Here is a 56,481-nt window from a genome sequence, read left to right on the forward strand (position 1 = left end):
ACCAAGTCCGGCAAGTGCGTCGACGTGCCCGGCGCCTCCACCGCCTCCGGCACCAAGCTCCAGCAGTGGACCTGCACCGCCAACTCCCCCTGGCAACAGTTCACCCTGAAGTCGGCGGGCACGGACCTCTACACCCTGGTCGGCGTCAACAGCGGCCAGTGCATCGACGTGCCCTCCGGCTCCACCACCAGCGGCACCCAGGTCCAGCAATGGGGCTGCGGCACCGGCCAGACCAACCAGCAATGGCGCCTGACCCCCAGCGGCACGGGCACCTACCAGATCATCAACGCCAGAAGCGGCCTCTGCCTCTCCGACCAGAACGCCTCCACCACCAACGGCACCGCCGTCATCCAGGAAACCTGCACCCACAACACCAACAAGCAGTGGGCCTTCAAGCCCGTCTCCGGCGGAAGCAGCGGACGGACCTGGTCCAACACGGCCGACGGCTTCGCCTCCACCGGCGGCGGCACCACGGGCGGCGCGGCCGGCGCGACGGTCACCGTGAAGACCTACGCGGACCTGGTGAAGTACGCGACGGCCGCGGAGCCGTACACCATCAAGGTCGCCGCGGCGATCACCGTCACCCCGTACGGTCGTGAGATACCGGTCACCTCGAACAAGACGGTGATCGGAGTCGGCACCTCCGGTCAGATCGTCAACGGCGGCTTCTTCCTCGGTGAGGGCACCCGCAACGTCATCATCCGCAACCTCACCATCCGCGACACCCGGATGGCCGAGGACGACCCCGACGACAAGACGTACGACTACGACGGCATCCAGATGGACACCGCCGATCACATCTGGATCGACCACAACCGCATCCAGCGGATGAACGACGGCCTCATCGACAGCCGCAAGGACACCAGCTACCTCACCGTGTCCTGGAACGAACTGGGCAACGTCAACAAGGCGTTCGGGATCGGCTGGACCGAGAACACCACGGCCCGCATGACGATCCACCACAACTGGATCCACGACACCAACCAGCGCAACCCCAGCATCGACAACGTGGCGCTGGCCCACCTCTACAACAACTACCTGCAGAACGTCAGCTCGTACGGCAACCTCTCGCGCGGGGCGTCCAGGACCGTGATCGAGAACAGTTACTACGACAACGTGGCCAACCCGTACTACCCCGACAGCTCGGCCGCGTCCCTGACCCAGTCCGGCTCCATCGTCGTCAACTCCAGCGGCAGGCAGCAGACCGGCGGCACCACCTTCGACCCGCGCAGCTACTACAGCTACACCCTGGACCCGGCCAAGGACGTGCCGGCGCTCCTGAAGCAGTACACCGGTCCGCAGAGCAACATCGGTCAGTGAGGTACCGCGCCGGGCCCGTACGACGCCGCGACGCCGCGCGGCACGGGCCCGGCGCCGGCCCGGCGCGGCCCGAGCGGTCACCGGCCGGCCCCGTGGTCTGCACGCGTCGGCGGGCGGCCACGGGGTCGGACCGGAGGACGTCGGGCCGGGCACCGGGCCGGGCGCCGGACCGGGCACCGGGCCGGGCACCGGGCCGGGAGGCGTCCGGCCTGGGGTCAGTACGGGAGGCGTCCGGCCAAGGGTCAGACCGGGAAGGCGTCCGGCCAGGGGCCGGGGGCCGCGGGGACGTCCTCCTCCTCCGTCTCGGTCCGGAACAGCCGGAACCCGCGCCGCCGGTAGTTGTCCATGGCGTGCTCCCCGTCCAGGCTGCAGGTGTGCAGCCAGACCCGCTTGGTCGGCATCCGCTCCGGCCACCGCTCGGCGAGGTCCCAGGCGCGGGCGGCCCCCACGGAGAGCAGGTGTCCGCCGATCCGCCGGCCCCGGAACGCGGGCAGCAGACCGAAGTAGACGATCTCCACCACGCCCTCGTCCTGCGCCTCCAGTTCCACGTAGCCCGCGGGCGTCCCCCTGTCGTAGGCCACCCAGGTCTCGATCCCGGGGCGCTCCAGGTGGTCCTGCCACCGGGTGTAGGACCAGCCGAGCCGGTCGATCCAGGTGATGTCGCCGCCGACGGAGGCGTACAGGAACCTGCTGAACTCGGGCGAGGGCACCTCGGCCCGCACGACGCGGAGGTCTCCCTCCGGCACGGCCGCGGGGCGCAGGTCGGCGGGCGAGGTCTGCTCGAGGGACCAGGTGGTGACAGTGGTGCGGTTCATGCGGTCAGACAATCACCGCGGCGGGTGGCCTGTCGAGGAAACCCTGGTCACAGCGGGCGCGGCCACTACTCCAGCGAGGCGTCGACCTCGCCGAGCGGCACCGCGAACAGGCTCCGCTCCCCCCGCTCCGGCGCGTCCGATACGCCCCAGATCTCACCGGCGCCCTGCCGGTAGGCCAGCCCGCGCGCGCCGGCCGCCCAGCAGTACGGCAGTTCGTAGTCCCCGCAGCGGGCCGCGCGGGCGGTCTGCTCGCCCGCCGACTGCGCCCACAGCGCGCCCCGGCCGCCGGCGGCCTCCTGCGGGTCCGAGGCCAGGTACCAGCGGTCCTCGGCGGTTCCCTCGACGCGGTACGACACCACGCCCCTGATCCCGGCCGCCTCGGTCCGGAAGCTCTCCACCGGCCGCGCGGACCCGCCGCCGTCGAGGGAGAGCAGGCCCTCCCGCCCCGGGTAGCGGCTGAGCGTGTACCGCCACAGCCGCGACGGCCCCTCGGCCCGCCGCTCGGCCGTCACCAGGGTGTCCGGGGAGGTGGAGCGGTCCAGCGAGAGGGCGCCGAGGCAGGCGGAGCCCTCCTCCTCCGTCCAGCACCCCCCGCCCCGCAGCTGGTACGAGGCGACGGCAGGCAGCACGAACCGGCTGCGGTCCGCGGTCCCCGTCGTACCCGCCGCGGACGCTCCCGCCGCCGCGGGGGCCGCCGCCGTCGCCGTCCGGTGGACGCGGTCGAGCGAGAACACGTAGAGCGCCTCACCGGCGGGCGTCCCCACGGTGGCGAGCAGCTTGTCCTGGTACCAGACCATGCCGCGGAGTTCGCCTCCGAGCGGCCGGTAGCCGTCCTCGTCCTGCCCCCCGTCCCCGGCCGGCGTCGCCTCGCGCGTCCCGGTGGGAGCGGTGGGCAGCGCCAGCAGCGCCCAGGTGTAGGTGAGCCGGTCGGGGTCGCCCGCGTCCACGAACGCGACCCGCGCCGAACCGGGCCCGGTCGCGTCGGCAGTCCGCGTCCAGGCGGACAGGATCACCCGGTCCTGGCCCCACCGGCCGTCGTCGTCGGCGTCCGCGGAGGTGGTCACCGACACCGGGGCCCAGTCCTCGTCGCGGGCGTCGGCCTTCTCCCAGCAGTAGGCGCGCGCCGCCTCGGGCTCGGCGGGGAGCGCCCCGCGTCCGGCGCAGTCGTCCTCCACCGACATCTCGTGCTCGGCCTCGCGGAGCACGGTGGCCAGGGGCACGGGAGCGCCCAGGTCATCGGCGAGCGCGTCGAGGTGCGGCCACGGCACGGCCTGTTCGCGGAGTTCGGGTCCGGCCGCCGCAGGAATGCGCTGCAACGGGCCCGGTGTCTCGCCGGTCGCCTGCGAGACGCTGATGACGGTCGCCGCCCCGGTGAGCGCGAGCGCCGTCCCGCCCAGCAGGGCACGCAGCGCGACACCTCGTCTGCGTCTGCGATGCCTGCCCCGTGCCATCGGGTCCTCCCGCGTCTCGCCGTAACACTGCGTCCGGGCGACGGGCCCGGGCCGCCACCGGTGTGAGGAGTTGTCCGTGGATGGTACGGCAGTGACGGCCGCGTCTGGTCAACACCCTGGTGAATGGGGAAGGATCACCGCCACCCACCCCCCGTTGCATACCCACGGACTCCGGAGGATCCACATGATCCGTCGAACACCTCGCCGCACCACGGCGGCGGCCGTCGCCGTGGCCGCGCTGGCCGGTCTGGCCACCGCCGGGACCGCCGCCGCGGCCGAGGACACGCCGGCCGGGCGCGTCTTCATGGTCAACCCGGTCCAGTCGTCCGGCGACCAGACCCTGGTGGACGCCAAGGACGCCGCGTCGGCCGTCCCGGACTCCGCCTACGCCCTGGCGACGCTGCGCAACCTCGACGGCAGCGGCCGGCTCTCCGGCCGGTGGGTGACCGTCCGCTCGGAGACCGGCGCGCCGGCCACGGTGGCGGAGGCGGCGGGCTACGACCGGCACGACGACCGGTTCGAGCAGGTGATGGCCTACTTCTGGATCAACGAGGCCCAGGAGTACCTGCAGGGCCTCGGCTTCGGCAGCGAACTGCCGGGCGTCAACGACCGGGCGCAGCCGGTGCGGCTGAACCAGTGGGGGGCCGACAACTCCTACTACACGGACAAGAAGACGGAGATCCTGCTCGGCAAGGGCGGGGTGGACGACGCCGAGGACGCCGAGGTGATCGTCCACGAGTACGGTCACGCGGTGCACCACGCCCAGGTGCCGGGCTACGGCACCTCCGTGGAGGCCGGGGCGATCGGCGAGGCCTTCGGGGACTACCTGGCGGTGGCCGTGGGCGAGCACGCGGCGGCGCGCCACGGGTGGGAGCGGAAGGCGGACCTGGCGTGCGTGGGGGACTGGGACTCGGTCCCCTACTCCGGCACGCCGCACTGCCTGCGGCGGATCGACGGCACCAAGACCTACGCGGACCGGGTGGGCCAGGTCCACGCGGACGGGCAGATCTGGTCCCGTGCGCTGTTCGACATCCGGCAGGCGCTGGGGGCGCGCGCGGCGGACCGCGTCATCGTGAACGCGCAGTTCGACTTCGCCCCGGACACCGACTTCGCCGACGCGGCGGCGGCGACGATCGCCACGGCGGAGGAGATGTACGGGGCGAAGGCGGCCGCGGCCGTCCGCGCCGCCTTCCACGCCCGCCAGATCCCCGGCGCCTGACCTCTCTTCCCTCGCGCGGGGCCGTCCCGCCCCGCCGGCGCGGGCGGGACGGCGTCCGTACCCCTCCCCCCCAAGCCCTCCTCCACGGGCCTCGCGCGCTCGCGGGGAGGCCGGGGCGTCACGCGGGACAGGCGCGGAGGCAGGCGCAGGGGCGGGCGGCCGACGGGTTCGCGGGGACGGGGCGGGGACCGTCGGACGGGGTGGTTCGGGGAGGTGGGAGACTGTGCCCGCACCAACCGGAACCGTCGAAGGACCCCCATGGACGAGGCAGCCGCCCGCGCCGTCCTGGCCGCCGCCAGGAAGACCCACCCTGCGCTCGGTGAGGCCCCCGCCGCCGCGGACGCCCCCTTGCTGGCCCTCGGCGAGAACGCCGTGTTCGCCGCCGGCGACCTCGTCGTCAAGATCGCCCGCACGCCCGAGCTGCTGGACCGCGCCCGCCACGAGGTGGCCGTCGCCCGGTGGCTGGAGGAGCGCGACGTCCCCGCGCCCCGCCCCGCCGCAGGGGAGCCCGAGCTGGTCGAGGGGCACCCGGTGACCCTCTGGCGCCGCCTGCCCGACCCGGTCCGCCCCGCGGAGGCCCGCGACCTGGCCGAACTGCTCCACGTGGTGCACGCCCTGCCGGCGCCGCCCTTCCCGCTGCCCCGCCGGGAACTCCTCGGCGGCGTCGAGCGCTGGCTGACCCTGGCGGGCGACGCGATCGCCCCCGAGGACGCCGCCTTCCTCCGCGCCCGCCGCGACGGCTTCGCCGCCGAGGCCGCCGCCCTCACCCCGCACCTCCCCCCGGGCCCCGTCCACGGCGACGCGCTTCCCCGCAACGTCCTCGTCGGCCCCGACGGCCCGGTCCTGATGGACCTGGAGACCTTCTCCTCCGACCTCCGCGAGCACGACCTGGTCGTGATGGCGCTGTCCCACGACCGCTACGGCCTGCCCGCCGAGGCGTACGAGACCTTCACCGGCACCTACGGCTGGGACGTGCGCGAGTGGGAGGGGTGCGCGGTCCTGCGCGGCGCCCGCGAGACCGCGAGCTGCGCCTGGGTGGCCCAGCACGCTCCCCACAATCCCAAGGCGCTCGCGGAGTTCGAACGCCGGGTCGCCTCCCTGCGCGACGGGGACCCGACGGTCCGCTGGTACCCGTTCTGACCGGACGCGCCGCCGGCCGCCCCGGCACGCCGCGGGCGGCGGGTCAGGCCGCTTCCCGCAGCGGCCAGGCTCCGTCGACCACCACGTCCGTCTCCCCCTTGGAGCGGAGGAACTCCTGGAAGCCGGCCGCCCATTCGGCCCGCCAGCCGATCTGGAGCCGGTGCAGTTCGGCGACGCCGAGGTCGGCCACCTTGGCGTGCCGCGCGGCTATCGCCCGGGCCAGGCGGGCCGCGGCCAGCGCGTCGGCCGCCGCGTCGTGCGCGTCGTCCAGCGGCACGCCGTACTCGGCGCACACCGCCTCCAGCGTCCGCTTGCCCCGCCGGTAGCGGTCGACCGCGCGGTCCACGGTGTACGGGTCGACGACCGGCGCCGGGTCCTGTCCGCCCAGCCGTTCGCGCAGCGAGGGCAGCCCGTGGCGGCGCAGCTCGGCGGAGAGCAGGGTGAGGTCGAAGGCCGCGTTGTAGACGACCACGGGTATGCCGGCCTGCCAGTAGGAGGTGAGTACGCCCGCCACCTCGTCGGCCACCCGGTCGGCGGGCAGGCCGCAGGCCGTCACCCGCTCGTTGGTGATGCCGTGCACGGCGACCGCCTCGGCGGGGATCTCCATGCCGGGATCGGCGAGCCATTCCCGGCGGCCGGCGATCTCGCCCTCCCTGACCTCCAGCACGGCGGCCGTGACGATGCGCGCCTCGTGCGGGTCGGTGCCGGTGGTCTCCAGATCGAAGCCGATCAGCGGTGCGTGGTGCCAGCCCATGGCGGCCCCCTTCGTGTGGTGATGCGTCCCCCAGGTGTTCCTCACCTTCGCACGCACCACTGACAACGCCCGCGCCGCACTCCCTCCCGTCCCGCCTCATCCCCGGCGAAATCGGGCGGCCGGAAATCAGGACACGGGGCGTGAATCGGCCCAGGCCACCTCGAACTCCTCCCGATAGGTGGGGAAGAGGGCACTCTCCTCGGCCGCACCGGACCGGACCACCCTGCCGCCGTTGCGCAGCAGCATCACCGGGGCCTCCATGCCGCGGGTGCGCCGCAGGTACGACTGGACGACCCCGACCCCGTCGGCGCCGTCCCCGTCGACCAGGTAGGCCGTGAAGCGCGGCGTCTCGTCGTAGACCTGGATCTCGAAGGCGCCGGGGTCGCGCAGCCGCGACCGCACCCGGCGCATGTGGAGGATGTTCATCTCCACGGACCGGCTCAGCTCGCCGCGCTTGATGCCGAGTTCCCGCTCGCGCCTGCGGACGGCGCTGGAGGCCGGGTTGAGGAACAGCAGCCGGACCCGGGTGCCGGACTCGGCGAGGCGGACCAGCCGCCGGCCGGAGAAGTTCTGCACCAGCAGGTTGAGGCCGATGCCGATGGCGTCGAGCCGGCGGGCCCCGCCGAAGATGTCCTCGGCCGGGAAGTGGCGCAGCAGCCGCACCCGGTCGGGGTGGACGGCGACCACGTCGGCGTACCGGTCGCCGACCAGGTCCTCGACGGCGTCGACCGGCAGACGCCGGGCGGAGGGCACGTCGGCGCCGGCGCCCAGCATGTCGAGCAGCCGGGCCGAGGCCCGCTCGGCCTGGGCCAGGACCGCCTCGGACAGGGCGCGGTTGCGGGTGACGACGTTGCGGGCGACCTCGAGCTCGTCGAGCGCCAGTTCCAGGTCGCGGCGGTCGTCGAAGTAGGGCTCGAAGCAGGGCCAGTGCTGGACGGTCAACTCGCGTAGCTGCGGCAGCGTCAGGAAGCTGAGCACATTGTCGTCGGCCGGGTCGAGCAGGTACCCCTTGCGCCGGCTGACCTCGCGGACGGCGACGGCGCGCTGCACCCATTCCTGCCCGGCGGGTCCGGCCGCGGCGACCACCCAGTCGTCGCCGTGGACGGGTTCGTAGACCGGGCGCAGCACGGCGGCGACGACCGCGCGCATCCGCTGTTCGACCAGATTCAGCCAGATGTAGGCGCGGCCGGCGCGCTGGGCCCGGGTGCGGACCTCGCTCCAGGCCTCGGCGCCCCATTCGAGCTCCGGTCCGATGGCGGCCTCCATCGGCCGGGCGAGCGACACCGCGCCGGGCGGGGCGTCTGCCGAGTTTCCCTCGCGACCGTTGTCGCCAGGGGGCAACTCCAGGCCTCCCGAGCCCACCCGCGCACCGCCTTCCGCTCCCCCGGAGCTGTCCTCGTCAATGATCAAGAAAGATTACTCCGGCTTCGCGGGCGGTGCAGCCGGATGCACAGGCTCCTTCCCCAACTACCGCATCCGGCACGCCTGTTCCAGCAGTGTGAGGGAGACGGAGTGAGTCTTTTCATACTGCATCGGCGATGGTCGCGGGCCTGCCGGGCACCCCCGGTCGTGCCGGTGCGTCAGAATGGCCGATTCCACTTCTCCCGCAACCTCCCCGGATCCCTCATCATTCTCCGTCGCCCCTCCGGGTGAGGTACGGGCGGTGGGCGTTGACCCGCGACACCCAATCAGGACGATCAGTGCGTGCTTCTCCAGCTTTCGGGAAGAATCGGCGCGAAGAGGCACCGTCGGTCCGCACTCACCTGGGAGAGTCGAGTCCATGCAGGTCTGGCCCGGAGAGGCGTATCCACTGGGTGCCACGTACGACGGCGCCGGTACCAATTTCGCGGTCTTCACGGAGACCGCCGAGCGGGTGGAGCTGTGTCTGCTCCACGACGACGGCTCGGAGACGGCGGTCGAGCTGCGCGAGAGCGACGCGTTCGTGCGGCACGCCTACCTGCCGGGGGTGATGCCCGGCCAGCGGTACGGCTTCCGGGTGCACGGCCCGTACGCGCCGGAGCACGGGCTGCGGACGAACTCGGCCAAGCTGCTCCTGGACCCGTACGCGAAGGCGGTCTCGGGGTCGATCCGCTGGGGCGAGGAGGTCTACGGCTACCGCTTCGGCGCCCCCGACAGCCGCAACGACATGGACTCCGCGCCGCACACCATGACGTCCGTGGTGGTGAACCCGTACTTCGACTGGGGCGACGACCGCCCGCCGCGCACCCCGTACCACGAGACGGTGATCTACGAGGCCCATGTGAAGGGCCTGACGATGCGCCATCCCGCGCTTCCGGAGGAGCTGCGCGGCACCTACGCGGCGCTGGCGCACCCGGCGATCCTGGAGCACCTGACGGACCTAGGCGTCACGGCGATCGAGCTGATGCCGGTCCACCAGTTCGTCGACGACCACCGCCTCGTCGACCTGGGCCTGAGCAACTACTGGGGCTACAACACCATCGGCTTCTTCGCCCCGCACAACGCCTACGCCTCCTGGGGCGACCGCGGGCAGCAGGTGCTGGAGTTCAAGTCGGCGGTGCGGGCACTCCACGAGGCGGGCATCGAGGTCATCCTCGACGTGGTCTACAACCACACCGCCGAGGGCAACCACCTGGGTCCCACCCTGTCGTTCCGCGGCCTGGACAACTGCTCGTACTACCGGCTGACCGAGGACCCGCGCTACTACATGGACACCACGGGCACCGGCAACAGCCTGCTGATGCGCTCCCCGCACGTGCTCCAGATGATCATGGATTCGCTGCGGTACTGGGTCACCGAGATGCACGTGGACGGCTTCCGCTTCGACCTGGCCGCCACCCTGGCCCGCCAGTTCCACGAGGTGGACCGGCTGTCGTCGTTCTTCGACCTGGTGCAGCAGGACCCGGTGGTCTCCCAGGTGAAGCTGATCGCCGAGCCCTGGGACGTCGGCGAGGGCGGCTACCAGGTGGGCAACTTCCCGCCGCTGTGGACGGAGTGGAACGGCAAGTACCGGGACACCGTGCGGGACCTGTGGCGGGGCGAGCCGCGCGCCCTGGCCGAGTTCGCCTCCCGGCTGACCGGTTCCTCGGACCTGTACCAGGACGACGGCCGCCGCCCGCTCGCCTCGGTCAACTTCGTGACCTGCCACGACGGTTTCACCCTGCGGGACCTGGTCTCGTACAACGACAAGCACAACGAGGCCAACGGCGAGGAGAACCGCGACGGCGAGAGCCACAACCGGTCCTGGAACTGCGGGGCCGAGGGCGAGACCGACGACCCCGGCGTGCTCGCGCTGCGGGGGCGGCAGATCCGCAACTTCATCGCCACGCTGATGCTCTCCCAGGGCGTGCCGATGCTGGGCCACGGCGACGAGTTCGCCCGCACCCAGCACGGCAACAACAACGCCTACTGCCAGGACAACGAGCTGGCCTGGGTGCCGTGGCCCACCGGGGAGGACGACGGGGAGCTCGACGAGGAGGCGCTGCGGATCCGGGAGTTCACGCGCTCCATGGTCTGGCTGCGCCGCGACCACCCGGTCTTCCGCCGTCGGCGCTTCTTCCACGGCCGCCCGGTCGAGGGCACCCACGACGAGCTCTCCGACATCGCCTGGTTCACCCCGGAGGGCGCGGAGATGACCCGGGAGGACTGGGAGACGGCTCCGGCCAGCGCGCTGACCGTGTTCCTCAACGGCAACGCCATCTCGGAGCCGGGACCGCGCGGCGAGCGGGTCACCGACGACTCGTTCCTGCTGCTCTTCAACGCCTCCCCGCAGCCCATCGAGTTCACCCTGCCGGACGACCACGGCCAGCACTGGCAGGTGGTCGTCGACACGGCCCTCCCGGAGGGCGTCCCGGAGGGTGGCGGCCCCAAGCACCGGGCCGGCGACCGGCTGAAGCTCCCCGACCGCTCCCTGACGGTGCTGCAGCGCCCCGCCTGACCCCGCGCCACCGCCCCGCCGCCTTTCCGCCCCGCCGCCCCGCCGCCCCACCGTGCCGCCACGCCGCGGGGCGGCGGGGCGGCGGGGCGGTGCCGCGTTCCCCCGCCGGGTGCGGGACGTCCAACCGGTGCGCGGCTTCCGGCCGATGCGGCGCGTCCGGCCGATGCGGCGCGTCCGGCCGGTGCGCGGCGTCCGGCCGGTGCGCGGCGTCCGGCCGGTGCGGGGCGCATCAGGAGCCCCACCCGTCACCCATCCGGGCCAACCCGGCAACCCCCGCCCCACCCCGGGGTACACCACCCCCATGGACTCCCGCGCGCCCACCGCCACGTACCGGCTGCAGCTCCAGCCCGGCTTCCCGTTCGCCGCAGCAGAGGCCGCCGCCCCCCACCTCGCCGCCCTCGGCGTCTCCCACCTCCACCTGTCCCCCGTCCTCGAGGCCGTCCCCGGCTCCACGCACGGCTACGACGTCACCGACCCCACCCGGGTCCGCGAGGAACTGGGCGGTGAGGAGGGCCTGCGCTCCCTGTCCCGCACCGCCCGCGACCTGGGCCTCGGCCTGGTCGTCGACATCGTGCCGAACCACATGGCCATGTCCCCGCAGCACAACCGCGCCCTGTGGGAGGTGCTGCGCAAGGGCCCCGACTCGCCGTACGCGGCCTGGTTCGACATCGACCGGCGGGCCGGGGACGGCCGCATGCTGCTGCCGGTCCTCGGCGGCCCGCTGGGCGGCGAACTCCCCCACCTGCGGGTCGACGGCGACGTGCTGCGCCACCACGACCAGGCATTCCCGCTCCGCCCCGGCACGGAGGACCTGCCGCTGCCCGAGCTGTTGGACGCCCAGTGGTACCGGCTCGCCTGGTGGCGGCTGGCCCGCACCGAGCTGAACTACCGGCGGTTCTTCACCGTCTCGGAGCTGATCGGCGTCCGCGTCGAGGACCCCGAGGTCTTCGAGGCCACCCACGGCAAGATCCTCGAGCTGCTGGACGAGGGGGTCGTCGACGGTCTGCGCATCGACCACCCCGACGGCCTGGCCGATCCGGGGGCCTACCTGCGGAGGCTGGAGAAGGCGACCGGAGGCCGTTGGACGGTGGTGGAGAAGATCCTCGCGGAGGACGAACGCCTGCCGGAGTCCTGGCCGGTGGCCGGGACCACCGGCTACGACGCCCTGCGGAGGCTGGACGCGGTCCTCACCGACCCGGCCGGCGCGCGGGACCTGCTGGAGCGCTACCGGCGGCACACCGCGCCCCCCGACGACCTCGGCGGCGACTGGGAGGCCACCCGGCACCGCAGCGCCGAGCGGGTGGTCGACCACGAGCTGGCCTCGGAGATGACCCGGCTGACCCGCGCGGCCTCCGCCGCGTGCGCCACCTCCGGCGACCCGGCGCTGCTCGACCGCGCCCCGTGGGCACTGCGCGCCGCGCTGCGGGAGCTGCTGGTGCGGATGGAGGTGTACCGGCCGTACACGCCGCGGGATGCCGGCACGGTGCTCACCGAGGAGGCCGCGGCCGGGGCCCGGGCGGCGTTCGCGGTGCCGCAGGAGGCGGAGGCGGTGGACGTGGTCCGCGGCCTGCTGTGCGGCGTCCACGGCGAATGGCCCGAACAGACCGAGCTGTGCACCCGGTTCGCCCAGACCTCCTCGGCGCTGCGCGCCAAGTCGGTGGAGGACAGCGCCTTCTACCGCTACGTGCCGCTGCTGTCGGCGAACGAGGTCGGCGGCTCCCCGGACCGGCCGGGGCTGGAGCCGGAGGAGTTCCACGCCTGGTGCGCGCGCACCCAGCGGGAGCGCCCGCTGACCGGCACCGTGCTCTCCACCCACGACACCAAGCGCAGTGCCGACGTGCGGGCGGCGATCGCGGTGCTGACCCAGTGCCCGGACCGCTGGGCGCGGGTGGTCGAGGAGGCGACCGCGGCGGACACCGCGAGCGGCGACGGCCCCGACCGCGGGCTCGCCTGGGCGGGCTGGCAGACGCTGTTCGGCCTCGGCGAGGCCTCCGCGGAGCGACTGTCCGGCGCCCTGCTCAAGCACGCCCGCGAGAGCGGCCTGCACACCACCTGGACCGAACAGGACGCGCGTTACGAGGAGACGGTGACCGGCTTCGTCACCACGGCCCTGTGCGGATCCCCCGGCGAGCGGGTGACGGCGCTGCGGCGGTCGCTGGAGCCGCACGTCCGGGCCAACGTCCTGGCGGCGACGCTGCTCCACCTGACCGTGCCCGGCGTCCCGGACGTCTACCAGGGCGGCGAGGCCGAGTACCGGGCCCTGGTGGACCCGGACAACCGCGCGCCGGCCGTCCTCCCCCACCCCGACCCGGGGGTGAAGGGGGCGCTCACCGCCGCCGCGCTGCACCTGCGCCGGCGGCGGCCCGAGCTGTTCGGCGCCGACGCCTCCTACCGGCCGGTGTCCGCCGAGGGGGCGGCGGCCGGGCACTGCCTGGCGTTCACCCGGTCCGGGCGCGTGCTGACCGCCGTGACCCGGTTGTCGTCGCGGCTGGAGGAGGCCGGCGGCTGGGGCACGACGACGCTTCCCCTGCCGCCCGGCCGCTGGGCCGACCTGGCCGCGCCCGGGCGGGAGTTCGAGGGCCGCGTCGCGCTCTCCGACCTGTTCCGCCTCCTGCCGGTGGCCCTCCTGGAGCGGCTGGACGACGACGCCTGACCGGGGCGACGCGAGCGGGCGCGGCCAGGTGGCCGCGCCCGCTCAGGTCCCTGTGGGGGTCACCGGGGAGCGGTCGCCCCCGTCGGAGCGGTGTCGGCAAGGGTGAACACATCACCCGTTCGGGCGGTCATCACGCACTCGTTGGGAAAGGTCTCCGTGTACTGCACCGGCCTGCCGCCCCACTCGCCGCGCGCGCGGGCGGTGACCGGCGCGTACCGCATGGGGCAGACGGCGTCCGCCCGCTGCGGGACGGCGGTCGGGTCGCCGCCCGCCTCGGCCAGTTCGGCGCAGGCGCGGGTCGCCTCACGGTGGCCCGCGGCCTGCGGCGGATCGCACAGCAGCAGCGCGCCCCGGTCCTCGGAGGCCGCGCCGGCGCGGGCTTCCCCGTGGGTCACCGACACGTAGACCCAGTTGCCCTGGTAGGGCTCGGACGGCGCGGCGTGGGCGGGCGCGGCGGGCGCCGTCAGCAGCAGCGCGGCGGCCGTCAGCAGGGCGCCGCGCACCGGGAGGCCCCGGACGGCCGGGGCGCAGGAGATCAGTCTCATACCCCATGCATCGGCACCCTCCGGGCACTGCCACACCCAACTCACCTGAACGGAGTAGGGGGTGAGGTGCCGCACGGGAGGGAAGGTCGTGATCCGGAGCGCGACGCTCGCTCCGTGACGCAGGATGGTGCCGCTGCATCCAGGGCATCCGGGTCATTCGCTGGAACGAAGGGGAGCCGTTCGTGGAGTTCGAGGTGTGGGCGCCGCAGGCCGGTCGGGTGACGCTCCGTTGCGCGGGGAGCGAGCACGCCATGGAGGCCGACCCGCTGCGCCGGGGGTGGTGGACGGCGCAGGCCGACGCCGAGGACGGCACGCGGTACGGGTTCTCGCTGGACGGCGGGCCGGTGCTGCCGGACCCGCGCTCCCGGCGGCAGCCCGACGGGCCGGACGGGCCGAGCGCCGTCGTCGACCACGGGCGGTACCGGTGGCGGGCGAGCTGGCCGGGCCGGCCGCTGCCGGGTGCGGTCCTCTACGAGCTGCACGTGGGCACGTTCACGCCGGAGGGCACGCTGGACGCGGCGGCCTCGCGGCTGGAGCACCTGGCCGACCTCGGCGTCACCCATGTGGAGCTGATGCCTCTCTGCCCGTTCCCCGGGCGGCACGGCTGGGGCTACGAGGGCGTCTCGCTGTGGGCGGTGCACGAGCCGTACGGGGGCCCTGAGGCCCTCAAGCGGTTCGTGGACCGGGCGCACGAACTGGGGCTGGGCGTCGTGCTCGACGTGGTCCACAACCACCTCGGGCCGTCCGGCAACCACCTGCCGCGGTTCGGCCCCTACTTCACCGACACCCATCACACGCCGTGGGGGGCCGCCGTCAACCTGGACGCCCCGGGTTCCGACGAGGTCCGCGAGTACCTGATCGACAGCGCCCTGTCCTGGCTGCGGGACTACCGGCTGGACGGTCTGCGGCTGGACGCCGTGCACGCCCTCTGCGACGACCGCGCCTACCACTTCCTGGAGGAGCTCTCCACGGCGGTGGACCGGCTGGCGGTGGGGCTGGGCCGGCCGCTGTTCCTGATCGCCGAGTCCGACCTCAACGACCCGCGGCTGGTCGCCCCGCGCGAGACGGGCGGGCTGGGGCTGCACGCCCAGTGGAACGACGACTTCCACCACGCGGTGCACACCGCGCTGACCGGCGAGTCGCAGGGCTACTACGCGGACTTCGCCCGCGACCCGTTCACCGCGCTGGCCAAGACGCTCACCGCCGGGTTCTTCCACGACGGCACCTACTCCAGCTTCCGCGGCCGGCGGCACGGGCGGCCGCTGGACCGGACCCGGTTCGCGGCGCACCGGCTGTTGGGCTACTCCCAGACCCACGACCAGATCGGCAACCGGGCGCAGGGCGACCGGCTGTCGGCCACGCTCTCCCCCGGCCTGCTGGCCTGCGCGGCGACCCTCACGCTGACCTCGCCGTTCACGCCGATGCTGTTCATGGGCGAGGAGTGGGGGGCCTCGACGCCCTGGCAGTTCTTCACCGACCACACGGACCCGGAGCTGGCGGAGGCCGTCCGGCAGGGGCGGCGGCGGGAGTTCGCGGCGCACGGCTGGGCCGAGGAGGAGGTGCCGGATCCGCAGGACCCGGCGACGCGGGACCGGTCCTGCCTGGACTGGACGGAGCCGTCGAAGGAGCCGCACGCGCGGTTGCTGGCGTGGTACCGGATGCTGATCGCGCTGCGGCACGAGCAGGGGGACCTCACGGATCCGGACCTCGTGGACGTGCGGGTCGCCTACGACGCGGAGGCGCGGTGGTTCGCCTTCCGCCGGGGTGACCTCCGCATCGTCCTCAACCTGGGGCCCGAGCCGGCGGAGGTTCCCCTCGGCTTCCGCCCCGTCGAGATCCTCGCCTCCTGGACCCCCCTCGAGACCCCCGGCCCCGACGGCCTCCTCCGCCTCCCCCCGGAATCCTGCGCGGTCCTGCTCCAGTCCTGACCCCCGCACGACACACGCGTCCCCACCCCGCGGGCAGTCGCCCCCTGGCGGTCCGGCCGCCCGCGGGACAGGAGGCACGCGGGCGGCGGAGGGGTCAGTAGGGTTCTTCGCGGAGGTCGGAGACGCGTTCGAGGAGAATCGGCTCCCACGCCTGCGTCAGCTCGGTCCGCAACAGCGTGTGCCGCTCCGACTCCCCCGGCCCGAACCGCCGGACCAGCGCCGCCAGGCGCAGCACCGCGTCGCACCGCGCGAGCCACAGCCCCCGCAGGCACGGCCGGGGCCCGTACCCGGCCAGCGTCGCCGCCCGGACCGCGGCGGGCGACCCGATCGCCCGCGCGAGGCCCGCGATGTCCTCGGCGGGGTCCCCCAGCACCGCGTCGGTCCAGTCCAGCACCCCCCGCACCCGGCCGTCCTCGCTGATCACCAGGTGTTCCGCGCTCATCGCCCGGTGCGCCAGCGCGGCCGTACCGGGCCGGACCTCCAGCTGCGCCGCGCCCGCCTCGCTCAGGGGCCGCAGCCACGTCGCGTCGATCTCGTCCGCGGCGACCAGTTCCTTGGCGGCCAGCCCGGCCTCCCGCCGCAGCGTCTCCAGGGACCGGGGCGTCTCCTTGGGGACCCCGACCGCCTCCGCCTGCCGCAGCGGCACGGCGTGCAGGCCGGTGAGGAGCCCCGCGAGGTCGGCCTCGCCCAGCGCGGTCACCTTGTGCCGGGCGCCGGCGCCGCCCGGCAGGCGGGTGTCCAGCGTGTACACCAGGCCGGGTCGCCACTCCCCGTGCCCGCGGCTCACCGGCACCGGGACCCCGACGTACGGCCGGACCAGGTCCCGCAGCCGGAGTTCCCTGAGCCGCCGCGCGGACTGTTCGCGGTCGTGGGCGAGCCTCAGCACATGCCGGTCGCCGACCCACCAGGTGCTGTGCCCGCGCTCCGGTTCGGGTGTCTTCTCGTCCACCACGGGCCGGATCTCCGGTCCTCCGGAGGAACCGTCGCCGGAGGCGGACGGAAGGAGGGTGCGGACCAGCTCGCGCAGCTCGTCCTCGGAAGGCGGTGTCGGTGCCGTCGGTGCCTGATTCATGGTGGTGGTGCCGTTTTGCTCGTGTTCGTCCGGTCCGAAGGGGGTTCGGGATGCCGTCGGCCGATCCGCGTGGCGCATCAGTCGACCTTCACGATCTCACGAGGCGCCTCGTTGAGGCGCAGTCCCCCTCCCTCGGTGACCGTCACGATGTCCTCGATCCGGACGCCGAAGCGGCCCGGCAGGTAGATGCCGGGCTCGACCGAGAAGCACATGCCGGGCACCAGCGGCTGCCGCTCGCCCTCGACCATGTACGGCGGCTCGTGCGTGGTGACCCCGATGCCGTGGCCGGTGCGGTGGATGAAGCGGTCGCCGTAGCCGGCCCCGGTGATCACCGCGCGGGCGGCCCGGTCGACGTCCTGGCACTCGGCGCCGGGGCGCACCGCGCGGAACCCGGCCTCCTGGGCCTCGCGGACGACGTCGTGGACGCGGCGTTCCTCCTCCGTGGGCTCGCCGACGTGCACGGTGCGGGAGATGTCGGAGCCGTAGCCGTGCATCAGGCCGCCGAAGTCGAGAACCACCATGTCGCCCTCCTCGACGACGCGCTCGCCGGCCTCGTGGTGCGGGTCGGCACCGTTGGGTCCGGATCCGACGACGGTGAAGTCGACCTGCTCGTGGCCGAAGCGCCGCAGCAGCCCGGCGAGGTCCGCGGCGATCTCGCTCTCCCGGCGGCCCGCGAAGCGGACCGTGCGGATCTCGGCGAACGCGGCGTCCGCGGCGGCTCCGGCGGCGGCCATCCGCTCGAGCTCGACGGTGTCCTTGACGGCCCGCAGCATCGGCAGCGCCTCGCTCAGGGCGACGTACGAGCTGTCGGGCAGCGCCCGCCGTATGCCGAGCAGGTGCAGCGCCCAGGTGTTGTCGCTGACCCCGAAGCGGCCCCGGGCGTCGAGGCCCAGGGCGGCGATCGCGTAGGGGTCCTTGCCGTCCGTCCAGTCCCGCAGGGTGAGGGCGGGCGCGCCGGCGGCCTTGGCGGCGTCCGCGGCCTCCAGGGTCGGTACGACGAGCACCGGGTCCTGGCCGGGGACGACGGCCAGGAGGGTGAGGCGCTCGGTGGCGGCGGGCGGGGTGTAGCCGCTGAGCCACACCATGTCGGGCCCCGGGGCGATCAGCAGTCCGGCCAGTCCCGCCGCCTCGGCCTCACGGGCGGCGCGCTCCATCCGCGCCCGGTGGTCGTCGGCACTGAAGGGGTCGAAGGGGCCGGTCATCGGGGGCCTCCCTGGCGGTGGCGGACGCGGTGGACGGGCGGGCGGACACGCACGGCGCGGGACGGGCGCGGACCGTCCGCCCCAGGTCCCAAGTGTCCCCCATCGGCCCCCGCGCCGTTGCCTCATCGGCATGTTCACGCCCACCCCGCCATCGCCGGGCCACCTTCCCGCCGCCGCCCGGCCACCGCCACGGCACCCGCCCCCGTCGGTCTAGGGGACGGTCAGGAACTGCGGTCCGACGGGCCGGCCGAAGGCGTCCCGGGCGCCGGTGGCGGAGAGGGCGGGCGGCGGTCCGGGGGGCGCTCCGGGCAGGAACCGGTGGGCGCGCCGGGAGAGCCAGGCGTCCTTGTAGCGGTCGACCTCGCGGTGCCAGTTGAGGATGCCCGCCATCCAGTTCCGCAGGTCGGCGACGTAGCCGTCGACGGCCTGCCGCGCCTCCGCACCCAGGCCGAGGTCCTCCTGCAGCACGGGAAGCTCGTGGGCGACGACGTGCTGGAACTGCTCCATCCGCCGGGCGGCCAGGTCCTGGACGACGCGGAGGGCGTCGGGGTAGTCGCAGCCGAAGAAGTTCTGGACCACCAGCACGGCGTTGTGGATCTCGCCCTCGAACTCGATCTCCTTCTGGTACGAGAAGATGTCGTTCACCAGGCAGGCGTAGTCGACGGCGGCGTTCTCCAGGGAGCGGACTGGGCCGCTGCGGTAGACCTCGGACGGCACGGCGGGGCCGTGGCCGAGGCGGCACAGGCTCATGGTGAAGTCGGCGCCGAAGGTGGCGCGCCGCATCTCCAGGTAGTCCACGGGGTCGGGGACCCGGTGCTGGAGCTGGTTGGACAGCTCCCAGACCCAGCTCTCGGTCATGGAGTCGACCGACGCCTTCAGGGTCCGCCGTTGCGCAGGGTCCATGCCGGTGGTGGTGCGGGCCCACAGGTCCGCGAGTCCGCGTTCCATGGCGTTGGCGGGCGGCGGGGGCGGCGAGCCGTCCAGGGGCATGCAGGCGGACAGGCGCGCGGTGGTGAGCCGGGCGGCGGCGAGGTCCCGCCGGTGCCCGAAGACCAGCGGGTAGTAGTCGTCGCCGTAGGTGCCCCAGGCCAGCCAGGCGGAGGCCAGGTCGAGGGCGTCGGCGGTGCCGGAGGGGTGGATGCCCGCGGCGCACAGCGGCAGGTCGTAGGCGCGGAGCTTGTCCTCGTCCCACACCCCCTCCGCGAAGATCCCCATGGCCTCCGTCCAGTCGCGCAGGCGGCCGCGGGCGTCGCCCAGGTGAGGGCTGAGGGTGAGCTCGAAGGGCATGGGCAGGTCGGGGATCCGGGACGGGCCGACCCGCTGGAACGGCACGTGGGTGTGGTTCCGCAGCCGCTGCGCCCCCGCGCCGGCCAGCAGCGCCCGCACGTCGGCGACGGAGGCGCCGAGGCCCGTGGGGCCGCGCAGCGGGTCGGTGCGGGCGTCGAGGGCGCCCTGGTTCATGTACCGGCTGGACCGCAGGTGCCATTCGTGGCCGCCGGACTGCCAGTCCTGGAGGCCCTGGGTGTAGGCGGCGACGGCGGCGACCTCGTCGGGCGTGAGGCCGGCCTCGAGGGCGACGGCGGGCACCTCGGTGAGGGCGGTGTGCTCGAACTGGTGGAGGCGTGAGGTGAGGACGTCGTTGACGATCTCCGCGGCCTGCTGGGTGCCGCAGCCGAAGAAGTTCTCCAGGACCAGGACGCCGTTGCTGAGCTCGCCCTCCTCCTCGACCTCGCGCTGGTAGGAGAACAGGTCGTTGCGCAGGTGGACGCCGTCGGAGAAGGTCTCCATCAGGACCCGCAGCGGACGGGACTCCGCGACCCGGTGCGGGATCTCCGCGGTGGCGTACTCGACCAGGCCGGCGGACCAGGGGGCGCCACCGACCTTGCGGCGCATCTCGATGTACTCCACCGGGTTGGCGATCCGGCCCTCGCCGATGTTGGAGAGCTCCCAGAGGGACTCGTTCAGCAGGTGTTCGGTGGCGAGGGCGAAGCGGCGGCGCCAGTGCTCCGACATCGCGGGGACGGTGCGCGCCCACAGGTCGGCGAGGCCGGCCTCCACCGGGTTCAGCGGCTCGGGCACCGGCGTGGCCGGGTCGAGCGGCATGAACAGCGGCAGGCGCTCCAGGTGGGACCGTCCGCCGGCCCGGTCCAGGCCGCGTTTGAACATCTCCAGGAAGTGGTCGTCGAAGAAGAAGACCCAGACGTACCAGTCGGTGATCAGCGAGAGGGCGGGCCCGTCGCAGTCGGGGTGGGTGTAGGCGCACAGCAGGCCGTAGTCGTGCGCCTCGAGGTCGGACTGCTCCCAGACACCGGATCCCTCGAGCATCCCCATCTCCCGGGCCCACCGGGTGGAGTGGCTCCGGGCCTCGTCGAGGTGCGGGTTCAGCCGCGCGGGATACGGCATGTAGAACTGCGGGAGTCGGAACGGCTGCGTCATGGCCGGGTCCTGTCCGGGAGCGCGTCCGGGCATGCGCCCAGGGCCCCGGCTCCACACCTTCGCGTGAAACCGGGGCGAACGGGAACTCCCGTCCGCGCGGATGCTGTTCAGCCGGTATGCGGACCTCTCCGGCCCTCCCGATCCACCCGGCCCTCCCGATCCACCCGGCCGTCGCCGCCCGCCGCGGCGGCGCTCCCGGCACCACGCGCGGTCCCGCTCCCCGCGCCGCTCGCGGCGCGCGGGCCGGGGTTCCCGGCGGCGCTTCCGGCGGAGCTTCCGGCGGCGGCCTTCTCAGACCTTGCGGCCGACGCCTCCGTGCTGCCCGATCGGCGTGGTGTCCGCGCCCTCCTCCGGGTGCCAGAGCGGCACGGAGACGACGCCCGGCTCGATCATCTCCATGCCCTCGAAGTACGCCTCGATCTGCTCGACGGGGCGCAGGAAGTACGGGACGGCGCCGGTCTCGTTGTAGCCGTCCTGCGCGCGCTCGTACTCGGGGTCCACACCGCGCGAGCCGTCGTTGACGCACAGGTAGCTCCCCGAGGGCAGCCCGCCCATCAGCCTGCGGACCAGGTCGCAGGCGGTCGCGTGCTCGGGGACGTGGCCGAGCGTCCCGCTGAGGATCAGCGCGGTCGGCCGGGTGAGGTCGAGGGTCTCGGCGGCGGCCTCGACGATGGCCTCGGGCCGGTAGAGGTCGGCGTCGAGGTAGGCGGTGGCGCCCTCGGGGGTGGAGGTGAGCAGCGCGCGGGCGTGGGTGAGCACCAGCGGGTCGTTGTCCACGTAGACGATCCGGGCGTCGGGCGCGTGCCGCTGGGCGACCTCGTGGGTGTTGTCGCTGGTGGGCAGGCCGGTGCCGACGTCGAGGAACTGGCGGATGCCGCACTCGACCACGAGGTGGCGGATGCTGCGGCCGAGGAAGGCGCGGCTGGACCGGGCGATCGTGGTGATCCCGGGGAAGACGGCCGTGTAGGCGTTGCCGGCCTCCTCGTCGACGGGGTAGTTGTCCTTGCCGCCGAGCCAGTAGTTCCAGATGCGCGCGGAGTGCGGCACCGAGGTGTCGATGGTGCGGTGGGGCTGCGTGGTCATGCGTGCTCTCCTCCGGCCGTGGGCGAAGCGGTCGGTGTCCCTGCTGTCACCCCGTCAGAACGGCTTGTACGACTAGAACTTAGACACCAACATCATCATCACGCACACGAGTTGGCCGAAACCCCACCCTGCACGACCGCCCCACCGCGTGGAACAGCGGCAATCGGCCTGTCTGGCCGGAATTTGCTCTGGCCCCTCCCGCAGCATGGGTGTTCGAATCAAGGTTCACTCGACACCCAGTGGCTGACGGGGGAAACGCGTGCCTTCCCTGACCTATCAGGAGCTTCACGCCGGCCACGCCGACGGCATCCGGGCCGAACTGGCCGCCGCGCTCGAACTGACCGGGCCGCCCGGCAGTCTGCTGCGGACCTCCTGCGAGCGGCTGCTGCGCCGGCAGCCGATGCGCTATCCGCTGTCGGTGCTGCCCCTGGCGGTGCACGGCGCGGAGACCGGCGACCCGGAGCCGGCCCTCCCGCTGGCGGCGGTGCACCTGCTGTGGTGGACGGCCGCCTGCCGCATGGACGACCTCGCGGACGCCGACGCGCTCACCAGGCACCGGGCCGAGGCGTTCCTCGGGAGCGGTCCCGAGGCCTCGCTGACCACGCTGGCGGTCGGGACCCTGCTGCCGCTGCGCCTGCTCGACTCCCCCCGCCTGCCCCGGGCCGTCCGCCGTGACCTCGGCGCGGAGCTCACCTCCTGCGGCCTCGCGGCGGTGGCCGGCCAGCTCGCCGACCTGGGCGGCGGGCGGGGCGAGCCCCGGCGCGACGCGGTGCTGGCCACCTACCGCGGCAAGTCCGGCGCCCCGTTCGCGATGATCACCGCGATGGCGGCGCTGCTCGCCGACGCGGGCCCCGCCCGCACGGCACTCTGGCGGGAGTTCGGGGACCTGTTCGGTGTCCTCTGGCAGCTCTTCAACGACCAGGAGGACATCACCTCCGGCCGCCACGAGGACCTCCGCAACGGCACGGTCACCCACCTCCTGGCCTGTGCCGCGGAATGCGCCCCGCCCCGGGACGCCGCCCGGCTGCGGGTGCTGCGCCCGGCAGCCCGCACCTCGGCGGCGGCCCGCGAGGAACTGCTGGCGGTGCTGCTCGGCGAACCGGTGGTGGACCGGTTCCGGCGCGACCTGGACGCCTACCGCGCGATGGCCCACGACGTCCTCGACCGCCTGGCCGGGCCCGCGCCCGGAACAGGGACCGAGCCTGGAACCGGGACCGGAACCACGCCCGGAACCGGGACCGCACACGCGCCCCGAGCCGGGACCGGCGCCGGGGCCGGGGCGGGCGGGGCCGAGCGGCGCGGTCGCTACCTCTCCTGCCTGCGCGACCTGGTGGACCAGGCGTCCCGTTGCAGCCTCCGCACCCCGGCCCCGATCGTCTGACCCCTCCGAAAGAGCCGCTCATGTCCCGCCGCACCGCCGTCGTCGTCGGTGGCAGCATCACCGGAATGCTGGCCGCCGCCGTCCTGGCCGAGTACGCCGACGTCACCGTCGTCGAACGCGACCTGCTCCCCGAGGGGCCCGAGCCGCGCCGGGGTCTGCCCCAGGCGCGGCACGCGCACATCCTGTGGTCCGGCGGCGTCCAGGCTCTGGAGTCGCTGCTGCCCGGCCTCACGGACGGGCTGACGGAGCGGGGCGCCCGGCGCGCCCGCGTCATGACCGACCTGGTCTCCAAGGCGCCCTCCGGCCAGTGGTTCCGCCGGTTCACCCGTTCCCACCACACCAACCTGGTCTGCAGCCGGGACCTGCTGGACGCGGTGGTCCGCGCCCGTGTGCTGCGGGACCCGCGGGTGCGGCTGCGGTCGGGGGCGGAGGTGGTGGGGCTGGCCGGAGCGCCCGACCGGGTCACCGGCGTCGACGTCGTCGCCGGTGAGGGCGGTGGGCGCGAGCGGCTCCCCGCCGACCTGGTGATCGACGCGAGCGGGCGCGCGGGCCGGGCGCCGGTGTGGCTGGCCGAGCTGGGCCTGCCGCCCGTGCCGGAGCGCACGGTGGACGCCGGCACCGGCTACGCCAGCCGTCTCTTCCGCGCCCCGGCCGGCGCCGTCGACGGGTTTCCCGTGGTCAACGTCCAGGCGGATCCGCACGCCGCGGCGCCGCGGGGCGGCATCCTCAACCCCGTCGAGGGCGGGCGCTGGCTGGTCACGCTCTCCGGCAGCCGCGACGGGCGGCCCACGGCGGACCCCGACGCGTTCGTCCCGTTCGCGCTGTCCCTGCCCCACCCGGTGATCGGCCGGCTCGTCGCCCGGGCGGAGCCGCTGGGGCCGGTGGTCACCACCCGGTCCACGGCCAACCGGCGGCGCTACTACGAGCGGGCCGAGCGCCTGCCCGCCGGGTTCGCGGTCCTCGGCGACGCGATCGCCGGCTACAACCCGGTCTACGGCCACGGGCTGAGCGCCGCCGCGCAGAGCGTCGTGGCGCTGCGCGAGGTCCTGCTGCGGCACGACCTCGCCGACCCGCTCACCGCCCGCCGTGTCCAGCGGGCCGCGGCCCGCCCGGTGGAGAACGCGTGGAACCTCGCCGCCGGGCAGGACGTGTTCCACCCGGGCGCCGCCGACCAGCCGCCCACCACGGCGGAGCGGCTGCTGGCCCGGTACGTGGACCTCGTCGTCGACGCGGGAGCCCGCAATCCGCGGGCGCTGCGGATCCTGCTGGACGTGATGAGCCTGGAGCGCCCGGCGTCGCGGCTGCTGCGCCCGGACGTGCTCCTGCTGCTCCTCCTGGGCCGCCGGAAGCCGCTGCTGGACGGGCCGCCGCTCACCGAGGCGGAGTGGCGGGCGGCGGGCCTGTCCGGGGCCTCCTCGGCCGGCCGGTAGGCCGTCCGCCGGTAGGCCGTGGCCCGCCGCGGGAGGGCGGGCCGTCGCCTACTTCCGCACGCGGAAGCGGAGCACCGTGCCGGCGCCCGCCTGCGTGTTGTCGAAGGGTTCGAGGTCGATCCGGCCGAGGCCCGGGGGCGAGAAGCGGACCCCGTCGCCGAGCAGCACCGGCACGACGTACACCAGGATCTCGTCGACGAGCCCGCGCCGCAGGCACTGGGCGGCCAGGTCGGCGCCGAGGACCTCCAGGTTCCTGCCGTCCGCGGCGCCGCGCGCGGTGGCGACGGCTTCCTCCAGATCGCAGGTGAGGAAGGTGACGCCGGGGGCCGGGTCGTCGGGCGGCTCGTGGGTGAGGACGAACTGGTGTCCCCCGTCGTAGGTGGTGTCCTGCGGGGCCATGCGCCGGGCGACCTCGTACGTGTTCCGGCCGACGAGCATCGCGCCGGTGGCCGCCATGATCTCCGGGAACGCGTCCGGAGGCAGGTACTCGCCGACCCAGTCCATCGCGTGGTCGGGGCCGGCGATGAAGCCGTCCAGCGACATCGCCCTGTTCACGACCACTTTTCCGCTGCCGAGGCCCACATCAGTCATGCGTTGCTCCACAACTCCTGGAAGAACTCCTGGAAGCCCCGGGGGCGGGGTGCCGACGTGGCCCCAGCGTATCGGCGGGAGCGCGGCCGGCACCCCGACGCGTCGTACCGGGCCGCGCGGCCCGGTACGACGCGGGCAGCCGGGCGGCCCTGCCTCCTGCCGTGGGTCGGCCCTGTCCGCCCGAGCCGGGGTCGGCCCTGTCCCGCCCGCGCCGTGGGTCGGCCCTGTTCCGCCCGAGCCAAGCGTCGGCCCTGTTCCGAGCCGTGGTCGCCGCACTAGACTCGCCCCCATGACTGCCGGGTCGGCCATGGGCCACGCACGAGTGAGGCGCCCGGCCTCGGCATGACTCCGGCGCGGGCCCGCGGCCCGCCCCCGGTTCCGGAACCCCCGTCCCACCACCCCTTCCGGAACCGCACCCCTGGAGACCTTCCGCCCATGTCCGTGACCGCAGTCCGGCTCGACCACGTCGCCGTCCTCGCCAAGGACCGCCAACTCTCCGCGGAGTTCCTCGCCGCCGTCCTGGGGTTGAGGGTCGGCGCGCCCTTCGGCCCCTTCCTGCCCGTCGACCTCGGCAACGGCGTCACGCTCGACTTCTACGAGCAGCGCGACGAGCCGGTGCAGGGCCAGCACTACGCCTTCCTGGTCCCCGAGGAGGAGTTCGACGCGATGCTGGCCCGCCTGGACGCACTCGGCGTCACCTACTTCGCCGACCCGCACCACGGCGAACCGGGCCGTTTCAACCGCCTCTTCGGTGGCCGCGGCGCCTACTTCACCGACCCGGACGGCCACAACATGGAGATCATGACGCGGTCGTACGTCCGGCCCGACAAGCCCTGACCCGTCCCACGGGCGCGGTGGAGGTCGCGCAGCAGCGCGACCTCCGCCCCGTGGTGGACGACCTCGCGGTTGATGTGCAGGACGAGCGAGGCCATCGGGTGCTCGGCGTAGTCGTGCTCCGCCGGGCCGCAGCGCCGGGCGAGCCCGTCCTCACCGAGCCGGCGCACCCCCGCCGTCCACCCCCGTATGCCTCGTCGAGCTGGGCGAGCGCCTCGTCGGTGGTGCCGGCGTACGCGAAGGTCGCGTAGTCGACGGCCGGTCCGCCGAAGTGGGCGGCGACCCGCGTCCCGAGGACGCCGACCACCAGGTGGCCCAGCCGCCAGGCGATGGTGGTCACCGGCGGCGGGTCCGGCTCGGGGAAGGCGTGGTCGATGGTGAACTCGCCCGCGCCCGCGGCGATCGGGGTCGTGCTCCCGCCCCGGCGGCGGACGCTCCAGCAGTCCGGCACCGGCTCCCGGAAGTACTCCTCGTCGGTCAGGCCCGCCAGGCGTCCCCTCAGCTGGTTCCGCCGGTGCCGGTCGAGCTGTTCGGCCGGCTCGTCGCTCCAGTCGATGGCCATGCCCCTCACGGTAGGGCGGCCGGGGCCCGTTTCCCGTGCCCGGCTCCGGCCCGGTGTTCGTGTCCCGAGACGGCCTGGACGCCCCGGAAGACGGCGGCCGATCATGTGTGCCATGAACGACAGCGCGCCCGAGCAGGGCTTCCTCATCCTGCACGGCTGGCAGAACCGCCGGCCCGCCGACCACTGGCAGCACCGGCTGGCGGACCGGCTCGCCGAGCTGGGGCACGAGGTGGTCTACCCCCAGATGCCGGAGCCGGACGAGCCGCGCCTGGACGACTGGCTGGCGGAGTACGCCACCCACCTGGCCTCGCTGCGCGCCCCGCACCGCACCGTGCTGTGCCACAGCCTCGCCTGCCCGACCTGGTTGCACGCCGTCGACCGCGGCCTGGTGACCACGCCGGTGGACCGCGTCCTGCTGATCGCCCCGCCCGGGCCCGCCTTCCTGCGCGAGCACCGCGAGATCGCCGACTTCACGCCCCCGCCGTTCGCACCCGGCCGGGTGGCGGCGGCGGCCCGCCACACCCGTGTGGTCTGCGGCGACGACGACCCGTACTGCGTGGAGGGCGCCGACGCCGCCTACGCCGAGCCGCTGGGCCTGCCCGCCGACGTGCTCCCGGGCACGGCCCACCTGAACCCCGACTCCGGGTACGGGCCGTGGTCCGGCCTCCTCGACTGGTGCCTCTCCCCTGACGGCGAGCGGCCCGTCGGCGCGGCACGGTGACCGGGCTCCGGTAGCGGCACGGTGACCGGGCTCCGGTAGCGGCACGGTGGCTCAGCCCATCGTCTTCGCGCCGTCCAGGCCCTCCCGGACGATGTCCGCGTGGCCCGCGTGCTGGGCGGTCTCCGCGATGATGTGCAGCAGGGTCCGCCGCGCGGACCAGCGGGCGTCCCCCTCGAACCAGGGGGCCTTCGGCAGCGGGTGGCTCGCGTCCAGGTCGGGCAGGGACGCGACCAGGGCGTCGGTGCGGGCGGCCACCTCCGCGTAGGCCTCGAGCACGCCGGCCAGCGTCTCCTCCGGCAGCAGTCGGAACTCCGCGGCGCGCTCCGCCCAGTCGGACTCCGTCATGTTCTCGAAGTCGCCCATCGCCTCGGGCCCTTCGAGGATGAACCGGGCCCACCCCTTCTCCACCGCGGCGACGTGCTTGATCAGCCCGCCGAGGCACAGCTCGCTCACCGTGGTCCGCTGCCGGGCCTGGTCGTCGGTGAGGTTGTCGGTCGTGGTGCGCAGGAACCCACGGTGCCGCCGCAGCACCTCCACCAGGTCGGCGCGCTCGCCGGTGAGGGTGTCGGTGGCGCCGGTGGTGGTGGTCGTCTGGTTGACGCTCATTACGGGTCTCCGCCTTCGCTGGGTCTGTCGTTCCCGGACGTGTCCCACGCTAGGAGGCATTGCGGCCACTTTCCGGCCGCAATGGCCGCCACACTGACGTCATGGCGAACACGAGCTCACGCACCCTGCGCCTGCTGTCCCTGCTGCAGACGCACCGCTACTGGCCGGGGACGGAACTCGCCGTCCGGCTCGGTGTCTCCACCCGCACCTTGCGCCGGGACGTCGACCGGCTCCGCGAGCTCGGCTACCCGGTCGAGGCGCACCGGGGCGTGGACGGCGGTTACCAGCTCGCGGCGGGGGCGGCGCTGCCGCCGCTGGTGATCGACGACGAGGAGGCGGTGGCCCTGGTGGTGGGGCTGCAGACGGCGGCGCAGAACGCGGTGGACGGGATGGCGGAGTCGTCCGTGCGGGCGCTGGCGAAGGTGGTGCGGGTGATGCCGGCCCGGCTGCGCCGCCGGGTGGAGGCGCTGCGCGCGGTGACGGTCCCGGCCCGCTGGGGCGACGGGGACGACGCCGGGGTGGATCCGTCGGCGCTGACCACGGTGGCGATGGCCTGCCGTGACGAGGAACGGATCCGCTTCGGCTACCGCGCCGCCGACGGGGCCCGCACGGAGCGCCATGCCGAGCCGCACCGCCTGGTGCCGCTGGGACGCCGCTGGTACCTGGTCGCCTACGACCTGGACCGGGCGGCCTGGCGCAGCTTCCGGCTGGACCGGCTGGGGTCCCCGGAGCCCACGGGTGAGCGGTTCCGTCCCCGCGGGCTGCCCGCCGCCGACGCCGCGGCCTTCGTCCGCGCGGGGCTGGAGAACGCGCCGCGCCCGCACCGGGTGGAGGCGCTGGTGGAGGCGCCGGCCGAGGCCGTGCGGGGCCGGATCGGCCGTTGGAGCCAGGTGGAGGAGGCGGGCGAGGGCCGCTGCCGGGTCCGGATGACCTCCGACGACCTGGACTGGCCGCTGGTGGCCCTGGGCATGGCGGGCGCGGAGTTCCGGATCGCCGGCCCGCCGGAACTGGCCGACCGGGCCCGGGAGTGGGGCGACCGGTTCAGCCGAGCCGCTCGCGCGGAGGCCGGAACCCCACCCGGAACCGGAAGTCCTCCAGGGTGAACGACAGCAGGGGGCGCCCCTCGCCGAGGAAGGCCAGCGTCCCGGCCGGGTCGGGGCGGAAGGAGGCCCTGGTCAGGGACGGTTCGCCGGTCAGGTGAGCGGGAACGGCCAGGGTTTCGCCGTCCACCTCCTGCAGCAGGCGCGTCCGGACGGGCAGCCGGACGGGCAGCGGCCGCCCCGGCCGGAAGGCGGCGCGCACTTCCCCGGTGCCGGGTGCGCGGAGCCGGACGTGTTCGGTGCCCGGCGCCCCGGCCCAGGGTTCCCAGGCAAAGCCGCCGATCTCCTTGGGGATGCCCCACAGGGTCCGGCCGCCGGCCTTCGACTGCTCGCTGTCGACCCAGACCGCCACCGCCGTGCAGCCGGTCCGCCGTCCTTGCCGCACGGCGAGGGCCAGCAGCAACTCGCGGTAGGCGAGGGTCCCTTCGGGCGAGTAGTCGACGCAGAAGGTGAGCAGCGCGCACCGGCCGCCGACCGTTAGCGGGCGTACCCCCTCAGGCAGCGTCCACCGCGGCAGCCGGTTCCGGCGGGGCCCCCAGAGGCTGACGTGCATCCGGCCGCGCAGGTCCCACGGCTCGGGCGGGAAGGGTTCGGCTTCGGTCATGCCTTCATGGTGCCCCGTACGCCCGCCTCCACGGCGTCCGCGAACCGCGCCGTGGCCCCGAGGGGCGCCCCGGCCGACCGTGTCCGCGTGGTGCGCCGGCCCCCGCACCGGCTGATCCGCCCCGGACCGAGGTCCCCGGGCCGTGCTCGGGGACCCGGCTCAGCCCTTCGCGAGCCGTTCCGCCAGCCACCGCTCGGCGCGGCGGATGTAGGCGCGGACCCACGGCACGTCGCCGGCGAGGGTCTCGACGCCGTGCGGGGCGCCCGGCATCACGTCCAGTTCCGTGTCGACGCCGGCCGCCCGTAGCCGTGCGGCGAAGTCGCACGACTCCCGGTGGAAGAGGTCCGCGTCCCCGATGCCGATCCAGGCCGGGGGCAGTCCCGCCAGGTCCTCGCGGCGGGCGGGCACGGCGTACGGCGGTGGCGGCGACGCGCCGGGGCCGCCGGGCTCCGCGCCGAGGTAGGCGGCCCAGCCCGCGCGGTTGCTGCGGTTGTCCCACACCGGGTGGCGGACCGCGTCCAGGGCACGGTCGGACGCGGTGCGGTCGTCGAGCATCGGGCAGAACAGCCACTGGGCGACCGGGCGCGTGCCGCCCTCGTCGTGCAGCCGCTGCGCCAGCGCGGCCGCCAGGCCGCCGCCCGCGCTCTGGCCGCCGACGGCGACACGGCCGGTGTCGACGCCCAGGTCGGCGGCGTGCTCCAGCAGCCAGCGCCACACCGCGTGGCAGTCGTCGAGGGGCGCGGGGAAGGGGTGCTCGGGGGCGAGCCGGTACTCGGCGGACACCACGACGGTGCCGAGCTCGGCGCACAGCCGCCCCGCCCACCGGTGGTCCTGCACGGCGGAGCCGCTGACCAGCCCGCCGCCGTGGATCCACAGCACCGCTCCTCCGGTACGCGGCCGGCCCGGCGCCGGGACGTAGAGCCGCACCGGCCCGCCGGGCAGCCCCGCCACGGTCCCCCACAGCACCCCGTCGGGCAGCTTCGGCTCGGGCAGCCGCTGCCGCACGGCCCGCCCGATCAGGCGGCCGAGCGGCCCCGCGGGGATGTTCGGCAGGAAGCGGACGCGGTTGCGTATCGCGGGGTGCAGTCGCTGCGGCCTCATGCCGGTCACCGTACGACCGCGTCGCCCTCCCGTACAGCGACCGCCGAGACCGCAGCGACCGCCGAGACCGCAGCGACCTTCGCGACCGCAGCCCCCCTCGCGACCGCTGCGGCCCGTGCGACGGCCTCGGGCGCCGCCCACGCGCCGTCGCGCATCACCCACCGGTCCCGCATCTCGTGCATCCCGTTGCGGGCCTCGATCGACCGGGGCCGCAGCCGGAACCAGACGTACTCCCTCGTGTCCTGCCGCGGGTCCCAGCCCGTCTTCGCCGTGAACGCGCCCGCCGCTCCGTCCGGCACCTCCGAGGAGTTCAGCTCCTCGGCCTCCCCGTCGACCGTCACCACGTCGAGCGTGTCGCCCAGGGCCACCCGGACCCGGGGCCCGGTACGGAGGTTGCGGGCGGTCGGGGTGGCCGGCCGGGTGGCGAGCCACAGCGCCCCGTCGTGCCAGACGAACCAGAGGGGCACGAGGTACGGCACGCCGTCGGCGTCCGCCGACGCCACCCAGACGTCGGTCTCCCGCGCGAACCGGTCGAGGACGTCACGGGTGCGCTGTTCGATGCCGCGGGGCGGCCGGTCGGTCGACATGCCCGCACGCTAGCCCGCGGTGCCGGCCCGCCGCCTCCGCCCGAGGTCGCGGATCCGGCCGGTCCGAAGCCCGAGGCGCACGAGGGCGGAGCCGCACGCAATGGACAAATCGGATATATTGACCGTCGACCTCCGTCCGGCGAAAGCGGTTGAGATGACGTCACTGGAGAAGACCGAGACCCTGACGACCCCCGCCGACGAGCCCGCCCCTCTCCCCTCCCCCGTCAACTCGCACAACGAGTGGGACCCGCTGGAGGAGATCGTCGTCGGCCGCCTGGACGGTGCGACCATTCCCTCCCGGCATCCGGTGGTGGCCTGCAACATCCCCCCGTGGGCGGCCCGCCTCCAGGGCCTGGCCGCCGGCGTCCGCTACCCGCGGGTACTGATGGAGCGCGCGCAGGAGGAGCTCGACGGATTCGTCACCCTTCTTGAGTCGCTGGGCGTGACCGTCCGCCGCCCCGAGGCGGTGGAGCACCGCAAGCGCTTCTCCACTCCGGACTGGTCCTCGCGCGGCTTCTGCAACACCTGCCCGCGGGACAGCATGCTCGTCGTCGGTGACGAGATCATCGAGACGCCGATGGCCTGGCCCTGCCGGTACTTCGAGACGCACACCTACCGGCCGCTCCTCAAGGACTACTTCCGGCGCGGCGCCCGCTGGACGGCGGCCCCGCGCCCGCAGCTCACCGACGAGCTGTACGACAGGTCGTTCCGCATCCCGCGGGCGGGTGAGCCGATGCGGTACATCCTCACCGAGTTCGAGCCGGTCTTCGACGCCGCCGACTTCGTCCGCGCCGGACGGGACCTGTTCGTCACCCGCAGCAACGTCACCAACCTGAGCGGCATCGAGTGGCTGCGCCGCCACCTCGGCCCGCGCTACCGGATCCACGAGATCGAGAGCCGCTGCCGGACGCCCATGCACATCGACACCACCTTCATGGTGCTGGCCCCGGGCAAGGCGCTGGTCAACCCCGAGTACATCGACGTCGACCGGCTGCCGGACGTGCTGCGCTCCTGGGACATCCTGGTCGCCCCGGAGCCGGACCCGATCCGCGACCCGCTGCTCAGACTCACCTCGCTGTGCGGCAAGTGGCTCAGCGTCAACGTCCTCATGCTGGACGAGAAGCGCGTCATCGCCGAACGCCACCACACGGGCATGCTCCGGGCCCTGGAGCGCTGGGGCTTCGAGCCGGTCCCCTGCGACCTGCTCCACTACGCCCCGTTCGGCGGCTCCTTCCACTGCGCCACCCTCGACATCCGGCGGCGCGGAACCCTGGAGTCCTACTTCTGACCTCCGGCTTCCGGCCGGAGCATCAGCGCGCGGGGCGGGCGCGCCCCGTGACGTCGGGGTGCGCCCGTTCGTCCAGGTGGCCTTCGTCGCGCAGGTCGTCCCAGAGACGCTCCGGGATCACGGTGGAGAAGGCGGCCACGTCGGCGCGGACCTCGTCGGCGGACCGCATGCCGACCACCACGCCCGCGACGGCGGGGTGGCGGAGCGGGAAGGCCATCGCCGCCGCCGGGAGCGTCACACCGTGCGCCTCGCAGATCTCGGCGATGCGACGCGCGCGCCGCAACTCACGTGCTGCGGCGGGAGCGTAGTCGAAGGTGGCCCCGTCGGCGGGCGGGTGGGCGGCGAGCAGGCCGGAGTTGAACACCGAGGCCGCGAGGACGGACACGCCGCGCGCCGTACAGGCCGGCAGCAGTTCGTCGAGAGCGCTCTGGTCGAGGAGCGTGTAACGGCCGGACAGCATCACCACGTCGACGTCCGTCTCCGTGACCAGCCGGGTCAGCTTGGCGGGGTCGTGCATACCCGCGCCGACGGCGCCCACCGCGCCCGCGGCGCGGAGTTCGGCGAGCGCCGGGTACCCCTCGTCCACGGCCTGCTCGAACCGGTCCTCCGCGTCGTGGAGGAACAGCACGTCGACCCGGTCGACGCCCATGCGCTCCAAGGACTCCTCCACGCTCCGGAGGACGCCGTCGCGGGTGAAGTCCCACACCCGGCGGTGCGTGGCCGGCACCGCGAAGCTCTCGTCGTCGGTGCGCCCGGCGGGGTCCTGCGGGACCAGCAGTCTGCCGACCTTGGTCGACAGCGTCGCCTCTTCCCGGGGCCTGCCGCGCAGCAGGGCGCCGGTGCGGCGCTCGGAATGGCCGAGACCGTAGTGCGGCGCGGTGTCGAACCAGCGGATCCCGCACTCCCAGGCCGCGTCGAGGGCCGCCGCGGCGGTCGCGTCGTCCACCGGGGTGTAGAGCCCGCCGATGGGGCCGCCGCCGTACCCCCCAGTTCCGTGACCGTGGTGTCGCTCCGGCCGAGCCGGTTCGTCCTCATCGCTCGTTCCCCTCGACAGCCGGAGCGGGTGGGCCCACTGCCGTACGTCCCCGTCCACCGCCGGATCAACCCCGGCGGGCCCGAACCGGCCCCGGAGCGGGCTGCCGCCGTTCATCCGGACCCGAGCCTTCCGAAGGTGAGCCGCGTCACGTTACCGCCGGTATCCGAAACAGCGTGTCGCAGGTAAATTGCGGGTAACACCACAGGGGACCCCTGTGCCCGATCCCCGTCGGCTGCACCCCTTGTGGCGTTGCCCCTTCCGTCCCTGCCTGTCGATGTCCTTGCGCTGCTCCGCAGGAGCTTCGTTTCCTCCCTGGCCAGGAAGCCGGGCATCCACGAAGGAGACCTGATGACCGCGAACCTGACCAGGAAGGCCTACGACGAGCGCCTGCGGACCCTGTCCGAAGGCTCCGTCAACGTCAACTTCAACCCGTTCACCGACATCGACTGGGACGACCCCGAGTTCGCCGTGGACACGAACGACCCGCGCTGGGTGCTCACCTCCGCGGACGCCCTGGGCGCCCACCCCTGGTACAGGGAGCAGCCGCTCGAGACGCAGATCCGCATCGGCATCTGGCGCTGGGCGGTGATCGCCAAGGTGGGCATGCAGTTCGAGAACCTGCTGATGCGCGGGGCGCTGGACTACATCTTCCACCTGGGCAACAGGAACCCGGAGTTCAGGTATCTCACGCACGAGATCACCGAGGAGACCCACCACACCCAGATGTTCCAGGAGCTGGTCAACCGCACCGGCGTGGACACGGCGGGCGGACGGCGCTGGTTCCGCGAACTCAGCCGCATCCTGCCGCTGTTCGGCTCCCTGTACCCCGAGGCGTTCTTCACCGGCATCCTGGCCGGCGAGGAGCCCATCGACCACCTGCAGAAGGGGGCGCTGCGCAGCGGGGAGCCGGTGCACCCCCTCCCGCAGCGGATCATGCAGATCCACATCGCGGAGGAAGCACGGCACATATCCTTCGCCCACGAGTTCCTGCGCCTGCGCGTGCCGCGCTTCGGGAAGGTCCGCCGCGGCGCCCTGTCCCTCCTCTTCCCGCTGATCATGCGGATCCTGTGCGACGTCATCATGATCCCCGACAAGAAGTCCGCCGCGCTGGCCGGCATCCCGAACCGGGTGATCAAGGAGGTCTTCTGGAAGTCGCCGGCCGGCCGGAAGATGCTCCGGGAGCTCTTCTCCGACGTGCGCATGCTGGCCGAGGACCTCGGCCTGATGAACAGGACCTCCCGTCTGCTGTGGCGGGCCCTGCGCATCGACGGCCGCCCGGCCCGCTTCCGCGGCGAGCCCTCCCCGCTCGCCGCCGACTGAGGCTGTCCGCCCGCCGGAAGGGTGAGCCGTCGCCCCCCCCTTCCGGCCTCGGCAGCGACCACCGCCTTCCCCCGCACACCGGGCCGCGGAGCACCGCGCCCGCGGCTCCGCACCGCCTTCCCGCACCGCCCGAACGGAGACCAGCCCGCCGTGCCGTACGTCGTCACCCGATCCTGCTGCGCCGACGCCTCCTGCGTGCTGGCCTGTCCGGTCAACTGCATCCACCCCGCGCCGGGCGAACCCGGCTTCGCGACCGCCGAGATGCTGTACGTCGACCCGCGCACCTGCGTGGACTGCGGCGCCTGCACGACCGCCTGCCCGGTGGACGCGCTCAAGCCGCACGACGCGCTCGGCGCCGGGGAGTTGCCGTTCCTCGAGCTGAACGCCTCCTACTACAAGGACAATCCGCACGCCGACCGCGCGCCCATGTACGTCGTTCCCCGCCAACGGGCCGTCCTCGCGGACGGGTTGTCGGTCGCCGTCGTCGGCGCCGGCCCCGCCGGCCTCTTCGCCGCGGACGAACTGCTGCGCCACCCGGGCGTCCGCGTCACCGTCCACGACCGGCTCCCCACCCCGTACGGCCTGGCGAGGGCCGGTGTCGCACCGGACCACCAGGACACCAAGCAGGTCGCCGAGCTCTTCCGGACCATCGAGTCCCAGCCCGGTTTCCGCTACCGCCTCGGCGTCGAGATCGGCACCGACCTCACCCACGCCGACCTGCTGCGCGCGCACCACGCGGTGATCTACGCGGTCGGCGCCGCCACCGACAGGCGTGTGGGCATCGAGGGCGAGGACCTGCCCGGCAGCGTCTCCGCCACGGACTTCGTCGCCTGGTACAACGGACACCCCGACCGCGCTCGGGACGACCACCGCCTCGACACCGGACGCGCGGTCGTCGTCGGCAACGGCAACGTCTCCCTCGACGTCGCCCGCATCCTCACCGCCGACCCCGACGCCCTGGCCCGCACCGACATCTCCGACCGGGCGCTGGCGGCGCTCCGTGGCAGCGGGATCCGCGAGGTCGTCGTCCTCGGCCGGCGCGGCCCCGCCCAGGCCGCGTTCACCGTGCCCGAACTCCTCGCGCTGGCCGCCCTGGAGGACGTCGACGTGAGCGTCGAGGGCTGGCCCGACGACCTGGCGCCCGACCACGACGAGAAGACCCGCCTGCTGGCCGAACTGGCCGCCCGCACACCGGTCGGGGGCCGCCGCCGCATCGTGCTGCGGTTCCTGGCCGCCCCGGTGCGGATCGTCGGCGAGGGCGCCGTACGGGCGCTGGAATACACCCCGACCACGCTGCACACCGACGACGACGGCACCGTCCGGGCCCGGCCCACCGGCGAGATCCGGACCCTGGAGACCGGCCTCGTCCTGCGCTCCGTCGGGTATCGGGCCCGGCCGGTCCCCGGGCTGCCGTTCGACGAGGCCACGGCGACCGTCCCGCACGAGGCCGGCCGGGTCGAGCCCGGCGTCTACGTCGCCGGCTGGATCAAGCGCGGTCCGACCGGCTTCATCGGCACCAACAAGACCTGCGCCCAGGAGACGGTCGCGTCGCTCCTCGACGACTTCGCCGCGGGACGCCTCACGCCGCCGGTGGCCGGCGGCACGGCGGCGCCGGACGCCCTGGGCCTGGAGGCCTGGCGGGCGATCGACCGGGCGGAGCGGGCGGCGGGCGCGGCGCAGGGCCGTCCGCGCGTCAAGTTCACGGACGCGGAGTCGCTGCGGCGCGCGGCGACGGCCGTCCCGGCCGTGACCGGCTGACGGCCGCACCACCGTCCCCGCGACGCCGCTCCACTCCGCCGTCCCCGCACCGCTGTCCCCGCACCGCTGTCCCCGCACCCCGGCCCCGCATCGCCGTCCCCGCTCCACCGCTTCCCGTCCGCCGGCCGGACCGCGCACCGGCCCGCCGCCCGCCCCGGCCGGCGGAGTCAGGGAGCCCCTTCGAGATCCGACAGCCGCTGCTGCGGCGACAGCACCACGCCCAGGTCCCGCAGCGCCGCGTCCAGCACCGCCCAGACCGAGCGGCACAGCATCGCGCGCAGCTCCTCCTCGGACTGCTCGCGCGCCGGGTCACGCATCCACTGGTTGACCGCGGTGTCCACGAACCCCACGATCCCGACCGCGACCGACCGGACCGGCGCCTGAGGCACCCCGAGGGTCTTCAGCACCTCGCCGAACCGCTCGCCCAGCATCAGCGCGATGGCCGTCTTGGTGCCCGCCACCAGGGACCCGTCACCCATGGAGTGCTCCGCGACGCCCATGTAGGAGTACAGGCGCGGGTGCTGGAACACCCAGTCCAGGTGCGCGCCCACCACGCGGTGCACGGACTCCTCGATGGTTCCGTCGAAGGAGAGCGTGGGCCGCATGCGCTGCACGAAGGACTCCGTCACCCGCCGGCGGACCAGCTCGTCGAGCGAGGCACGGTCCTTGAAGTGCCGGTAGAGCACGGACCGGGGCAGCCCCAGCCGCTGGGCCAGGCGCCCCATCCCGAACGCGCCCTCCTCCTCGATGAGGGCGACGGCTCCGTCCACCAGCTCGCCCTGGCGCTGCGCCCTGTGTTCGTCCCAGCGGGTGGAGCGTCCGTCGCTCTGCGCCTCGCCGCCCGTTCTGTCCACCATCCCGCCAGGATATCGGCCGACCGAACACACGAGCGGCTCGAACGTCCCCGAACGTCCTGGACGCGCGGCGGGCGCGGTCCGCCGCCGCGGCAGCCCCTGGAACCGCTCAGTGGCGGATCTCCACGCGACGGCCCTCCGCATCGCGCTCGGGCTCCTCCGGCACCCGCCCCGCCGTCCCGCGGGCGATCCGGTGCGCCGACCACGCCGCCACGGCGGCGTCCAGCACGTCGTCCACCGGAACGCGGTCGGCCTCACCGAGTTCGTCGGGCAGCACGAGGCCGCCCGCCTCGGCCAGCAGGGCGCGGCGCAGGTTCTGGCCGCGCCACGTCTTCTTGGCGTAGGGCAGCGGCTCTCCGCCCGCCAGGGTGCGGAAGGAGAGCTCGGGGTGCACCTCGTGGATCCGTTCGTCGGCGAGCCAGCACTCCCGCGCCTCCAGCAGCTTCGGCCTCAGCGCCCACGCCTGGTGGCTCAGCCGGTTGCCGGTGAGCTCCTGGCAGCGGTCGGCCGCGGCGCCGTACTCCTCCTCCAGCCAGGCCGCCCTCGGCGCGACCAGGAAGACGCTGCTGCGGCGGACTCCGAGCAGCGCCCTGGCCCCGAGATCCGCGGCGCGCCAGCCTCGCTCGACCAGCGCCAGCGGCATGTCCACCCCGATGGCGTCCGCGTCGGCGACGCGCTCGATCAGCCGGTCGAGCCGGAGGTCCACCACGCTTCCCGCGTACGCCCCGTCCGTGAGCCTGATGCCGACCCACCCCTGCTTCCCGCAGGCGTCGACCCCGAGCACGTTCATCTCACCCTTCACCTTCACCCTTCGCCCTCCCGCCGGCCGCCTCCTGCCTTCCGTCCTTGCGGCGTGGACGTCGCCCGGCGGGTGCGACCGCCGGCGCGACGCCGTGGAGTGGAGTGCGGCAGGCCCGCCGTACGCCCCTCGCGAAAAAGATCCACTCGGAACTGGCGTGCTCCGTGAGGGAGTTGAAAGGATGCGGGGAGACCCGCAGCCGTCCGACGTGTGCTGCGGGTCAGTCACGCCGACAGGAAGGGCTTGGACCATGGACGACATCTTCGGGGACTTCGTCGAGGGGATCGTGGAGGAGGCGGCCGAGGAGGTCGTCGAGGAGGTCGTCGAAGAGACCATCGAGGGTTTCTTCGGCTGAGGCCGACCGCCGGGTGAGGGGCGTGGTGACGGCCGGCTGCCGCCACCACGCCCCTCGTTCCGTCCTGCGCCCTAGTGGCGCGGGGTGATGCCCCTGGACTCCAGGATCTGCGTGGCGCCGGGAAGCATGTGCTCCAGGGCACGCCCCCCGATGAAGGTCCTGAGGTTCGGCAGGAGGTCCAGGTCCTCCAGGGAGCGGACGTCGAAGAGGTCGTCCTCGCCGTCCCAGACGGGGGCGCACTGCATGAAGACCCGGTTACCGCCGTCGAAGACCAGCCTGTCGACCGTGGCCAGCAGCTCCGCCGGTATGTCGAGCTGCTCGAAGTACGTACGGGCCTCGTCCAGCACCGTGTACTCGAGCTCGCGCTCCTCCACGTAGGCGTCGAGGTCCTCGATCCCCCGCGCGCGCAGGTGCTCGCGCAGGTCGAAGACCGGGGTGAGCGTCCCGTCGCCGTACATGAGCTTCTCGACGACGAGCAGCTTGAAGTTGAAGTCACGGAAGTCGCGCATGGCCCCACTTGTATCAGCGGCCACCGACAACCGGCCCCCGCGGCCCTCGCTCCCGCCTCCGTCGGCCCGTCGCGCGCCGCGCCCTCCCCGTGACGGGGAGGCGTTCATGCTGCTGAACGCGCACCCACCGGACGGACCCGCGCCATCTCCTGGAATTCGCGCTGCGCAGCGTATTGACGGCCCATCACCGCCCTCCTACTGTGACGGAGCTCATTCAGCCACTTGTCAGCTATTCACGTTCATGAACGCGAGGAGCCGGAATGGCCTCACTGGACTGGGTCGTGCTGGGCGCTTACTTCTTCGTGATGGTCGGTATCGGCCTCTGGTCGAGGAAACGCATCCACACGATCGCCGACTTCTTCACGGCCCGCGGCCGCATACCGTGGTGGCTCTCCGGCATCTCGCACCACATGTCGGGATACAGCGCGATCATGTTCGTCACCTTCGCGGCGGTGGCGTACGACCACGGGGTCACCGTCTACTTCTGGTGGCCGCTGACCATCGGCGTCGGCATCGGCATCGGCGCCTTCGTGTTCGCCGCGCGGTGGAACCGGCTGCGCGCCAAGCACGGCGTCAACTCGCCGTTGGCCTACCTGGCCGTCCGCTACAACCTGCCCACCCAGCAGGTCCTCGCCTACAGCGGCGCGGCCCTGAAGGTGGTGGACATCGCCGCCAAGTGGGTCGCGATCGCGCTGCTGCTGCAGGGCTTCGCGGACATCCCGCTGGTGTGGGGCATCACGCTGACCGGCATCTGCACCATGGCCTACATGGCGTTCGGCGGGCTGTGGGCCGACGTCCTCACCGACTTGGGGCAGTTCATCATCCAGGGCATCGCCGGATTCGCGATGCTCTTCGCCCTCTTCGCGCACCTGGACGGCGTCTCCACCCTCTGGACCATGTGGGACGACCTGCCGCAGGGGCACGGCGACCCGGTGGCCGGCCCGGTCACCTCCGGTCTGATCATGGCGTTCCTGCTGGTGAAGACCTTCGAGTACAACGGCGGCATGTGGAACCTGGCGCAGCGCTACATGGCGGCGCCGTCGGGCTCCCGGGCGAAGAGGTCGGCGCTGCTCTCCAGCTTCCTGTGGATCGTGTGGCCGTTCATCCTCTTCATCCCGATGATCGCCGCGCCGTTGGTGGTGCCGGGCATCGAGGACGGTGAGCAGTCGTACATCATGCTCGCCCAGGAGCTGCTGCCGACCGGCATCATCGGACTGCTCCTCGCCGGGTTCTTCTCCCACACGATGGCGATGGTGGCCTCCGACTCCAACGTGATCACCGCCGTCATCACCCGTGACCTCGCCCCGGTGCTGGTGCCGAAGGTCCGGCGCTTCACGCAGGCCGGGCAGCTGCTGTTCGCCCGGATCACCACGGTCGCCTTCGTCACGGTCAGCATGGCCTTCGCGCTCTTCGCCGATCCCGACGGCTTCATCATGACGGTGGTGGTCAGCGTGGTCGCCGCGACGATGGGGCCGATCTCCATCCCGCTGATGCTGGGTCTGCTGCCCTGGTTCCGGCGTCACGGGCCGCTCGCGGCGATCACCTCCTGGGCGGGCGGCCTGCTGGTGTGGGCGTACCTGTACTGGGGCGTGGAGGACGCCACGCAGACGATGAACGTCGGCCTGCCGGTGCTGACCTCGCTGACCCTGTACCTGGTCGTCGGGTTCCTGCGCCCCGAGGCCAGCCCGGCGCGGGACGGCCTGATCGACTCGCTCGGCAGCGACCCGACCGACGCGGAACGGGCCGCGCTGGAGGCCCGGTTCGAGGGCAACCCGCCGCCCTCGGACGGCGACGCCGTCGCGGAGACGGTCATCGCCCGCTGACCCCCGCGTGCCACCCCTCGGCGCCGTCCGCCCCCTCCCGGGGCGGGCGGCGCCGCCGCGTGGGCGACACGGCCTTCCCGGGGGTGTCACCGGCGCGTCCTCCGCGGCGGCGGCTCCGCGGCCGCGGTGTGCGGGAGGCCGGCGCACAGCGCCGGAGCCCGGCCGGCCGGCCGGCCGGAGAGGGAACGCACAGCACCGCGGCCCGGCCCGGGAGGGATCCGGGCCGGGCCGCGGGGGCCACGGGAGCGGGGCGGGGTCAGGCGCCGGCCGCCCCGTCCGTGTCCGCGGGCGTGCCGGTGTCCGCGCCCGCGTGCGGCGCGGGACGCGAACCTCCCTGCTCCAGGCGGCCGTCGACGTGGCGCGGCACGCCGAGGGGGTTGTCGTCGTGGAGTTCCGGCGGCAGCAGGGCCTGCGGCGTGGACTGGTAGGTGACGGGCCGCAGCCAGCGCTCGATCGCCGTGCCGCCCACCGAGGTGGAGGTGGACGTGGTGGCCGGGTAGGGGCCGCCGTGGTGCTGGGCGGGGGCGACGGCGACACCGGTGGGCCAGCCGTCGACCAGGACGCGTCCGGCCAGCGGGGTGAGGCGCTCGAGCAGCGCGGCGCCCCGGCCGTCGGCGCCGGATGCCTCGTCGGCGCCGAGGTGGAGGGTGGCGGTGAGGTTGCCCGGCAGCCGGCCGAGCACGGCGGCCGCCTCGTCCTCGTTCCTGTAGCGGGCGACGACGGTGACCGGGCCGAAGCACTCCTCGAGCAGCGCCTCGTGCGCGTCCCCGGTGGCCAGCCGGTCCGCGGGGACCGTCAGGAAGCCCGGAACGACCCGGTGGTCGCCGTCCGGGCCGGGGCGCACCGGCGCCTGCACGCCGGGGAGTTCGGCGCGCTCGGCGACGCCCGCGACGAACGCGTCGCGCATCCGGTGGTCGAGCATCACGCCGGCCCCGGCGTCGACCACCGCCGCGGTGAGCGCCTTGACGAGGCCGTCGCCCGGGGCGCCCTCGGGAACGAGCACGAAGCCCGGCTTGGTGCAGAACTGCCCGGCGCCCAGGGTCATCGACGCGGCGAGCCCGGCCCCGATCTCCTCGCCCCGCTCGGCCGAGGCCGCCTCGGTGACCAGCACCGGGTTGAGACTGCCCAGTTCGCCGTGGAACGGGATGGGCGCCGGGCGGGCGGCGGCCGCGTCGTACAGCGCCCGGCCGCCGCGGACCGAGCCGGTGAACCCTGCGGCGGCGATCAGCGGGTGGCCGACCAGCGCGACGCCCGCGTCGAAACCGTGGACGAGGACGACGACGTCCTCGGGCAGGCCCTCCTCCGCCGCGGCTCGGCGCAGCAGCGACGCGCAGAGCTCGGAGGTGGCCGGGTGGTCGGGGTGCGCCTTGACGACGACGGGGCAGCCCGCGGCGAGCGCGCTGGCCGTGTCGCCGCCGGGCACCGAGAAGGCGAGCGGGAAGTTGCTCGCGCTGTAGACGGCGACGACGCCGAGCGGCACCTTCCAGCGCCGCAGGTCGGGCCAGGGCGGGGTCCGGGTGTCGTCGGCGTGGTCGATCCGGACGTCGAGGAAGCCGCCCTCCTCGACGATGTCGGCGAAGGCGCGCAACTGCGCGGTGGTGCGGGCCAGTTCACCGGTCAGGCGGGGCGCTCCGAGGGCGGTCTCCGCGTCGGCCGTCTCCACCACCTCGTCGCGCGCCTCGTCCAGGAGACGGGCTGCGGTGCGCAACAGGGCGGCCCGCACGGGGCGTTCGGCCAGCGCCGCGCGGGCGTCGTGCGCTGCGCGTACGGCGCGGTCGACGTCCTCGGGCGTGGCCTCCTGGGCGACCTGCGCCCGGCGCTTCCCGGTTCGGGGATCGACGCTCCAGACTGGTGCTGCGGTCACGGTGGGGTTCCTCCGGTTCCTGCCGGTGCGCCGGTCCGCGGCAACGGCCGGAGACGACCGGGGTTCGTTCGGTATTCTGAACCACGTTCCTGTGTGTGAATCGCAGGAACTCTATTTGCGGGCGTTCGAAGGGGTCAAGGGGCATGTCGACTGCCGAGACGGGTGGGGCACAGGTCAAGTCCGCTGTGCGGACCGTGGAGTTGCTGGAGTACTTCGCCCGGAGGCCGGGGATGCACAGCCTGGCCGCCGTGCAGGAGGCGGTCGGGTATCCGAAGTCCAGCCTGTACATGCTGCTGCGCACGCTGGTCGAGCTGGGCTGGGTGGAGACGGACGCGACCGGCACGCGCTACGGCATCGGCGTGCGGGCGCTGCTGGTCGGCACCTCGTACATCGACGGCGACGAGGTGGTGGCCGCGGCCCGGCCGACCCTGGACCGGCTCTCCGACGACACCACGGAGACCATCCACCTGGCCCGTCTCGACGGCACCAACGTGGTGTACCTGTCGACGCGTCAGTCGCAGCACTACCTGCGGCCCTTCACCCGGGTCGGCCGCCGCCTGCCGGCGCACTCCACCTCGCTGGGCAAGGCGCTGCTGGCCACCCGCAGCGACGAGGAGGTGCGCAAGCTGCTGCCGGAGACCCTGCCGGCGCTGACCGAGCACACCATCACCGACCGCGAGCGGCTGATCGAGGAGCTGCACCAGGTGCGCGAGCAGGGGTACGCGGTGGACCGGGAGGAGAACACGCTGGGGCTGCGCTGCTTCGGCATCGCGGTCCCCTACCGGACGCCGGCCCGGGACGCGATCAGCTGCTCGGTGCCGGTCGCGCGGCTGACCCCGGCCCACGAACAGTCCATCGTGGACGCGCTGTTCGACGCCCGCGACCGGCTGACGCTGGCCACCCGCACGCTCTGACGGCCCTGCGTCACGCCCCTCCCCGCAGGGCGGCCCGCACGTCCCAGTCGCCCAGGTACGCCTCGGGGGTGTGCGCGGCGGCCTCGGCGGCGGTCAGCTGGGGGCGGTTGTCCGGGACGGGGATCCTGGCGCCGGGGCCGCGGTTGGCGTACTCGCGGAAGAGGAAGCTCTGCCACGGGTACTGCTCGCGCATGTTCGCGTACGGCTGCGCGGCGTCGATCCCGGCGTCCATGGCGCTGTCGCGGACGACGAGGCGCGGCAGGGCGGTGGGGTCGCTGCTGGGCACCCAGGGCCGGGCCAGCTTGTAGGCGCCGTCCGGGGCCGCGCCGGTGAAGCGGCAGCGGACGGCGAGGAAGCCGTGGGGGGTTCCCGCGGCCGTGCTGGGCGCGAAGACGAAGCCGTAGGGGGTGAAGTCCACGGGCCGGTCGAGGGTGTGGAACACCCCTCCGGCGTGGACGGCGGTGGCCCGGCCGAAGACGAAGTCGACGTCGCCCTCGGCGTAGCAGTGGTGGAAGTACTGCCGGGCGGCGAGGGTGCGGTGGCGGGTGTCGGTGAGCAGGGTGTCCTGATGCCCCAGGAACCGGCAGCGGTCGAAGAGGCTGCGGTCGCCGAGCACGCGCAGCGCGACGGCCTGCTGGGCGGTGATCTCCGGGTGGTCGGCGCGCAGGAAGTCGTTGGCGAAGGTGAGACGGCGGGCGGTGAAGCCGTCGGGGGCGGCGGTCACGGTGGCGCTGCCGGAGGTGCCGAAGGTGCCGCTGCCGTCCGGCTTCGGCGTGCCGGAGGCGTTGTCGTACACGATCACGGTGTCGCGGGGGTCCCCCGTGGCGCCCAGCAGGGTGAGCCCGGTCTTGCTCTCGGGCACGGAGACGGTCTCGCGGTACGTGCCGGGCGCGAGGAGCACCGTCCACGGGCGGTCGGGGTGGTCGGGGGTCGCGTCGACGGCGGCCTGGACGGTGGGGGCGTCCCCGGTGCCGTCCGGGCGGACCCTGACGGTGCGGGTCCGGTCGGCCGAGGCGTGCGGCGCGGCGGCGTGCGGGGCCGCGGCGGCGTGGGCGTGGGGAGCGCCGGGCCCGAGTGTCGCGGCGACGGCGGCGGCACCGCCGCCGAGCAGCGCGGCACGGCGCGTGGGGACGGCGGAACGGGAACCGGGAGCGGCGGATGCGGTCAAGGCGGTGCCTCCTGGGATGCGGGCCCGGGTGACGGGGTGGCGGGGTGACGGGATGACGACGGACGGGGAGGGGGCGGGGATCCGCGGCGGCGTGGGCGGGCCGAGGGCCTCCCCACGAGCCGGGCGGATCCTCGGGCGCACGGGTTCCGGCACGCGACGGGCCCAGTGGCGACGTGCGCGGGCGGAGCCCACAGCCCGCGCGGACCGCGCCGGCTGCCGACAGGCCGATGCGCCGACAGGGCAGGCCGGGTGTCTCCGCGCGGGACACCGCACCGGCCGTCGTACGGGAGGCACGGGCGCCGCAACGCACACGAACCGGGCCGGGCCGGGCCGAGTCGGCCCGGCCCGGCCCCCGCGCGGAGCAGCCCCCGCGGCCCGGACGAACCGGCCGGGCAGGCCGGGCAGGCCGGGCAGGCCGCGGGTGGGCCCCCGTGCGGCGTGCGGGGGCCCGTGCCGCGGCGCCCGCGGTGAGGGTCAGCGTTCGCGCGGCTCGGGCTTGTGCAGCCGGCCCGCTCCCGCCCAGCGGGCGACGAAGCCGGGGACGTCACCGGTCTCGTCGACCCGGGCCCGGTACTCCGGGCTCCAGCCGGCGCCGGCCTGCAGGAGCGCGGCCGGGTTCGCCGCGTTGTGGGCCGCGATCAGGTCGACCTCGGCGCCGTTGACGAAGTTGTCCTCCGCGGTGATCGGCGCCTCGCTCCACTTGTGCAGCACCTCGCTCGCGGGGACGGACGCGGGCAGGGTGAAGTGGTTCTTCTCGGCGTGGATCGCCGACTCCCGGCCCACGCCGTACGCGTAGCCGAACGCGTCCGCGTCCTTGACCACGTGGTGGTTGTCGTACACGTCGACCTGGCCGAAGCGGACCCGCGGGGCGCGCTCACCGGCGTCCCGGAACAGGTTGTGGTGCAGGGTGACCCGCAGCTTGCCGCGGTCGGTGGCGCCCGCGCTGTCGCTGTTGCCGATCAGGATGGTCTTGCTGTGGTCGGCGAAGACGTTCCAGGAGAGGGTGACGAGGTCGGCGCCGCGCACCACGTCGAGCTGCCCGTCGTGCTGCTGGTAGAGCTGACCGTAGTGGCGGGGCTGGGCGTCGTCGGGGCGGCGGCCGTCGGTGAAGGTGTTGTGGTCCGCCCACACGTGGGTGGAGCCGTACACGACCAGGCTGTCGTACTCGGAGTTCCAGGCGCCTTCGGCGCCGTCGGTCGGGTCCCACTGCGGGAAGCAGTCGAAGGTGTCCTCGAACGTGAGGTTGCGGACGATGACGTTGTCCACGCCGCGGACCTGGACGTTGGCGCCCAGCAGGCGGGCGTTCCGGCCGATGCCGACCAGGGTGGTGTTCGGTCCGAGGTCGAGCCGGATCTGCGCCGCCTGGCGGCGGGCGGAGGCCACCCGCGCCTCCTCCATCGGCCCGGACGGCTCGGCGTCGCCCCAGGTGGCCGGGTCGTACGCGGCGAGGTAGCCCTCCAGGCTGTAGCCGCCGGTGGCGTAGTCGTCGCAGCTCAGCGGGGCGCCGGTGGCGTCGCTGTTGGCGTCGAGGGTGCCGGCGACGCGGATGATGCGGGGGGTGCCGTCGCCGTTGCCGACGGCGGCCTTGAGCTCGGCCCAGGTGTCGACCGTGTAGACGTGGGCCGCGTCGGCGGCGGCGCCGCCGGTGGTGCCTCCGTCGGCCGCGGCCCAGCCGTCGTTGTGCGGGAGGACCTGGCGGGCGGGGTCGGCGGGCGCACGGCCGGCCGGCGCCCGGTCGGCGGCGGACGCGTGGACGGCGCCCGCCGACGTCACGGCCAGCGCCAGCGCGGTGCAGCCGACGACGGCGGTTCTGACGAGGCGTGCTTGACCCAGCTGTCTGCGCATTGCGGCTCCTCGGGGAGACGAAGGGTGAGGGAGATGGGGCGGTGCGTTCAGAGGGAGGGCGGCCAGGTGATCCGGTCGGGGGACACCGGGTCGTCGAGCCGCCGGGTGTCGGCCGGGGCGAGCACCGCGCGTTCGCGCAGCCCGCGGGCCACCGTGCGGGCCACCTCGATCGCGCCGGCCGGGCGGAAGTGGGTGTTGTCCCGCACGCCGTCCGGGTAGGCCGGCGCCTCGCCGGGCTCGAGCCACAGGAACAGTTCCTCGGTGCCGGCCGGGCCCAGTTCCCGCCAGCGGGCGAGGCTCACGGCCTGGACGTCGACCAGCGGCACGTCCTCCGCCGCGGCCAGCGCCCGCACGGCCGCCGGGTACTCCCCGTGGGTGGGCACGGCGGCGCCGGACGCGTCGAACCGCCGGCGTTCGACGGAGGTCAGCAGCACGGGCAGCGCGCCGTGGTCCCGGGCCGCCCTCAGGTACAGCCGGAGGTGGTCCTGGTAGGAGGTCCAGGGGTCGGTGTGCCGCTCGTCGTCCTTGGCGTCGTTGTGTCCGAACTGGACGAGGAGGAGGTCGCCGGGGCGCAGGACGCGGGCGATCGCGTCCAGCCGCCCCTCCTCGACGAAGCTGCGGGAACTGCGGCCGTTGACCGCGTGGTTGGCGACGGTCAGGTGCGGGGTGAGGAAGAACGGCAGGGCCATGCCCCAGCCGGTCTCCGGCGCCGCGTCGGCCGTCTTCCGTGCGGCGGTCGAGTCGCCCGCGATGTGGACGGCACGGCGGCGTGGGCCGTCGCCGGACCGGTCCGCGGCCAGGGCGGGGACCGGTGCGGCGGTGATCGCGAGCCCGGCGACGGCCGCCGTCAGGTGTCTGCGGGTCATCGGCATGTGCGGACCGCCTTCCTTCTCCCGGGCGCCACAGCACGGGAGTTCGGGAGTTCGGGAGTGCGCGAAGAGGTGGGTGCGACCGGCGGAACGGGGCCGGCCGCGGCGCCCGAGCGCGGGCGGTGTCCGCGCCCGGGCGTACAGCGGCGGCACGTGCCGCGGCGGAGGTGCCGCGGCGGGACGGCGGCGGGTGGTGAGGCCCGCCGCCGCGGTGGTCACTGCTGCTGCTTCCACTCCTCCTGGGCCGCGTTGAACTTGTCGGCCAGCTTGTCGGCGAACTCCTTGGCGCTCATCTCGCCGAGCAGCAGCTTCTGGAAGTCCGGCTCGCTGTCGGCCTTGCTGATGCTGTTCCAGTCGGGCAGGTAGTACGGGAGCTGGACGACCTTGGTGCCCGGGTCGTTGAGGGACTCCATCGCCGCCTTGACCGGCTCGGCCTCGGCGATCCAGGCGTCACCGGACGCGTCGGTGTTGGCCGGGATGGAGCCGGCCTCCTCGTTCCAGAGACTGTTCATCTCGTGGGACGCGGCGAACTCGATGAACTTCCAGGCCGCCGTCTTGTTCTTGCTGCTCTTGAACAGGCCCAGGCCGTCGACCGGGTTGGAGACGATGGTGCGCGGGCTGCCCTCGGCGGACGGGGGCAGCGGGATGCCCTTGATCTTGTCCGCGCCGAACGCCTTCACGTGGTCGGGGTAGGAGCCCAGGTTGTGCAGGAGCATGCCGATCTTGCCCTGCCCGAACTGGGCGACCATCTTGGCGAAGTCGTTGTTCAGGTCGGCCTCGGGCGTGGCCTTCTTGTAGAGGCCGACGTACTTCTCCAGCGCCTCGACGTTCTTCGGGTCGTTGACGGTGGTCCTGTCGCCGTTCCAGAAGGAGTCGATGCCGGACTGGGCGTACATCATGTCGAGCGCCTGGGCGACGGAGCCGGCGCCGCCGCGGATGGTGAAGCCGAACTCGTTGCTCTTGGCGTCGGTGAGCTTCTCGGCGGACTCGTAGAAGGCGTCCCAGGTGGTGGGCGGCTCGACGCCGGCCGCCTCGAACAGGTCGGTGCGGTACCAGAGGGTGCCCTGGTTGGCGCTGGTCGGCACGGAGTACATCTCGTCGCCCCGGCCGCCCGCCGACCGCACGCTCTCGGCCATCTGCTCGGACAGCTTGCCCTTGAGCGCGCTGCCCTCGATCCGGTCGCCGACCGGCTCCAGGGCGCCCTGCGCCACCATGTTGGCCAGGTAGGCGGTGCCGACGCCGCCGACGTCGGGCAGGCCGCCGCCGGCGATGGCGGTGTCGTACTTGGACTGCACGTCGGTGATCGGAATCGGCACGTACTTGACGTCGATGTCCGGGTTCTTCTTCTCGAACTCGGCGATGATCTTGGTCCAGACGGGGGTGCGGACACCGCCGTTGTTGTCCCAGAAGGTGATCGTGCCCTTGCCGGAGCCCTCGCCGCCGGCGCCGGCGCTGCCGTCGTCTCCGCAGGCGGTGGCCGTCAGGGCGAGCACCGCGGTCAGCGCCACGGCTGCCGTCGCTCTCCGGTTCCGGTGGATCGTCGTCCTCATGGTCGGCTCTTCTCTCGTGGGTCGGGATACTCGGTGGTGCTCCGGTGGTGCTCGGGTGGTGCTGGGGGGTCCCGTGGTGCCGCCGGTGGGTCGGGCGGTGGTGTGTGAGGCGGTGGTGTGCCGGCCGCCGGTGGGTCAGGCGGTGGGTCTGGCGGTGGCGCGGTAGCGGCTGAAGACTCCGGCGCCGGCCGTGCCCGTCCCGGGCGGTGCGGCGGCGAAGAGGCCGAGCAGGGCGCCCACCCAGCCCCAGGGGGCCGCGGCGAACACCTCGCCGGACGGCCGGAAGCCGTCGCCGGTGTCGGCGAGGAACCGGCACCGGGCACCCGGGGTGACTTCGACGCGCAGCCGGGCGCGTGCCCGCGGGGCGTCCCTCGGGTGCGCGGCGTCCCGTTCGCGGGACGCCGTGCCCTCGGCGAACCGGTGGACGAGGCGGGCCTCGCCGCCGGCGACGCGTTCCAGGCCGATCCAGGAGTAGGCGTCGCCGACGACGGCGAGCCCGGCCCTGGCGCCCTCGGCCTCGCTGTCGAGCCGCAGCTCGACCTCGGCGGTGAACGTCTCGGCGGGCATCCGCTGGGTCAGGACGTGCCCGAGGCCGCGCAGGTCGTGGGGACGGCCGGTGCGGACGCAGGTCAGGCGCAGCCCGGCGCCGTCGTGCTCGGTGGTCCATCCGTCGCCGGGGTTGGCGGCCCACTGCCACTGGAGGCCGAACCGTCCACCGGGGAAGTCGTCGTCGGTGACGGGCGCGGTGGGCGGCTGCGTCGGGGCGTGCGGCTTGCGGTGGACGGTGACGGGGCTGCCGTCGTCGCCCATCACCGGCCAGGGGGCGCCCTGTTCGTCGGTGGTCCAGCGCATCGGCTGGAGGTGGACGACCCTGCCGTGGGCGCCGCGCGACTGGAAGTGCAGGAACCAGTCCTCCCCCTCCGCGGTGCGCACCCAGCCGCCCTGGTGGGGGCCGTTGACCTCGGTGTCGCCCTGCCGCAGGACGATCCGCTCCTCGTACGGGCCGAAGAAGGACCGCGCGCGGAAGGCTCCCTGCCAGCCGGTCTCCACCGAGCCGGCGGGGGCGAGGATCCAGAACCAGCCGTCGTGCCGGTAGAGCTTGGGCCCTTCCAGGGTGAACCAGCCGGGCAGCAGGTCGCCGTCGACGATCACGGTGCCCTCGTCGAGCAGGGTCGTGCCGTCGGGGCTCATCCGGTGGCCGGTGAGGCGGTTCTTCACCCCGGCGCGGGACCTGGCCCAGCCGTGCACCAGGTACGCCTCGCCGGTCTCCTCGTCCCACAGCGGGCAGGCGTCGATGAGTCCCCGGCCCGGCTTCAGCAGGTGCGGCGTGGTCCAGGGGCCCTCGACGGCGGGCGCGTTGACCTGGAGGACGCCCTGGTCCGGGTCGCCCCAGAAGATCCAGAAGCGGCCCGCGTGGTGGCGCAGCGCCGGGGCCCACACCCCGCAGTCCTGCCGGGGCACGGCGAACTCCGCCTCGGGGGTGAGCCGTTGGAGGGCGTGGCCGACGAGGGTCCAGTTGACCAGGTCGCGGGAGTGGAGCAGGGGCAGGCCGGGGGCGCGGCCGAAGCTGGAGGCCGTGAGGTAGTAGTCCTCGCCGACGCGCACGACGTCGGGGTCGGACCAGTCGGCGTTGAGCACCGGGTTGCGGTAGGTGCCGTCGCCGAGGTCGGCGGTCCAGGGGCGGTGGGCGTTCACGCGGCGGTCGCCTCCTTCACCAGGCCGGCGGCGGTGCGGCGGTCGAGGCGGCCGTCGGCGACGACGGTGACCAGGCGGCGCACCAGGGGCCGGTCGGCCGGGACGGTCAGTCGCCGGGACCAGGCGAGGGAGGAGCCGACACCGGGGTACTCGGTGGTCCGCACGAACCACGGGTCGCGCCGGGTGGTGCCGTCCGCGCCGGCGAGGACCAGCGTCCAGCCGTCCCCGGCGAGCGCGATCCAGTCCGCGGTGCGGCCGTGCACGGCGTCCTCGCCCTCGGCGTCGTGGGTGAAGACGGCGGGCGCGGACGCCTCCTTGGGGGCGCGCCAGAAGAAGCCGCCGTAGCCGGCGCCGGGGCGGCCGTTGGTGGCCGGGCTGCCGATGGTGACGGCGCCCCCGGCGGGGGTGAGCGTGAAGGTGAGGTCCAGCGCCCAGGCGTGGCCGGTGAGGGCGGTGGCGGTGACGGTGCGCCGCTCGCGCAGCAGCACGTCGCCGTCCGCCTCCCAGACCAGTTCCTCCTCGAACCCGCCGTCCTCCCGGCGGGCCCAGCCGGTGTGGCGCTGGGTTCCGTGGTTGTCGAGCGCGACGGGGCCCCGGTCGCGGACGAAGGTGCGTCCGCCCCAGAAGTTGCGGCCGTCGACGTCGGGCACGGCGATGCCGGCGCCGAGGTGGTGGAGGTGGTCGCCGGGCATCTCCTCGGTGACGGGCACGCCGCCGAGGGTGGTCACCGGGTGCAGGAAGGGGCGGGGCGACAGGCGCGGGTCGAGGTCCGGGCGGACGCCGTAGCGGGCGACGGTCCGGCCCGCGCAGCGCAGCTCGGCGAGGACGGACGCGGCGTCCGGGACGGGCGGGGCGTCCGAAACGGACGCGGCGGACGCGGCGGACGCGGTTGCCTCCTGGTGCCCGGACGGGGCGGTGGACGCGTGGTCGGTGGTCATGAGGCGGACCTCGTTCCGAGGGAGGCGGAGGTGGCGGAGGGCGCCGCCCAGGGTTCGGCGCCGGTCTCGGAGAACAGCCGGAGGGTGTCGGCGCAGGCGGCGACGAGGCCGTCGACGCCGCGCACGACCCGCCGGGGCGCGGGGGTGTCGTGGGCGGTGTGCCAGGCGTCCGGCGGCAGCGGCCGGGGGTCGGGGGCGGTGCGGACCGCTTCGAGCACCCGCATGAAGGCGCCGGACCGGGCGGGCGGGGCGATCAGTTCGGTGCCGTCCGCCAGGTGGTCGAGGAGGTTCTCCAGCAGGTCGGTGCGGTCGTACACGTGCTCCTCGGGGCCGTGTCCGGCGCGCTGCACCAGCACCCGGTCCTGCTTGTACCAGAAGGTGATCCGGCCGCTCTCCCCGTGGACCAGGACGTACGGCTCACCGGCCCGCTCGGCGCACAGCGTCGCGGCGACGACGACATCCACCCCGCGGTCGGTGGTGACGCGGACGCAGGAGGTGTCGTCGGCCTCGATGTCGTTGGCGCGCAGCAGTTCCGTGGTGACGCCGGTGACGTCCTCGCCCCGGTCGGTCCCGGCGAGGGCGAGGGCGGTGGAGACGGCGTGGGCGAGGGGGTTGGTGAGCACGCCGTCCACCACGTCGACGCCGTTCAGGCGGCGCCGGCCGGCCCAGGGCGCGCGGGCCCAGTAGGCGGTGTCGCGTACCCACGCGCCGGCCGCGGCCACCCCCCGGACCCGGCCGACGGCGCCGGAGGCGACCAGCTCCCGGATCGCGGGCAGCGCGTGGGAGCCGAGGGCCTGGAAGCCGATCTGGCAGGCCGTCCCCGCCTCCCGCACCGCCTCCTCCACGCGCCGGTGGGCGGACCAGGAGGCGGCCGGCGGCTTCTCGAGCAGCAGGTGCACGCCACGGGCGGCGGCCGCGGCGGCCAGGTCGGCGTGCGTCTGCAGCGGGGTGCAGACGACGGCGACCCGGGCGCCGGTGGCGTCGAGCAGGGCGGCGAAGTCGGACGACTGCCGCGGTGGCGAGGCGAAGCCCGCCAACTCGTCCGCCTCCAGCGGGGTGAGGTCGCAGACCCCGGCCAGCCGTACCCGTCCGGCGGCCTCCAGGCGGCGGATGTTCTCCAGGTGCAGGCGGCCGTGGCCGCGCGCCCCGGCGAGCACCAGGGGCACCGGCGGCGGGGTGGGATGCGGGGCGGTCATGCGGGCCTCCTTCGACGTGTACGCGGGGACGGACGGTTCGGGGCGGTGAGGGCCGGGTGCGGGCAGCGGGATCGGGCGGCTTGGGGCGGGAGCACGGGGTGACAGCGGGTCAGCCCTTGACGGCGCCGGCGCTGAAGCCGGTGATCAGCCACTTCTGGATGAAGGCGAAGACCAGGACGACGGGCACGGCGGCGATCACTCCGCCCGCGGCGAGCGCTCCCAGGTCCACGCTGTCGGCGCCGATGAGGGTGTTGAGGCCGACGGGGATCGTCTGCTTGTCCTGTTCGCTCAGGAACATCAGCGCGAACAGGAAGTGGTTCCAGCTGTGCACGAAGGCGAACGACCCGACGGCGATCAGTCCGGGCCGCAGCAGCGGGAGCACCACGGCGCGGAAGGCGCGGAACCGTGAGCAGCCGTCGACCCAGGCGGCCTCCTCCAGGGACACCGGCACGTTCTTGATGAAGCCGCTGATGAGGATCATCGACAGCGGCAGCTGGAAGACCGTCTCGGCGATGATCACGCTCTCCAGCGAGTTGATCATCCGGAGGTTGCGGAAGATCTCGAAGAGCGGCACCAGCATCAGCGCGCCGGGGATGAACTGCGAGCACAGCAGCGCGAGCATGAAGGCGTTCTTCACCCGGAAGTTGAAGCGGGCCAGCGCGTAGCCGCCGGAGAGGGCGATCAGCGTGGTCGCGATCAGCGTGGCGACGCCGACCAGCATGCTGTTCTGGAAGAAGACGGCGAAGCTGCGCTCGTTCCAGACCTTCTCGAAGTGCTCGAAGGTCATCGGCCAGGGCACCAGCGAGGTCGATCCCGCGGGCCGCAGCGCGAAGAGCAGCATCCAGTAGAACGGCACGAGGGTGAAGAGCAGGTAGAGCCCCAGCGGCAGGTAGATCTGCCAGCGCGGCACGTCGTCGACGGCGCGGCTGCGCCGGCGGCGGGACGCGGGCGGCGGGACGACGGGGGTGTCGGACGGGGGCGCGGTGCGCGCGCCCTGCTCGGTGAGTGCGGCGGTCACCGGGAGTCGCCTCCGAACTTGCTCAGACGCAGGTAGAGGATGGAGCAGAACAGGAGGATCACGAAAGCCACGGTGGTCAGCGCGGAGGCGTAGCCGAAGTCGTGTCCCTCGATGCCCGTGTTGGCGACGTACAGCGGGAGCGTCGTGGTGACGCCCGCGGGACCGCCGCCGGTCAGGGTGTAGAGCAGGTCGACGTTGTTGAACTCCCACACGGCGCGCAGCAGCGTGGAGAGAATGATCGCGTCCTTCAGGTGCGGCAGGGTGATGTGCACGAACTGCCGCATCCGGCCCGCGCCGTCGACCGAGGCCGCCTCGTAGAGGTCCTTGGGGACGGACTGGAGGTCGGCGAGGATGAGGATCGCGAAGAAGGGGACGCCGCGCCAGAGTTCGGTGAGGACCGCGGCCCAGAAGACGGTGCCGGTGTCGGACAGCACGGAGGTGCCGTAGGTGCCGATGCCGGCGTCCGCCAGGTAGCGGCTCACCCCGGTGGAGGGGTTGTAGAGCAGCATCCAGATGGTGGTCGTCAGCACGCCGGAGACGGCCCACGGGGAGAACACCAGGGCGCGGGCGATGCCGCGTCCGACGAACGTCTGGTTGACCAGCAGGGCCAGCGCCAGGCCGAGGACGAGCTGCAGCGAGACCTCGGTGACGACCCATTTGGCGCTGAACACCAGGGAGTCGCGGAACAGCGGGTCGTCGGTGAAGACGCGGACGAAGTTGTCGAAGCCGGCGAAGCCGTTCCGCCAGGGCTTGGTGACGTTGTAGTGCTGGAGGCTGTAGTAGAAGACGCTGATGACCGGGTAGGCGATGAACCCCAGCATGAGCAGCCCCGCGGGGGCGATCAGCAGGTACGGCAGGTGACGCGGTGTGCTGCTGCCGGTCCTCCGCCGCCCGGGTGCGCCCCGGGGTGTCTTCGCCACGGCTGCGGCTGCTGCTGGGGCCATGACCTCTGTCTCCGTTCTCACTGGCGGTCGTGCTCGTGGTGCGGGCATCGGGCCCGGTCGGCCTGGTCGGCCCGTCAGGCCTGGTCGGCCCGTGCGGGCGTGAGCGGGGAGCGCTGATAGAAAGCGCTTGCTCGACGCCGTGCGAAAAGTCCCTGGGAGGTGGGGTGGTGCGCCGCCGGCCGGGGCCCCAGGGCGCGGCCGGCCGGCGGCGGCTCAGCCGGCGTAGGGTTCGGGCACCTTTCCCGGGCGGGAGAGGAAGCCGAAGTCGCAGCCGGTGTCGGCCTGGGTGATCTCCTCCTGGTACAGCGCGCCGTAGCCGCGTTCCCACCGCTTGGGCGGCGGCGTCCAGGCGGAGCGGCGGCGTTCCAGTTCGGCGTCGTCGACCTCCAGGCGCAGGGTGCGGGCCGGGACGTCGAGGGTGATCAGGTCGCCGGTGCGCACCAGCGCAAGCGGGCCGCCGACGTACGACTCGGGCGCGACGTGCAGCACGCACGCGCCGTAACTGGTGCCGCTCATCCGGGCGTCGGAGATGCGGACCATGTCCCGCACGCCCTCCTTGAGGAGGTACTCGGGGATGGGCAGCATCCCGTACTCCGGCATTCCGGGACCGCCCTGCGGGCCCGCGTTGCGCAGCACCAGCACGTGGTCGGCGGTGATGCCGAGCGCGGGGTCGTCGATGGTGCGCTGCAGGGTGCGGTAGTCGTCGAAGACCACGGCCGGCCCGGTGTGGCGCAGCAGGTGCGGTTCGGCGGCGATGTGCTTGATCACGGCCCCGTCGGGGCAGAGGTTGCCGCGCAGGACCGCGACCCCGCCCTCGTCGGCCAGGGGCTCGTGACGCGGGCGGATGACCCGGTCGTCGTGGACCAGGGCGCCGTCGAGCTGGGCGCGGAGCGTGGCATGGGCCGCGGTGGGCCGCTCCAGGTGGAGGACGTCGGCGATGCGGGTGAGGAAGCCGGGCAGGCCGCCCGCGAAGTGGAAGTCCTCCATCAGGTAGGCCCCGCCGGGGCGCAGGTTGGCGAGGACCGGCACGGTCCGGGCGATGCGGTCGAAGTCGTCGAGGGTGAGCGTGACGCCGGAGCGTCCGGCCATGGCGATCAGGTGGATGACCGCGTTGGTCGATCCGCCGAGCGCGAGGACGGTGGCGACCGCGTCCTCGTACGCCTCCCGGGTGAGGATCGTCGACGGCTTGACGTCCTCCAGGATCATGTCGACGATGCGGGCGCCGGCGGCCGCGGCCATCCGCTCGTGGCCGGAGTCGACGGCGGGGATCGACGAGGCGCCGGGCATCGTCATGCCGAGCACCTCGGCGGCGGCGGTGAGCGTGGAGGCGGTGCCCATGGTCATGCAGTGGCCGGGCGAGCGGGCCAGTCCGTTCTCCAGCTCGCCGAGTTCCAAGTCGCCGATCTCGCCGGTGCGCCGCTGGTCCCAGTACTTCCACATGTCGGTGCCGCTGCCCAGGACCTCCTGCCGCCAGTGGCCCGGCAGCATGGGGCCGGCCGGGACGAACACGGCGGGCAGGTCGGCGCTGGCCGCGCCCATGAGCAGCGCGGGCGTGGTCTTGTCGCAGCCGCCGAGGAGGACGGCGCCGTCCACCGGGTAGGACCGCAGCAGCTCCTCGGTCTCCATGGCGAGGAGGTTCCGGTAGAGCATCGGGGTCGGCTTCTGGAACGTCTCCGACAGCGTGGCC

The 56,481-nt window shown here is 74.0% G+C and carries 45 protein-coding genes and 1 pseudogene (1 of these 46 only partly in view); 16 read left to right on the forward strand and 30 right to left on the reverse strand.

Features of this window, described 5'->3' with window-relative positions; translation table 11 throughout:
* On the forward strand, positions 1–1,320 hold a 1,320-nt coding region (locus ABZ836_RS27220), incomplete at its 5' end, for an RICIN domain-containing protein (protein ID WP_361146417.1).
* 242 nt (positions 1,321–1,562) lie between these two features.
* On the opposite strand, the gene ABZ836_RS27225 is transcribed toward ABZ836_RS27220, so the two are convergent.
* Positions 1,563–2,135, reverse strand: a complete 573-nt coding sequence (locus tag ABZ836_RS27225; protein ID WP_356138592.1) for a GNAT family N-acetyltransferase — start codon at positions 2,133–2,135, stop codon at positions 1,563–1,565.
* 65 nt (positions 2,136–2,200) lie between these two features.
* Positions 2,201–3,586 (reverse strand): hypothetical protein, encoded by a 1,386-nt coding sequence (locus tag ABZ836_RS27230; RefSeq protein ID WP_361146420.1) that lies wholly within the window; start codon positions 3,584–3,586, stop codon positions 2,201–2,203.
* A gap of 184 nt (positions 3,587–3,770) precedes the next feature.
* Here ABZ836_RS27230 and ABZ836_RS27235 point away from each other — a divergent pair, with 184 nt between their 5' ends.
* A complete protein-coding gene (locus tag ABZ836_RS27235) occupies positions 3,771–4,805 on the forward strand; it encodes a M4 family metallopeptidase (protein WP_361146423.1) in 1,035 nt (344 codons plus the stop codon).
* A gap of 258 nt (positions 4,806–5,063) precedes the next feature.
* Positions 5,064–5,945: an aminoglycoside phosphotransferase family protein gene (locus ABZ836_RS27240; RefSeq protein ID WP_356138596.1), complete on the forward strand. Its 882-nt coding sequence runs from the start codon at positions 5,064–5,066 to the stop codon at positions 5,943–5,945.
* A 43-nt stretch (positions 5,946–5,988) separates the two neighbouring features.
* Here ABZ836_RS27240 and ABZ836_RS27245 read toward each other — a convergent pair whose 3' ends face one another.
* Positions 5,989–6,699, reverse strand: coding sequence for an exonuclease domain-containing protein (locus tag ABZ836_RS27245; RefSeq protein WP_361146427.1), 711 nt, complete (start codon positions 6,697–6,699; stop codon positions 5,989–5,991).
* 126 nt (positions 6,700–6,825) lie between these two features.
* Positions 6,826–8,061: an SAV2148 family HEPN domain-containing protein gene (locus ABZ836_RS27250; protein ID WP_356138650.1), complete on the reverse strand. Its 1,236-nt coding sequence runs from the start codon at positions 8,059–8,061 to the stop codon at positions 6,826–6,828.
* A gap of 418 nt (positions 8,062–8,479) precedes the next feature.
* Between ABZ836_RS27250 and glgX the strand changes: the two genes are divergently transcribed.
* Together glgX and treY are read left to right on the forward strand one after the other, a co-directional pair.
* Positions 8,480–10,615 (forward strand): glycogen debranching protein GlgX, encoded by a 2,136-nt coding sequence (gene glgX, locus ABZ836_RS27255; RefSeq protein ID WP_361146430.1) that lies wholly within the window; start codon positions 8,480–8,482, stop codon positions 10,613–10,615.
* A gap of 301 nt (positions 10,616–10,916) precedes the next feature.
* Positions 10,917–13,268: a malto-oligosyltrehalose synthase gene (gene treY, locus ABZ836_RS27260; protein WP_361146433.1), complete on the forward strand. Its 2,352-nt coding sequence runs from the start codon at positions 10,917–10,919 to the stop codon at positions 13,266–13,268.
* Positions 13,269–13,327: 59 nt separating this feature from the next.
* Here the strand turns inward: treY and ABZ836_RS27265 are convergent, their stop codons facing one another.
* On the reverse strand, positions 13,328–13,813 hold the full coding sequence (locus tag ABZ836_RS27265) for an SSI family serine proteinase inhibitor (protein WP_356138604.1): 486 nt from the start codon (positions 13,811–13,813) through the stop codon (positions 13,328–13,330).
* 182 nt (positions 13,814–13,995) lie between these two features.
* On the opposite strand from ABZ836_RS27265, the gene treZ reads away from it, so the two are divergent.
* Complete coding sequence (gene treZ / locus ABZ836_RS27270) at positions 13,996–15,741, forward strand: malto-oligosyltrehalose trehalohydrolase (protein ID WP_361146436.1); 1,746 nt, start codon at positions 13,996–13,998, stop codon at positions 15,739–15,741.
* Positions 15,742–15,835: 94 nt separating this feature from the next.
* On the opposite strand, the gene ABZ836_RS27275 is transcribed toward treZ, so the two are convergent.
* The 4 genes from ABZ836_RS27275 to ABZ836_RS27290 form a co-directional block, all read right to left on the reverse strand.
* Complete coding sequence (locus ABZ836_RS27275) at positions 15,836–16,813, reverse strand: aminoglycoside phosphotransferase family protein (protein WP_361146438.1); 978 nt, start codon at positions 16,811–16,813, stop codon at positions 15,836–15,838.
* A gap of 77 nt (positions 16,814–16,890) precedes the next feature.
* On the reverse strand, positions 16,891–18,015 hold the full coding sequence (locus ABZ836_RS27280) for an aminopeptidase P family protein (protein ID WP_361146440.1): 1,125 nt from the start codon (positions 18,013–18,015) through the stop codon (positions 16,891–16,893).
* Positions 18,016–18,225: 210 nt separating this feature from the next.
* Positions 18,226–20,451, reverse strand: a complete 2,226-nt coding sequence (gene cyc2 / locus ABZ836_RS27285; protein WP_356138612.1) for a germacradienol/geosmin synthase Cyc2 — start codon at positions 20,449–20,451, stop codon at positions 18,226–18,228.
* A gap of 291 nt (positions 20,452–20,742) precedes the next feature.
* Complete coding sequence (locus tag ABZ836_RS27290; RefSeq protein ID WP_361146443.1) at positions 20,743–21,534, reverse strand: SAM-dependent methyltransferase; 792 nt, start codon at positions 21,532–21,534, stop codon at positions 20,743–20,745.
* Positions 21,535–21,793: 259 nt separating this feature from the next.
* On the opposite strand from ABZ836_RS27290, the gene ABZ836_RS27295 reads away from it, so the two are divergent.
* Both ABZ836_RS27295 and ABZ836_RS27300 read left to right on the forward strand, forming a co-directional pair.
* Positions 21,794–22,915: a polyprenyl synthetase family protein gene (locus tag ABZ836_RS27295; protein ID WP_361146446.1), complete on the forward strand. Its 1,122-nt coding sequence runs from the start codon at positions 21,794–21,796 to the stop codon at positions 22,913–22,915.
* A 20-nt stretch (positions 22,916–22,935) separates the two neighbouring features.
* Complete coding sequence (locus ABZ836_RS27300; protein ID WP_361146449.1) at positions 22,936–24,345, forward strand: FAD-dependent monooxygenase; 1,410 nt, start codon at positions 22,936–22,938, stop codon at positions 24,343–24,345.
* A 48-nt stretch (positions 24,346–24,393) separates the two neighbouring features.
* Here ABZ836_RS27300 and ABZ836_RS27305 read toward each other — a convergent pair whose 3' ends face one another.
* A complete protein-coding gene (locus tag ABZ836_RS27305) occupies positions 24,394–24,936 on the reverse strand; it encodes a dihydrofolate reductase family protein (RefSeq protein ID WP_361146452.1) in 543 nt (180 codons plus the stop codon).
* A gap of 435 nt (positions 24,937–25,371) precedes the next feature.
* Here ABZ836_RS27305 and ABZ836_RS27310 point away from each other — a divergent pair, with 435 nt between their 5' ends.
* On the forward strand, positions 25,372–25,773 hold the full coding sequence (locus ABZ836_RS27310) for a VOC family protein (protein ID WP_361146455.1): 402 nt from the start codon (positions 25,372–25,374) through the stop codon (positions 25,771–25,773).
* Here ABZ836_RS27310 and ABZ836_RS27315 read toward each other — a convergent pair.
* Positions 25,701–26,332 (reverse strand): annotated as a pseudogene (locus ABZ836_RS27315) (DinB family protein). The gene ABZ836_RS27310 and the pseudogene ABZ836_RS27315 sit on opposite strands and share 73 nt — an antisense overlap.
* A 112-nt stretch (positions 26,333–26,444) precedes the next feature.
* Between ABZ836_RS27315 and ABZ836_RS27320 the strand changes: the two are divergent.
* Positions 26,445–27,053 (forward strand): alpha/beta hydrolase, encoded by a 609-nt coding sequence (locus tag ABZ836_RS27320; RefSeq protein WP_356138620.1) that lies wholly within the window; start codon positions 26,445–26,447, stop codon positions 27,051–27,053.
* Positions 27,054–27,104: 51 nt separating this feature from the next.
* Here ABZ836_RS27320 and ABZ836_RS27325 read toward each other — a convergent pair whose 3' ends face one another.
* Entirely contained in the window at positions 27,105–27,659 is a 555-nt protein-coding gene (locus tag ABZ836_RS27325; RefSeq protein ID WP_356138622.1) for a DinB family protein, read from the reverse strand.
* 101 nt (positions 27,660–27,760) lie between these two features.
* On the opposite strand from ABZ836_RS27325, the gene ABZ836_RS27330 reads away from it, so the two are divergent.
* Positions 27,761–28,762: a YafY family protein gene (locus tag ABZ836_RS27330; RefSeq protein WP_356138623.1), complete on the forward strand. Its 1,002-nt coding sequence runs from the start codon at positions 27,761–27,763 to the stop codon at positions 28,760–28,762.
* Here ABZ836_RS27330 and ABZ836_RS27335 read toward each other — a convergent pair.
* From ABZ836_RS27335 to ABZ836_RS27345, 3 genes are all read right to left on the reverse strand, one after another.
* The gene (locus ABZ836_RS27335) at positions 28,701–29,363 is read right to left on the reverse strand and encodes an acetoacetate decarboxylase family protein (protein ID WP_361146460.1); all 663 of its coding nucleotides are present in this window, start codon (positions 29,361–29,363) and stop codon (positions 28,701–28,703) included. The two genes, ABZ836_RS27330 and ABZ836_RS27335, sit on opposite strands and share 62 nt — an antisense overlap.
* Positions 29,364–29,522: 159 nt before the next feature.
* A complete protein-coding gene (locus ABZ836_RS27340) occupies positions 29,523–30,464 on the reverse strand; it encodes an alpha/beta hydrolase (RefSeq protein ID WP_361146463.1) in 942 nt (313 codons plus the stop codon).
* A 5-nt stretch (positions 30,465–30,469) separates the two neighbouring features.
* Entirely contained in the window at positions 30,470–31,051 is a 582-nt protein-coding gene (locus ABZ836_RS27345) for a pyridoxamine 5'-phosphate oxidase family protein (protein WP_361146466.1), read from the reverse strand.
* Between the two features lie 154 nt (positions 31,052–31,205).
* Between ABZ836_RS27345 and ABZ836_RS27350 the strand changes: the two genes are divergently transcribed.
* Entirely contained in the window at positions 31,206–32,339 is a 1,134-nt protein-coding gene (locus tag ABZ836_RS27350; protein ID WP_356138629.1) for an amidinotransferase, read from the forward strand.
* Between the two features lie 22 nt (positions 32,340–32,361).
* On the opposite strand, the gene ABZ836_RS27355 is transcribed toward ABZ836_RS27350, so the two are convergent.
* A complete protein-coding gene (locus ABZ836_RS27355; RefSeq protein WP_361146470.1) occupies positions 32,362–33,285 on the reverse strand; it encodes an aldo/keto reductase in 924 nt (307 codons plus the stop codon).
* Positions 33,286–33,723: 438 nt separating this feature from the next.
* On the opposite strand from ABZ836_RS27355, the gene ABZ836_RS27360 reads away from it, so the two are divergent.
* Together ABZ836_RS27360 and ABZ836_RS27365 are read left to right on the forward strand one after the other, a co-directional pair.
* Positions 33,724–34,695 (forward strand): diiron oxygenase, encoded by a 972-nt coding sequence (locus tag ABZ836_RS27360; protein WP_361146473.1) that lies wholly within the window; start codon positions 33,724–33,726, stop codon positions 34,693–34,695.
* Between the two features lie 150 nt (positions 34,696–34,845).
* On the forward strand, positions 34,846–36,453 hold the full coding sequence (locus tag ABZ836_RS27365; RefSeq protein WP_361146476.1) for an FAD-dependent oxidoreductase: 1,608 nt from the start codon (positions 34,846–34,848) through the stop codon (positions 36,451–36,453).
* Positions 36,454–36,620: 167 nt separating this feature from the next.
* Here the strand turns inward: ABZ836_RS27365 and ABZ836_RS27370 are convergent, their stop codons facing one another.
* From ABZ836_RS27370 to ABZ836_RS27380, 3 genes are all read right to left on the reverse strand, one after another.
* Positions 36,621–37,310 carry a TetR/AcrR family transcriptional regulator gene (locus ABZ836_RS27370; RefSeq protein WP_361146479.1) on the reverse strand — a complete coding sequence of 230 codons (690 nt, stop codon included), beginning with the start codon at positions 37,308–37,310 and terminating at the stop codon, positions 36,621–36,623.
* Positions 37,311–37,416: 106 nt separating this feature from the next.
* Positions 37,417–38,097 carry a DUF429 domain-containing protein gene (locus ABZ836_RS27375; protein ID WP_361146482.1) on the reverse strand — a complete coding sequence of 227 codons (681 nt, stop codon included), beginning with the start codon at positions 38,095–38,097 and terminating at the stop codon, positions 37,417–37,419.
* Positions 38,098–38,532: 435 nt separating this feature from the next.
* A complete protein-coding gene (locus tag ABZ836_RS27380; protein WP_356138640.1) occupies positions 38,533–38,970 on the reverse strand; it encodes a hypothetical protein in 438 nt (145 codons plus the stop codon).
* Between the two features lie 260 nt (positions 38,971–39,230).
* Between ABZ836_RS27380 and ABZ836_RS27385 the strand changes: the two genes are divergently transcribed.
* Positions 39,231–40,793 (forward strand): sodium:solute symporter family protein, encoded by a 1,563-nt coding sequence (locus ABZ836_RS27385; RefSeq protein WP_361146485.1) that lies wholly within the window; start codon positions 39,231–39,233, stop codon positions 40,791–40,793.
* Positions 40,794–41,049: 256 nt separating this feature from the next.
* Here the strand turns inward: ABZ836_RS27385 and ABZ836_RS27390 are convergent, their stop codons facing one another.
* Complete coding sequence (locus tag ABZ836_RS27390; protein ID WP_361146488.1) at positions 41,050–42,657, reverse strand: aldehyde dehydrogenase (NADP(+)); 1,608 nt, start codon at positions 42,655–42,657, stop codon at positions 41,050–41,052.
* Positions 42,658–42,800: 143 nt separating this feature from the next.
* On the opposite strand from ABZ836_RS27390, the gene ABZ836_RS27395 reads away from it, so the two are divergent.
* Positions 42,801–43,571 carry an IclR family transcriptional regulator gene (locus tag ABZ836_RS27395; RefSeq protein WP_356138646.1) on the forward strand — a complete coding sequence of 257 codons (771 nt, stop codon included), beginning with the start codon at positions 42,801–42,803 and terminating at the stop codon, positions 43,569–43,571.
* A 10-nt stretch (positions 43,572–43,581) separates the two neighbouring features.
* Here ABZ836_RS27395 and ABZ836_RS27400 read toward each other — a convergent pair whose 3' ends face one another.
* From ABZ836_RS27400 to araD, 10 genes are all read right to left on the reverse strand, one after another.
* Positions 43,582–44,739: a pectinesterase family protein gene (locus ABZ836_RS27400; protein ID WP_361146491.1), complete on the reverse strand. Its 1,158-nt coding sequence runs from the start codon at positions 44,737–44,739 to the stop codon at positions 43,582–43,584.
* Positions 44,740–45,213: 474 nt separating this feature from the next.
* Positions 45,214–46,584, reverse strand: a complete 1,371-nt coding sequence (locus tag ABZ836_RS27405) for a pectate lyase (protein WP_361146494.1) — start codon at positions 46,582–46,584, stop codon at positions 45,214–45,216.
* Positions 46,585–46,631: 47 nt separating this feature from the next.
* Positions 46,632–47,456, reverse strand: a complete 825-nt coding sequence (locus ABZ836_RS27410; protein WP_356139220.1) for a rhamnogalacturonan acetylesterase — start codon at positions 47,454–47,456, stop codon at positions 46,632–46,634.
* A gap of 212 nt (positions 47,457–47,668) precedes the next feature.
* Positions 47,669–49,003: a sugar ABC transporter substrate-binding protein gene (locus ABZ836_RS27415; protein WP_361146497.1), complete on the reverse strand. Its 1,335-nt coding sequence runs from the start codon at positions 49,001–49,003 to the stop codon at positions 47,669–47,671.
* A 135-nt stretch (positions 49,004–49,138) separates the two neighbouring features.
* Positions 49,139–50,698: a family 43 glycosylhydrolase gene (locus tag ABZ836_RS27420; protein ID WP_361146500.1), complete on the reverse strand. Its 1,560-nt coding sequence runs from the start codon at positions 50,696–50,698 to the stop codon at positions 49,139–49,141.
* Entirely contained in the window at positions 50,695–51,636 is a 942-nt protein-coding gene (locus ABZ836_RS27425) for a PmoA family protein (RefSeq protein ID WP_361146503.1), read from the reverse strand. The genes ABZ836_RS27420 and ABZ836_RS27425 overlap by 4 nt, the downstream gene beginning before the upstream one ends.
* Positions 51,633–52,832: a Gfo/Idh/MocA family oxidoreductase gene (locus ABZ836_RS27430; protein WP_356139228.1), complete on the reverse strand. Its 1,200-nt coding sequence runs from the start codon at positions 52,830–52,832 to the stop codon at positions 51,633–51,635. The genes ABZ836_RS27425 and ABZ836_RS27430 overlap by 4 nt, the downstream gene beginning before the upstream one ends.
* Before the next feature lie 109 nt (positions 52,833–52,941).
* Positions 52,942–53,850: a carbohydrate ABC transporter permease gene (locus ABZ836_RS27435; protein ID WP_356139230.1), complete on the reverse strand. Its 909-nt coding sequence runs from the start codon at positions 53,848–53,850 to the stop codon at positions 52,942–52,944.
* A complete protein-coding gene (locus tag ABZ836_RS27440; RefSeq protein ID WP_356139232.1) occupies positions 53,847–54,794 on the reverse strand; it encodes a sugar ABC transporter permease in 948 nt (315 codons plus the stop codon). The genes ABZ836_RS27435 and ABZ836_RS27440 overlap by 4 nt, the downstream gene beginning before the upstream one ends.
* A gap of 213 nt (positions 54,795–55,007) precedes the next feature.
* Positions 55,008–56,481, reverse strand: partial view of an L-arabinonate dehydratase gene (araD, locus tag ABZ836_RS27445; protein WP_361146508.1) — the 3' portion only. Its footprint extends 302 nt past the window's final position; only the last 1,474 of its 1,776 coding nucleotides appear in the window; its start codon lies off the right edge, out of view — the gene reads right to left on this strand; it ends in the stop codon at positions 55,008–55,010.

This window comes from Streptomyces sp. NPDC047130 (assembly GCF_040643475.1).
In the GTDB taxonomy this organism is placed as follows: Bacteria; Actinomycetota; Actinomycetes; order Streptomycetales; family Streptomycetaceae; genus Streptomyces.

What these genes read in the sequence shown, in the direction of transcription:
- ABZ836_RS27290 (WP_361146443.1), bottom strand. Translation starts at nt 21,534, where the DNA reads ATGACCACGCAGCCCCACCGCACCATCGACACCTCGGTGCCGCACTCC.
- ABZ836_RS27340 (WP_361146463.1), bottom strand. Translation starts at nt 30,464, where the DNA reads ATGAGGCCGCAGCGACTGCACCCCGCGATACGCAACCGCGTCCGCTTC.
- ABZ836_RS27265 (WP_356138604.1), bottom strand. Translation starts at nt 13,813, where the DNA reads ATGAGACTGATCTCCTGCGCCCCGGCCGTCCGGGGCCTCCCGGTGCGC.
- ABZ836_RS27380 (WP_356138640.1), bottom strand. Translation starts at nt 38,970, where the DNA reads ATGCGCGACTTCCGTGACTTCAACTTCAAGCTGCTCGTCGTCGAGAAG.
- ABZ836_RS27345 (WP_361146466.1), bottom strand. Translation starts at nt 31,051, where the DNA reads ATGTCGACCGACCGGCCGCCCCGCGGCATCGAACAGCGCACCCGTGAC.
- ABZ836_RS27430 (WP_356139228.1), bottom strand. Translation starts at nt 52,832, where the DNA reads ATGACCGCCCCGCATCCCACCCCGCCGCCGGTGCCCCTGGTGCTCGCC.
- glgX (WP_361146430.1), top strand. Translation starts at nt 8,480, where the DNA reads ATGCAGGTCTGGCCCGGAGAGGCGTATCCACTGGGTGCCACGTACGAC.
- ABZ836_RS27235 (WP_361146423.1), top strand. Translation starts at nt 3,771, where the DNA reads ATGATCCGTCGAACACCTCGCCGCACCACGGCGGCGGCCGTCGCCGTG.
- ABZ836_RS27415 (WP_361146497.1), bottom strand. Translation starts at nt 49,003, where the DNA reads ATGAGGACGACGATCCACCGGAACCGGAGAGCGACGGCAGCCGTGGCG.
- ABZ836_RS27225 (WP_356138592.1), bottom strand. Translation starts at nt 2,135, where the DNA reads ATGAACCGCACCACTGTCACCACCTGGTCCCTCGAGCAGACCTCGCCC.
- treY (WP_361146433.1), top strand. Translation starts at nt 10,917, where the DNA reads ATGGACTCCCGCGCGCCCACCGCCACGTACCGGCTGCAGCTCCAGCCC.
- ABZ836_RS27410 (WP_356139220.1), bottom strand. Translation starts at nt 47,456, where the DNA reads ATGCCGATGACCCGCAGACACCTGACGGCGGCCGTCGCCGGGCTCGCG.
- ABZ836_RS27425 (WP_361146503.1), bottom strand. Translation starts at nt 51,636, where the DNA reads ATGACCACCGACCACGCGTCCACCGCCCCGTCCGGGCACCAGGAGGCA.
- ABZ836_RS27360 (WP_361146473.1), top strand. Translation starts at nt 33,724, where the DNA reads ATGACCGCGAACCTGACCAGGAAGGCCTACGACGAGCGCCTGCGGACC.
- ABZ836_RS27395 (WP_356138646.1), top strand. Translation starts at nt 42,801, where the DNA reads ATGTCGACTGCCGAGACGGGTGGGGCACAGGTCAAGTCCGCTGTGCGG.
- ABZ836_RS27405 (WP_361146494.1), bottom strand. Translation starts at nt 46,584, where the DNA reads ATGCGCAGACAGCTGGGTCAAGCACGCCTCGTCAGAACCGCCGTCGTC.
- ABZ836_RS27385 (WP_361146485.1), top strand. Translation starts at nt 39,231, where the DNA reads ATGGCCTCACTGGACTGGGTCGTGCTGGGCGCTTACTTCTTCGTGATG.
- ABZ836_RS27335 (WP_361146460.1), bottom strand. Translation starts at nt 29,363, where the DNA reads ATGACCGAAGCCGAACCCTTCCCGCCCGAGCCGTGGGACCTGCGCGGC.
- ABZ836_RS27350 (WP_356138629.1), top strand. Translation starts at nt 31,206, where the DNA reads ATGACGTCACTGGAGAAGACCGAGACCCTGACGACCCCCGCCGACGAG.
- ABZ836_RS27330 (WP_356138623.1), top strand. Translation starts at nt 27,761, where the DNA reads ATGGCGAACACGAGCTCACGCACCCTGCGCCTGCTGTCCCTGCTGCAG.
- ABZ836_RS27310 (WP_361146455.1), top strand. Translation starts at nt 25,372, where the DNA reads ATGTCCGTGACCGCAGTCCGGCTCGACCACGTCGCCGTCCTCGCCAAG.
- ABZ836_RS27280 (WP_361146440.1), bottom strand. Translation starts at nt 18,015, where the DNA reads ATGACCGGCCCCTTCGACCCCTTCAGTGCCGACGACCACCGGGCGCGG.
- ABZ836_RS27440 (WP_356139232.1), bottom strand. Translation starts at nt 54,794, where the DNA reads ATGGCCCCAGCAGCAGCCGCAGCCGTGGCGAAGACACCCCGGGGCGCA.
- ABZ836_RS27275 (WP_361146438.1), bottom strand. Translation starts at nt 16,813, where the DNA reads ATGAATCAGGCACCGACGGCACCGACACCGCCTTCCGAGGACGAGCTG.
- ABZ836_RS27240 (WP_356138596.1), top strand. Translation starts at nt 5,064, where the DNA reads ATGGACGAGGCAGCCGCCCGCGCCGTCCTGGCCGCCGCCAGGAAGACC.
- ABZ836_RS27230 (WP_361146420.1), bottom strand. Translation starts at nt 3,586, where the DNA reads ATGGCACGGGGCAGGCATCGCAGACGCAGACGAGGTGTCGCGCTGCGT.
- ABZ836_RS27300 (WP_361146449.1), top strand. Translation starts at nt 22,936, where the DNA reads ATGTCCCGCCGCACCGCCGTCGTCGTCGGTGGCAGCATCACCGGAATG.
- ABZ836_RS27245 (WP_361146427.1), bottom strand. Translation starts at nt 6,699, where the DNA reads ATGGGCTGGCACCACGCACCGCTGATCGGCTTCGATCTGGAGACCACC.
- ABZ836_RS27320 (WP_356138620.1), top strand. Translation starts at nt 26,445, where the DNA reads ATGAACGACAGCGCGCCCGAGCAGGGCTTCCTCATCCTGCACGGCTGG.
- ABZ836_RS27375 (WP_361146482.1), bottom strand. Translation starts at nt 38,097, where the DNA reads ATGAACGTGCTCGGGGTCGACGCCTGCGGGAAGCAGGGGTGGGTCGGC.
- ABZ836_RS27325 (WP_356138622.1), bottom strand. Translation starts at nt 27,659, where the DNA reads ATGAGCGTCAACCAGACGACCACCACCACCGGCGCCACCGACACCCTC.
- ABZ836_RS27305 (WP_361146452.1), bottom strand. Translation starts at nt 24,936, where the DNA reads ATGACTGATGTGGGCCTCGGCAGCGGAAAAGTGGTCGTGAACAGGGCG.
- ABZ836_RS27370 (WP_361146479.1), bottom strand. Translation starts at nt 37,310, where the DNA reads ATGGTGGACAGAACGGGCGGCGAGGCGCAGAGCGACGGACGCTCCACC.
- cyc2 (WP_356138612.1), bottom strand. Translation starts at nt 20,451, where the DNA reads ATGACGCAGCCGTTCCGACTCCCGCAGTTCTACATGCCGTATCCCGCG.